The sequence below is a fragment of the Rhizorhabdus dicambivorans genome (assembly GCF_002355275.1).
GTDB classification, from domain to species: domain Bacteria; phylum Pseudomonadota; class Alphaproteobacteria; order Sphingomonadales; family Sphingomonadaceae; genus Rhizorhabdus; species Rhizorhabdus dicambivorans.
In genome coordinates, this window is record NZ_CP023449.1 from 1,080,231 (window position 1) to 1,136,556 (window position 56,326).

At 65.2% G+C, this 56,326-nt stretch carries 53 protein-coding genes and 1 tRNA gene (2 of these 54 only partly in view); 29 read left to right on the forward strand and 25 right to left on the reverse strand.

Annotated features, from left to right (window positions below; genetic code table 11):
- The 4 genes from CMV14_RS05190 to CMV14_RS05205 form a co-directional block, all read left to right on the forward strand.
- A protein-coding gene (locus CMV14_RS05190; RefSeq protein ID WP_176489101.1) for a nuclear transport factor 2 family protein crosses the window boundary here: on the forward strand, positions 1–297 show its 3' end. The gene continues 432 nt to the left of window position 1, outside the view; only the last 297 of its 729 coding nucleotides appear in the window; its start codon lies off the left edge, out of view; it ends in the stop codon at positions 295–297.
- A gap of 45 nt (positions 298–342) precedes the next feature.
- On the forward strand, positions 343–2,004 hold the full coding sequence (locus CMV14_RS05195; protein ID WP_066964061.1) for a GMC family oxidoreductase: 1,662 nt from the start codon (positions 343–345) through the stop codon (positions 2,002–2,004).
- A gap of 118 nt (positions 2,005–2,122) precedes the next feature.
- Positions 2,123–2,737: a VOC family protein gene (locus CMV14_RS05200; protein WP_066964058.1), complete on the forward strand. Its 615-nt coding sequence runs from the start codon at positions 2,123–2,125 to the stop codon at positions 2,735–2,737.
- A 62-nt stretch (positions 2,738–2,799) separates the two neighbouring features.
- Entirely contained in the window at positions 2,800–3,045 is a 246-nt protein-coding gene (locus CMV14_RS05205) for a putative antibiotic biosynthesis monooxygenase (protein ID WP_066964055.1), read from the forward strand.
- 399 nt (positions 3,046–3,444) lie between these two features.
- On the opposite strand, the gene CMV14_RS05210 is transcribed toward CMV14_RS05205, so the two are convergent.
- Complete coding sequence (locus CMV14_RS05210; protein ID WP_238147193.1) at positions 3,445–4,086, reverse strand: OmpW/AlkL family protein; 642 nt, start codon at positions 4,084–4,086, stop codon at positions 3,445–3,447.
- Between the two features lie 144 nt (positions 4,087–4,230).
- Between CMV14_RS05210 and hemN the strand changes: the two genes are divergently transcribed.
- On the forward strand, positions 4,231–5,550 hold the full coding sequence (hemN, locus tag CMV14_RS05215; protein WP_066964049.1) for an oxygen-independent coproporphyrinogen III oxidase: 1,320 nt from the start codon (positions 4,231–4,233) through the stop codon (positions 5,548–5,550).
- Positions 5,551–5,836: 286 nt separating this feature from the next.
- Positions 5,837–6,232 (forward strand): group II truncated hemoglobin, encoded by a 396-nt coding sequence (locus CMV14_RS05220; protein ID WP_066964046.1) that lies wholly within the window; start codon positions 5,837–5,839, stop codon positions 6,230–6,232.
- A 183-nt stretch (positions 6,233–6,415) separates the two neighbouring features.
- Here CMV14_RS05220 and CMV14_RS05225 read toward each other — a convergent pair whose 3' ends face one another.
- The gene (locus CMV14_RS05225) at positions 6,416–6,787 is read right to left on the reverse strand and encodes an ANTAR domain-containing protein (RefSeq protein ID WP_096616591.1); all 372 of its coding nucleotides are present in this window, start codon (positions 6,785–6,787) and stop codon (positions 6,416–6,418) included.
- Between the two features lie 75 nt (positions 6,788–6,862).
- Complete coding sequence (locus tag CMV14_RS05230; protein WP_139114715.1) at positions 6,863–7,423, reverse strand: DUF308 domain-containing protein; 561 nt, start codon at positions 7,421–7,423, stop codon at positions 6,863–6,865.
- A gap of 129 nt (positions 7,424–7,552) precedes the next feature.
- Here CMV14_RS05230 and CMV14_RS05235 point away from each other — a divergent pair, with 129 nt between their 5' ends.
- Positions 7,553–8,356, forward strand: a complete 804-nt coding sequence (locus CMV14_RS05235) for a universal stress protein (protein ID WP_066964196.1) — start codon at positions 7,553–7,555, stop codon at positions 8,354–8,356.
- A gap of 548 nt (positions 8,357–8,904) precedes the next feature.
- Here CMV14_RS05235 and CMV14_RS05240 read toward each other — a convergent pair.
- From CMV14_RS05240 to CMV14_RS05255, 4 genes are all read right to left on the reverse strand, one after another.
- Entirely contained in the window at positions 8,905–9,267 is a 363-nt protein-coding gene (locus CMV14_RS05240; RefSeq protein ID WP_238147194.1) for a response regulator transcription factor, read from the reverse strand.
- Positions 9,268–9,269: 2 nt separating this feature from the next.
- Positions 9,270–9,674 carry a response regulator gene (locus CMV14_RS05245; protein WP_066964035.1) on the reverse strand — a complete coding sequence of 135 codons (405 nt, stop codon included), beginning with the start codon at positions 9,672–9,674 and terminating at the stop codon, positions 9,270–9,272.
- Positions 9,675–9,751: 77 nt separating this feature from the next.
- A complete protein-coding gene (locus tag CMV14_RS05250) occupies positions 9,752–10,366 on the reverse strand; it encodes a response regulator transcription factor (protein WP_066964032.1) in 615 nt (204 codons plus the stop codon).
- On the reverse strand, positions 10,359–12,239 hold the full coding sequence (locus tag CMV14_RS05255; RefSeq protein ID WP_096367677.1) for a PAS domain S-box protein: 1,881 nt from the start codon (positions 12,237–12,239) through the stop codon (positions 10,359–10,361). The genes CMV14_RS05250 and CMV14_RS05255 overlap by 8 nt, the downstream gene beginning before the upstream one ends.
- Before the next feature lie 325 nt (positions 12,240–12,564).
- On the opposite strand from CMV14_RS05255, the gene CMV14_RS05260 reads away from it, so the two are divergent.
- The 4 genes from CMV14_RS05260 to CMV14_RS05275 all read left to right on the forward strand — a co-directional run bounded on the left by CMV14_RS05260 (position 12,565) and on the right by CMV14_RS05275 (position 19,203).
- Positions 12,565–12,948, forward strand: coding sequence for a hypothetical protein (locus CMV14_RS05260; RefSeq protein WP_139114714.1), 384 nt, complete (start codon positions 12,565–12,567; stop codon positions 12,946–12,948).
- A 477-nt stretch (positions 12,949–13,425) separates the two neighbouring features.
- Positions 13,426–15,807, forward strand: a complete 2,382-nt coding sequence (gene ppsA, locus CMV14_RS05265) for a phosphoenolpyruvate synthase (RefSeq protein WP_066964026.1) — start codon at positions 13,426–13,428, stop codon at positions 15,805–15,807.
- 284 nt (positions 15,808–16,091) lie between these two features.
- Positions 16,092–16,682 carry a hypothetical protein gene (locus CMV14_RS05270; RefSeq protein ID WP_066964023.1) on the forward strand — a complete coding sequence of 197 codons (591 nt, stop codon included), beginning with the start codon at positions 16,092–16,094 and terminating at the stop codon, positions 16,680–16,682.
- 1 nt (position 16,683) lies between these two features.
- Positions 16,684–19,203: a cation-translocating P-type ATPase gene (locus tag CMV14_RS05275; RefSeq protein WP_066964020.1), complete on the forward strand. Its 2,520-nt coding sequence runs from the start codon at positions 16,684–16,686 to the stop codon at positions 19,201–19,203.
- Here CMV14_RS05275 and CMV14_RS05280 read toward each other — a convergent pair.
- On the reverse strand, positions 19,133–19,594 hold the full coding sequence (locus CMV14_RS05280) for a potassium channel family protein (protein WP_066964017.1): 462 nt from the start codon (positions 19,592–19,594) through the stop codon (positions 19,133–19,135). The genes CMV14_RS05275 and CMV14_RS05280 overlap by 71 nt on opposite strands.
- Positions 19,595–19,735: 141 nt before the next feature.
- Between CMV14_RS05280 and CMV14_RS05285 the strand changes: the two genes are divergently transcribed.
- Positions 19,736–22,405, forward strand: coding sequence for a bifunctional acetate--CoA ligase family protein/GNAT family N-acetyltransferase (locus CMV14_RS05285; RefSeq protein WP_066964014.1), 2,670 nt, complete (start codon positions 19,736–19,738; stop codon positions 22,403–22,405).
- A gap of 10 nt (positions 22,406–22,415) precedes the next feature.
- Positions 22,416–22,988, forward strand: a complete 573-nt coding sequence (locus CMV14_RS05290; RefSeq protein ID WP_066964190.1) for an NAD(P)H-dependent oxidoreductase — start codon at positions 22,416–22,418, stop codon at positions 22,986–22,988.
- 49 nt (positions 22,989–23,037) lie between these two features.
- Here CMV14_RS05290 and CMV14_RS05295 read toward each other — a convergent pair whose 3' ends face one another.
- Positions 23,038–23,691 carry a BON domain-containing protein gene (locus tag CMV14_RS05295; protein WP_066964012.1) on the reverse strand — a complete coding sequence of 218 codons (654 nt, stop codon included), beginning with the start codon at positions 23,689–23,691 and terminating at the stop codon, positions 23,038–23,040.
- Positions 23,688–24,344, reverse strand: a complete 657-nt coding sequence (locus CMV14_RS05300; protein ID WP_066964009.1) for an ATP-binding protein — start codon at positions 24,342–24,344, stop codon at positions 23,688–23,690. The genes CMV14_RS05295 and CMV14_RS05300 overlap by 4 nt, the downstream gene beginning before the upstream one ends.
- A gap of 330 nt (positions 24,345–24,674) precedes the next feature.
- Here CMV14_RS05300 and CMV14_RS05305 point away from each other — a divergent pair, with 330 nt between their 5' ends.
- The 5 genes from CMV14_RS05305 to CMV14_RS05320 all read left to right on the forward strand — a co-directional run bounded on the left by CMV14_RS05305 (position 24,675) and on the right by CMV14_RS05320 (position 28,508).
- The gene (locus tag CMV14_RS05305) at positions 24,675–25,664 is read left to right on the forward strand and encodes a zinc-dependent alcohol dehydrogenase family protein (RefSeq protein ID WP_066964007.1); all 990 of its coding nucleotides are present in this window, start codon (positions 24,675–24,677) and stop codon (positions 25,662–25,664) included.
- A 137-nt stretch (positions 25,665–25,801) separates the two neighbouring features.
- Entirely contained in the window at positions 25,802–25,954 is a 153-nt protein-coding gene (locus tag CMV14_RS26675; RefSeq protein WP_176489061.1) for a hypothetical protein, read from the forward strand.
- 175 nt (positions 25,955–26,129) lie between these two features.
- Complete coding sequence (locus CMV14_RS05310; RefSeq protein ID WP_066964004.1) at positions 26,130–26,612, forward strand: Hsp20/alpha crystallin family protein; 483 nt, start codon at positions 26,130–26,132, stop codon at positions 26,610–26,612.
- A 490-nt stretch (positions 26,613–27,102) separates the two neighbouring features.
- The gene (locus CMV14_RS05315; protein ID WP_066964000.1) at positions 27,103–27,525 is read left to right on the forward strand and encodes a BLUF domain-containing protein; all 423 of its coding nucleotides are present in this window, start codon (positions 27,103–27,105) and stop codon (positions 27,523–27,525) included.
- Between the two features lie 155 nt (positions 27,526–27,680).
- A complete protein-coding gene (locus CMV14_RS05320) occupies positions 27,681–28,508 on the forward strand; it encodes a universal stress protein (RefSeq protein WP_066963997.1) in 828 nt (275 codons plus the stop codon).
- Positions 28,509–28,561: 53 nt separating this feature from the next.
- Here CMV14_RS05320 and CMV14_RS05325 read toward each other — a convergent pair whose 3' ends face one another.
- Genes CMV14_RS05325 through CMV14_RS05350 form a run of 6 tightly spaced genes read right to left on the reverse strand, consistent with a single transcriptional unit; the run spans position 28,562 to position 34,045 of the window.
- Entirely contained in the window at positions 28,562–29,242 is a 681-nt protein-coding gene (locus CMV14_RS05325) for an ABC transporter ATP-binding protein (RefSeq protein ID WP_066963994.1), read from the reverse strand.
- A complete protein-coding gene (locus CMV14_RS05330; RefSeq protein ID WP_066963992.1) occupies positions 29,239–30,489 on the reverse strand; it encodes an ABC transporter permease in 1,251 nt (416 codons plus the stop codon). Before CMV14_RS05330 ends, CMV14_RS05325 begins: the two co-directional genes overlap by 4 nt.
- Positions 30,486–31,490 (reverse strand): efflux RND transporter periplasmic adaptor subunit, encoded by a 1,005-nt coding sequence (locus CMV14_RS05335; RefSeq protein ID WP_066963989.1) that lies wholly within the window; start codon positions 31,488–31,490, stop codon positions 30,486–30,488. The genes CMV14_RS05330 and CMV14_RS05335 overlap by 4 nt, the downstream gene beginning before the upstream one ends.
- Positions 31,491–31,510: 20 nt before the next feature.
- On the reverse strand, positions 31,511–32,308 hold the full coding sequence (locus tag CMV14_RS05340) for a putative universal stress family protein (RefSeq protein WP_066964187.1): 798 nt from the start codon (positions 32,306–32,308) through the stop codon (positions 31,511–31,513).
- Positions 32,309–32,336: 28 nt separating this feature from the next.
- Positions 32,337–33,011 carry a hypothetical protein gene (locus CMV14_RS05345; RefSeq protein WP_202820882.1) on the reverse strand — a complete coding sequence of 225 codons (675 nt, stop codon included), beginning with the start codon at positions 33,009–33,011 and terminating at the stop codon, positions 32,337–32,339.
- Entirely contained in the window at positions 33,008–34,045 is a 1,038-nt protein-coding gene (locus tag CMV14_RS05350) for a zinc-dependent alcohol dehydrogenase family protein (protein ID WP_066963987.1), read from the reverse strand. Before CMV14_RS05350 ends, CMV14_RS05345 begins: the two co-directional genes overlap by 4 nt.
- Positions 34,046–34,466: 421 nt before the next feature.
- Between CMV14_RS05350 and CMV14_RS05355 the strand changes: the two genes are divergently transcribed.
- Positions 34,467–35,021: an HdeD family acid-resistance protein gene (locus CMV14_RS05355; RefSeq protein WP_066963984.1), complete on the forward strand. Its 555-nt coding sequence runs from the start codon at positions 34,467–34,469 to the stop codon at positions 35,019–35,021.
- Positions 35,022–35,045: 24 nt separating this feature from the next.
- Here CMV14_RS05355 and CMV14_RS27475 read toward each other — a convergent pair whose 3' ends face one another.
- Entirely contained in the window at positions 35,046–35,831 is a 786-nt protein-coding gene (locus CMV14_RS27475; protein WP_139114712.1) for a PEPxxWA-CTERM sorting domain-containing protein, read from the reverse strand.
- A gap of 12 nt (positions 35,832–35,843) precedes the next feature.
- Between CMV14_RS27475 and CMV14_RS05365 the strand changes: the two genes are divergently transcribed.
- On the forward strand, positions 35,844–36,395 hold the full coding sequence (locus CMV14_RS05365) for a GNAT family N-acetyltransferase (protein ID WP_176489062.1): 552 nt from the start codon (positions 35,844–35,846) through the stop codon (positions 36,393–36,395).
- A 508-nt stretch (positions 36,396–36,903) separates the two neighbouring features.
- On the opposite strand, the gene CMV14_RS05370 is transcribed toward CMV14_RS05365, so the two are convergent.
- On the reverse strand, positions 36,904–40,122 hold the full coding sequence (locus CMV14_RS05370; protein ID WP_066963978.1) for an efflux RND transporter permease subunit: 3,219 nt from the start codon (positions 40,120–40,122) through the stop codon (positions 36,904–36,906).
- Positions 40,119–41,141 carry an efflux RND transporter periplasmic adaptor subunit gene (locus CMV14_RS05375; protein WP_066963975.1) on the reverse strand — a complete coding sequence of 341 codons (1,023 nt, stop codon included), beginning with the start codon at positions 41,139–41,141 and terminating at the stop codon, positions 40,119–40,121. Before CMV14_RS05375 ends, CMV14_RS05370 begins: the two co-directional genes overlap by 4 nt.
- 192 nt (positions 41,142–41,333) lie before the next feature.
- Here CMV14_RS05375 and CMV14_RS05380 point away from each other — a divergent pair, with 192 nt between their 5' ends.
- The 5 genes from CMV14_RS05380 (at position 41,334) to CMV14_RS05395 (ending at position 44,868) form a co-directional block, all read left to right on the forward strand.
- On the forward strand, positions 41,334–42,614 hold the full coding sequence (locus CMV14_RS05380) for an NAD(P)/FAD-dependent oxidoreductase (RefSeq protein WP_066963972.1): 1,281 nt from the start codon (positions 41,334–41,336) through the stop codon (positions 42,612–42,614).
- Between the two features lie 28 nt (positions 42,615–42,642).
- Entirely contained in the window at positions 42,643–42,846 is a 204-nt protein-coding gene (locus CMV14_RS05385; protein WP_066963970.1) for a YgaP family membrane protein, read from the forward strand.
- Positions 42,843–44,114: a TolC family protein gene (locus tag CMV14_RS05390; RefSeq protein ID WP_066963968.1), complete on the forward strand. Its 1,272-nt coding sequence runs from the start codon at positions 42,843–42,845 to the stop codon at positions 44,112–44,114. Before CMV14_RS05385 ends, CMV14_RS05390 begins: the two co-directional genes overlap by 4 nt.
- 144 nt (positions 44,115–44,258) lie before the next feature.
- The gene (locus CMV14_RS27480; protein ID WP_331251138.1) at positions 44,259–44,411 is read left to right on the forward strand and encodes a DUF6771 family protein; all 153 of its coding nucleotides are present in this window, start codon (positions 44,259–44,261) and stop codon (positions 44,409–44,411) included.
- A 148-nt stretch (positions 44,412–44,559) separates the two neighbouring features.
- Complete coding sequence (locus tag CMV14_RS05395; protein WP_139114711.1) at positions 44,560–44,868, forward strand: hypothetical protein; 309 nt, start codon at positions 44,560–44,562, stop codon at positions 44,866–44,868.
- Between the two features lie 251 nt (positions 44,869–45,119).
- On the opposite strand, the gene CMV14_RS05400 is transcribed toward CMV14_RS05395, so the two are convergent.
- From CMV14_RS05400 to moaA, 3 genes are all read right to left on the reverse strand, one after another.
- A tRNA-Asn gene (locus CMV14_RS05400) sits at positions 45,120–45,194 on the reverse strand.
- A 77-nt stretch (positions 45,195–45,271) separates the two neighbouring features.
- Positions 45,272–46,045: an NAD kinase gene (locus CMV14_RS05405; RefSeq protein ID WP_066963961.1), complete on the reverse strand. Its 774-nt coding sequence runs from the start codon at positions 46,043–46,045 to the stop codon at positions 45,272–45,274.
- Entirely contained in the window at positions 46,042–47,067 is a 1,026-nt protein-coding gene (gene moaA / locus CMV14_RS05410) for a GTP 3',8-cyclase MoaA (RefSeq protein WP_066963958.1), read from the reverse strand. Before moaA ends, CMV14_RS05405 begins: the two co-directional genes overlap by 4 nt.
- 121 nt (positions 47,068–47,188) lie before the next feature.
- Between moaA and CMV14_RS05415 the strand changes: the two genes are divergently transcribed.
- On the forward strand, positions 47,189–49,276 hold the full coding sequence (locus CMV14_RS05415) for a putative bifunctional diguanylate cyclase/phosphodiesterase (protein ID WP_238147195.1): 2,088 nt from the start codon (positions 47,189–47,191) through the stop codon (positions 49,274–49,276).
- Positions 49,277–49,335: 59 nt separating this feature from the next.
- Here CMV14_RS05415 and mfd read toward each other — a convergent pair whose 3' ends face one another.
- Positions 49,336–52,827: a transcription-repair coupling factor gene (mfd, locus tag CMV14_RS05420; protein WP_066963954.1), complete on the reverse strand. Its 3,492-nt coding sequence runs from the start codon at positions 52,825–52,827 to the stop codon at positions 49,336–49,338.
- Between the two features lie 108 nt (positions 52,828–52,935).
- On the reverse strand, positions 52,936–53,202 hold the full coding sequence (locus CMV14_RS05425; protein ID WP_066963951.1) for an FAD assembly factor SdhE: 267 nt from the start codon (positions 53,200–53,202) through the stop codon (positions 52,936–52,938).
- A gap of 71 nt (positions 53,203–53,273) precedes the next feature.
- On the opposite strand from CMV14_RS05425, the gene recG reads away from it, so the two are divergent.
- The 3 genes from recG to CMV14_RS05440 all read left to right on the forward strand — a co-directional run bounded on the left by recG (position 53,274) and on the right by CMV14_RS05440 (position 56,130).
- The gene (gene recG / locus CMV14_RS05430) at positions 53,274–55,334 is read left to right on the forward strand and encodes an ATP-dependent DNA helicase RecG (protein WP_066963944.1); all 2,061 of its coding nucleotides are present in this window, start codon (positions 53,274–53,276) and stop codon (positions 55,332–55,334) included.
- A gap of 65 nt (positions 55,335–55,399) precedes the next feature.
- A complete protein-coding gene (locus CMV14_RS05435; RefSeq protein WP_066963941.1) occupies positions 55,400–55,918 on the forward strand; it encodes a DUF2975 domain-containing protein in 519 nt (172 codons plus the stop codon).
- Positions 55,918–56,130 carry a helix-turn-helix domain-containing protein gene (locus CMV14_RS05440; RefSeq protein WP_066963938.1) on the forward strand — a complete coding sequence of 71 codons (213 nt, stop codon included), beginning with the start codon at positions 55,918–55,920 and terminating at the stop codon, positions 56,128–56,130. Before CMV14_RS05435 ends, CMV14_RS05440 begins: the two co-directional genes overlap by 1 nt.
- Positions 56,131–56,214: 84 nt before the next feature.
- Here the strand turns inward: CMV14_RS05440 and CMV14_RS05445 are convergent, their stop codons facing one another.
- A protein-coding gene (locus tag CMV14_RS05445) for a PilZ domain-containing protein (RefSeq protein ID WP_066963935.1) crosses the window boundary here: on the reverse strand, positions 56,215–56,326 show its final stretch. 254 nt of this gene lie beyond the right edge of the window; only the last 112 of its 366 coding nucleotides appear in the window; its start codon lies beyond the right edge, outside the window; it ends in the stop codon at positions 56,215–56,217.

Sequence of the window (56,326 nt, forward strand, 5' to 3'; positions counted from 1 at the left end):
ACGATCAATATCAACGCCAATATCCGGATCAATTACCGCCTCGAAAAACGGAGCGGCGAATGGCGCATCCTGTCGATGCAGGCGATCTACGAACATTCCGAACTGACGCCCAACGCTCCGGGCGAGGTTCTGGACATCCCCGCATCTGAACTTGCCAAATATCGCCCCTCTTATGCGGCGCTCAGTTGGGCGCTGACGAAAAAGGGGCTGACCATGTCGCAGACGGAGGTCGGGATCGACCAGCCCGACGGCGTGAAGGCATTTTATGCCAAGATCGAGAAATGGATGAACGAGTAGACGCCCGGGCGCACCAGGCTTCTTACATCCCCGAAAGTTTCCCGGATGCATTTCGATTACATCGTCGCAGGTGCCGGCGCCGCGGGCTGCGTGGTCGCCAACCGGCTCTCCAGCAGGTCGGCCAACAAGGTCCTCCTGCTTGAGGCCGGATCGGATTTCACGCCTGGAAAAGAGCCCGACACGATCCGCGACATCTATCCGCGGTCGGTCGGCGTTTCGGCATTCAAATGGCCGGCGATGCTCGGTCGAGCCCGTCTCGACCGGGACGATATATGGCCACTCGACCAGGCCCGGGTCATGGGCGGCTGCAGCGCGATCATGGGCATGCTCGCGCTGCGCGGACTTCCCGAAGACTATGACGAATGGGCGCGCTTCGGTTTGGACGACTGGTCCTGGAACGACGTGCTTCCCAACTTCCGGCGCATAGAGAACGATCTCGACTTCAACGATGCGATGCACGGACAGAGCGGGGAGATCACCATTCGGCGCCATGCGCCGACGTCGTGGCCGCCCTTGTGCCGCGCGCTGGCGCGTGCCTTGCCCCAATATCCGCAAATAGACGACGTGAACGGAGATTTTCGGGACGGCATCGGCTTGATGCCGATGTCGTCGACGGCAGATGCCCGGGTCTACGCCGCCAGCGCCTTTTTGACTCCCGACGTCCGCGCACGCCCCAATCTGACGATCCGACCGGACAGCGAAGTGACACGGCTGGAGTTCGACGGCCGCAAGACCATCGGGCTGTGGATCCGCACGAATCACGGCGAAACGCTCGTCAGCGGTAACGAGATCATCCTGGCGAGCGGTGCGCTACGGTCGCCCATATTGCTGCAGAAGGCGGGGATCGGGGATGCAGCCGCGCTTGCCGATGTCGGCATCACCGCGATTGCCGACCGGCGCGGGGTGGGCGCCAATCTTCAGAACCATCCAGCCCTGTACATCTCCGCAATGCTCGACGGCGACGCCCGACAGCCGGCCGATCTTCGGCCCTGGAACATGAACGGCCTACGCTACTCCTCGGCGGTCAAGGGCTGCGATCGGGGCGACATGCTGATGCTCTTCATCAACAAGTCGTCCTGGCATGCCGTCGGCCGCCACATCGGAACCATCGGGGTATCGGTCTACAAGGCCTACTCCACCGGCCATGTCGGTCTCATCCGCCGCGATGGCGAGCTTGCCGCCGATTACTCGCTCGGCTTGCTTTCGGACCAGCGCGATCTCGAGCGGCTGACCCTCGGCGTGCGCGAGGCATATCGCCTGTGGAAGCACCCAGAGATCGCGCCATTGCGCCACGAGATCATCGCATCCCCGTCCGGCAAGCTCGTGCGCCACCTTGCTGTCCCAAATCGCCGCAATGCCGCCGTCGCCGCAGCGACCGCCGCGATGATGGACGCCGTGCCGCCGATCCGGACGATCGCCGCCAGGATGGCTGGGAGCGATGTGGGCGACATGCTGCCCGATCCGGACGCCCTGCGCGAGTGGGTCTACCGGAAGGCTATGCCGCTCTGCCATTTCGTCGGCACATGCAGGATGGGTGTGGAATCCGACCCGCTTGCGGTCACCGATGGCGCCGGAAGCGTTATCGGCGTGGGCGGGTTGCGGGTAATCGACGGCGGAACGCTGCCCACTGTCCCGCGCGCGAACACCAATATTCCGATCACAATGGTGGCCGACCGGATCTGCGAGAAGATACTTGCCGGCGGATAGAATCGTGAATGCATAATACATTATTGACTGGCCGATCCCGTTGCTTATGGTGGCGGCAAATGGTGCCCGTCTGAGTCGGCGATGGCACCGGTCAACGGAACTTGATGGGAGAAGGGCTATGGCGGTGGCGGACAGTGCCGGGAAAGTACCCAATCTGAAGTTCAGCCATATGGGTCTGAGCGTCAAAGATGTTGCCCGGATGGAAGAGTTCTACACGGCAGTCCTCGGTTTCACGGTGACCGACCGCGGCGAGGCCGGCGGCATGGCGCTGGTGTTCCTGTCACGCGATCCCGCCGATCATCACCAGATCGTCCTTGCCAGCGGCCGGCCAGACGAGTTGCCCGGCAACACCGCAAACCCCCAATTCGGGCCCAGCATCAACCAGATTTCATTCCAGATGGGTTCCCTGGCGGATCTCCGCGACATGGGCGCAAAACTTCAGGAGTTCGGCACGTCCAACTTCTTCCCTGCCAATCACGGCATCGCCTGGAGCATCTACACGCACGATCCCGAGGGTAACAATCTCGAGTTCTTCGTCGATACCGAATGGTACTTTCCCCAGCCCTTCCTGGTTCCGCTCGATTTCTCACAGAGCGATGACGACATTTATGCGCTGACCGAAGCGCTGTCGAAGTCGCAGGACGGTTATGAACCTTATCCTTCGTGGCGACAGCGGATTGCGGCGCGGATGACGCCTTACAGCCCGCCGGCAGGACAGGTCGCGTCGTGCTGATCCGGTCAGCTTTTTGGGTAGGCGCGCCCCTCCGAGGCAAGGAAGGGGCTTTTCGGGCAGCGATGAACGATATCATCCCGGCGATGCGCCGATTTCCTGGGGTCCAGGCGGTCCATGCACTTTGGCCGCAAAGCCACGAAGACAGCCCCCCGGCCATCCACTGCCAGGTCATCGTCGAGTTCGCCTCACCGGAAGAGCGCGACAGGATGCTTTCGTCGGCGGAGCGCTTGGCGCTTCGGCAGAAGATTATCGCGGCAAAGCAACTCTTTGACGGCACATTGAGTCATATCGAATATGACGTAGCCTAGCCGAATCGGCTGCCAAGGGTGGCCCTCCGAAACGGATTTCGTGGACATTCAAAAGCAACAAGCGGTTACTAAGGTCCGCACAGCAGGGTGACCGCCTTCCGTCCGCACGAGCCGGATTCTCCAGTCAAGAATGTCCCGCAAGTCAGTCGGTCGCGGCTTCGCACCGGCCTAGCTGGATGAATGACCGCTTTCGGGATCGGCTGCCAGCGCACTGAATGACCGAAATGAGGGCACGAAGTTGCCGCGAGCAGGCGCTGCATCAACGGCAGCTCACCGCGGGGGCGGATGACCAATTGTCGACAGTCGGCCCTGTCCCCGGTAGCTGCCTTCAGCAATAATTCTGAGGGAGAAGCGGGGAAGGCAGCGCCTTCCCCACTAGGTGGAGGAGGGGCCGGGTTCTCAGAAACGCATACCAAAGCCCACACCGACCACGAACGGGTCCAGGTGGACTCTCACTCTTTGGGTGCCAATCGCGGTGGTGGCGAGCCGGGTGGTCGTGTCGATGTCGATATATTTGACGTCGAAGTTCATGAACGTGCGCTCGGTCAGCGGCACATCAACGCCGGCCTGCAGGGCGTAGCCGAAACTCGATTTCATGCGGACATTGGTTTTCCCCGCCGCGGTGACCAGATTCCTCGAGGCCTTCTCCGAGTAGAAGATCGTATAGTTGAGACCGGCGCCAACGTAAGGGCGCACCTTCGCGTCGGGTGCGAAATGATATTGCAGTGTCAGGGTCGGCGGCAGGACCCATGTCGAGGCGAGCTTGCCGATCGTGCCGGTCGTCCCGGTACGGCCGCTCGCCTTGTGCTTGGTGGTGGCGAGGATCAGTTCGGTGGCGATGTTGGGGGTCAGCATATAGGTGAAGTCGACCTCGGGCATGATGCTGTTGCTGACCTTGACCTTTTCGCCGGAGAAAGCCGGCGCGATTCCGCTCGAACGCTCATTCGGCGCGACGATGATCCCGCGGACACGCACCAAGACATCACCCTGGGCCGCTGCCGCGGGTGCGGCCACTGTCGCCGTCGCCGTCAAGGCGATCATGATCCTCCGGTACATCGCAACACCCCTTTCTTCGTTTCGAGCCCAGATTCTATTCGGGCCGCGCCGGGGATGATTTGACGAACGCCAAGAATGCGGTTGACCTGAGTCAAGGATCGCGGCCCGGTTCAGCGCCATGAATATGGCATGTGGCCTTATTATCCCGATCTGCTCGAACGGCCGGTGCCGCGCTATACGAGCTACCCTACCGCTGCTGAATTCACCGAAGCGGTCGGCTCATCGGTCCAGTCGGCGGCGCTCGATGCCGTCACATCGCATACGGACATCTCGCTCTACGTCCATATTCCCTATTGCCAGGAGATTTGCTGGTATTGCGGGTGTAACACAGGGGCGGCTAATCGCAGCGGGCGTATCGCCTCTTATCTCGACGCCCTGGAGGACGAAATCCATGTGGTTGCCCGGCATCTGGGCGGGCGCGGGCGGGTAGGGAGGATCGCCTTTGGCGGCGGCAGCCCCAATGCGATCGCTCCGCTGGCCTTCGTCCGCTTGCTCGATCGGATTGTCACCGAGCTTGACGCGGCGGGGGCGGAAATATCGATCGAGCTTGATCCGCGCTCGCTCGATGAGGCCTGGTACGATGTCCTGCGCGACACGCGGGTCACGCGCGCGAGCCTCGGTGTCCAGACGTTCACACCCCATATCCAGCAGGCGATTGGGCGCATCCAGCCGCTGGCGATGATCGAGCAGGCCGTGGGACGGTTGCGGGATGCGGGTGTGGAGTCGCTCAATTTCGATCTGATGTACGGCCTTCCGCATCAACATCTCGCGGACCTCGGCACGACCCTCGCCGAGGCCATCCGGCTCGCGCCCGAACGTATCGCGCTATTCGGCTATGCCCATCTGCCCTCGCTGATCGCCCGGCAGCAGCGTATAGATGGCCAAGCGTTGCCCGACGGGCACAAGCGGTTCGAGCAGGCTGCTCACGGGTTCAAGATACTGACAGCCGCCGGCTATCGGGCGATCGGGTTCGACCATTTCGCCCGGCCGTCGGATCCGCTGGCCATCGCCGGGGCGCAGGGGCGTCTTCACCGCAATTTCCAGGGCTTTACCGATGATCCGGCCGGAGTCCTCATCGGTCTCGGCGCCAGCGCGATCAGCCAGTTTCCCGGTGCGATCATACAGAATGAGAAGATGGCGGGCCGGTATCGGATGCTGGTGGCCGCACATCAACTCGCCGGACGTCGCGGGGTCGAACGCCACGAAGAAGACCACTGGCGCGGCAAGATCATCGAGCAGCTTCTCTGCCAGGGAGAGGCGCGGATGAGCGAGGATCGGCTATCCCGCGTCCGCCATGATCTCGAACCGTTCGTCGAAAAGGGCCTGGTCCGTTGCGGACCCACCTTTGTCCGGCTGCTGCCGGCAGGCCTTCCCTACGCCCGTGCCGTGGCAAGCTGCTTCGATCACTATCGCGCCTTCAGCAAAGGTCATTTCAGCCATGCGGTCTAGGCTGATCCCCATCGGCGCCTTACCAGCGCTCGTCGCATTGGCGCTGTTCGGCCATCCGCCAATGGCGGCTGGGCCGATCATGCTGAAGGGCGCTCTGTGCGGTTCGGCGGGCGTCTTCCCGATCCCGTTGAAGCGCACCCGGCGATCGGAGGACGAGCATGGGCCCTGTCCGGCGGGATGCCACGCGGTCTGCTCAGCTCGCAAGCGCTCGCTTCCGGGGAGCAACGCATGATCGGCGGATCTCGGCGCGATTGTTCATCGCTCGCCCAAGCTTGAGGATACTCTCGTGGCTGACCCTCGCCCCGTTGACATCACCCCCTATGAACTTCTCGGAGGCGCTGAGACGGTCAAACGCATCGTCGATCGCTTCTATGACCTCATGGACGAGGATCCCGCGTTCGTCAGGTTGCGCGCCATGCATGCCGACGATCTGACACCCATGCGCGCATCGCTGACCGGCTTTCTGATCGGCTGGAGCGGCGGTCCGCGGAGCTGGTTCGAGCAGAATCCCGGCAGATGCATGATGTCGGCGCACGCCAAGCTTGCAATTGACGAAGAGACGGCCGCGCAATGGCGTCGGGCGATGGCGCGCGCGATCGCCGAGTGCAGCATCGACGAGACGCTGGCGGAGAGGCTGAACGAGGTCTTCGCCCGCATGGCCGGCGCTATGGTGCGCCATTGACCGAAGCGCCGATCAAGCAGCAAGCGCCCCTGTGACCAGCACCCGGCGAGAGCGGGGTGGTGAAGATGAAGCCTGGGGCGTGGGAGCGACTTACATCGATGACACTTTACCGGACCACCCGGTAAAGTGTCGCGAATGGTAATGGGCAACCGAGTTGGGGAGTGACCAGCCGACCCGCCCGCGTCATGCCGCGTGAGCGAGCGCAGGCGCCGGACGGCGCGCGGCCACCTCGGCTTGCGCGATCTCATCGGTCGCATAAGGGCCCTCGAGTGTCACGGCCGGGCCCAGGCATCGCAAGGCTGCCGCCGGGTCCGCGGTTGCGACGATGATCGGTGCTCCCGCGCGCTCGCTCAGGTCGCGCAGCACGTCGGTCGTCTGGGTGAGGGTGCTGTCGGGGATAAGGACGATGAGGCTTGGGGGGCAGCACGATGCCACCAGAGCGGCTTCGCCCGTGTCGCGCGCCACGATGATCGAACGGTAGCCCGCATTCCAGAGCTTGTCCTGAAGCGTGTCGATCGAAGTCCGGTCACAGCCGATGATCAATGCATGGTCCATCTTACCCTCCTGGTCGCGTCTTCTTATGGGTAGCGTCCCCGTGCGGCTTGCCATTACGTAGATCGCACAGGGTGCTCAGTTCTCCTCCTCGATGACCGCGAAGCGATGGCTCACACCGCTGAGGATGAGCGCCATGCCGAGCGCGGTCAGATCGAGGACGGCGAGGCTTCCCACCATCATCAGCGAATTTCGCGGCCAATCCATGCCGATCGCCGTGCCCGCGATGATCGAGATGCAGCCCGATAGCAGTACCCATTGGACATGTTCGCGCACACCGATCAGGAGGCGTGCGATGCCGGAGAGGCCGAGCAGGACCGCGAGCGCCAATGTCAGGGCCCTTAGGCTGAGAAACGGTTCGAGCAGGATCGCCAGCGCGGCGCCCGCATAGAATAGCCCGCTCAGCGACCAAAGCCCGGCGTCCCCGAGGTGGCGAAGACCCAGACCCAATAGGATCGGCCCGGCACCGGTCAGGATGGTCAAGCCGACCACGGTGACGTCGATCGCCGGGGCCCGGAGGATGTGGAGCGAGAGGAAGGCCGCGAGACCGAGGAAAACAAGACCCACCGCGACGCAGCTGGCCCGTGCGGTGCGGCCCAGTTCCTCATCCTCATCATTGGGCGTCGGCAAAGCAGACACAGGCATCCTTCCTTGTCAGGCAAGATCGTGCTGCGCATGGTGAAACCAGACTATCCGCAACATTACCAATGCCAGCCGACGAGGCCGAAACCTAACCTCGCCTTATTTCGTCGGCTGATGGAGGCGAGGATGAAGAATATATTGGTGCTCGTTCACGATGATCCGGGGCAGGAGGCGCGGCTGCAGGCGGCGCTCGATGTCACGCGCGCGCTCAAGGGTCATCTCAACTGTCTTGACGTCGTCATCATGCCCGTGGTGATCGGTTACGACTGGAGCGGATATGCGGGGGCGATGCTGCTTGAGGAGGAGCGCGCGGCGGAAAAGGTGAACCGGCTGGTGCTGGAAAAGCGGCTCGCGCGCGAGGGCGTGGCCTGGAGCTGGCTCAATGCGACCGGCGATCTGGTCTCCTCCATCGAGCGCGCTGCCGTGCTGAACGAACTGATCGTGGTCAATTGCCGGCTGGACGCGACGACCTATCCCGATATGCGTGCATCCACGTCCAATCTCATCGTCACCAGCGGCAAGCCAATCCTCGCCGTGCCTGAATCCGGCCGCGGTTTCGCCGTATCGGGACGCGCCCTTGTCGCGTGGGACGGCTCGCTCGAGTCCGACGCTGCGCTGCAGGCGGCGATCCCGCTTCTGCGCCAAGCGACGCACGTCACCATCGTCGAGATCGACGATGGCTCGCTCGACATCCCTGCCGAAGATGCCGCCGCGTTCCTTTCGCGGCATGGGGTCCATTCGCTCATCATTCGCGATGAGGCGCCACACGGTCAGACCGGCCGCCGGCTGCTCGCCTTGATCGCGGATCGAAAGGCCGATTATGTGGTCATGGGCGGATTCGGCCATTCGCGGTTGTCCGAGGCGCTGATGGGTGGCGTGACCCGCACGCTCTTGACCCATAGCCCGGTGCCGCTGCTGCTCGTGCATTGAGTGAGATTGACCGGGGAGCTGGCGACAAAAAGGGCGGGGCGATCACGGCCGCCGTTCTTTCGCCAGGCAGTGCGGCTGGGGATCTGCCGGGCGATGCCCTTATATGCCGCGTGCGGTCCCTGGCTCCGGCCGATCGAGGCGGTAAAGTATCACGACCGACAAAATCTCTCGCGGAGCGCGCTTGTCCTGCCGACCACCGCCTCCCAGCGGCCGACAGGTCGACGATCCTCCCATAGGCTCGCCTCGAAAGCCGCCGTGTTGACGAGGAGATAACGGTGCCCGGTTGGCGCGGCATCCAGCGCCGGCGGTCGAGATTGGTGGCGAGGGTGGCGCGGCGCCCCGGGATCGGTGTCGCTCGCATACAGCGCCTGCAGACCCTTGTAGAAGGGATGCGAAGGCCGCGCTGCACTGTGGCGGCGCGGATTGGCCCCCTGCGGTGGTATTGGCGACGGCGGCGACGAGGCAGGCGAGAATGAGGAGATTGCACATGACGCTTGATCGCCAGTCGAGCGGCTTGCCACAAATGGAACATGTACGCAGGATGCCGCTCAGACGCCCTGCCAGGGATCGCGATTGGGCTCGTCCAGTTGTTCTGCACCATCGGCGCGCAGACCGGATCGGCAACAGCCTGCAAGGGCTGGCAATTTTCGGCGTTGCGCGAAGGCGATTTCCAGCAGCGCCGACAGGCTGGACGCGCCGAGTTTGCGCATCAACCGGCCGCGATGGACTTCGACCGTGCGGTGGCTGATGCCAAGCAACGCGCCGATCTGCTTGTTGGTCAAGCCTTCGACCAGGCCCGCCACTACCTCGCGTTCGCGATCGGTCAGACTGTCGAGCGACGGCTGCCGATGGCGAGATCGTGCCGGGCCGTTGCGAAGCGGTCGCTCAGACCTCTCGAGCCGCCGCGCCACGGTCAGCCCTCTGCCGCTGGTCGAGCGAGCCGTTCGACTGCCCGGACGAGGATATGTTGGCGGAGCGGCTTCTCGAACACTGCATCGAATCCGGCCTGCCTGGCCCTTGCGGTCAAGTCCGCCGAAGGAAAAGCAGTGATGAGCAGCGCGTGACCGGACCAGCCCTTTTCGCGCAGCTGGCGGAGTGTCTCGATGCCATCGCAATCACTCATACGATAATCGGCTACGAGGCAGGTCGCATCGAGCGCGCTCTGGTCGGCGAGCAGCGTCGTGCCGGTCGCATAAGCCCGCACGTCGAAACCATTGGCCTGCAGCAGAAGCTGGAGTGAGCGACGGACGCCGGGCTCATCCTCGACCAGTAATATTCTCGTCTTATCGTTCGCCAGCACCCCGAGGGGGATATCCATGATGTTTTCTTCCCTGTGAGTTCATCTGATCTCGCAGACAGGGAGTCGGCGGTCGCTACGCAAATATCCCGATAGGGTCAGGCTCCAAGGCCCGCGGCGAACGCGATGCGCAGCGCATCGGAGAGGCTGCGAACGTCGAGCTTCGACATCAGATTGGCCCGGTGGACCTCGACCGTGCGCGGCGAGATGCCAAGATCATAGGCGATCGTCTTGTTGGGCAGACCTTGCGCCAGGCCTTCGAGCACGTCGCGCTCGCGCGGCGTGAGAACGCCGAGCAGGGTCTGCGCTTCGTTGGCGCGCACCATGATATCGCCTGCTGCTGACAGCCGTTCGAATGCGGTCTCGATCGATGCCAGTAGTACGGCCTTCTGGAACGGCTTTTCAAGAAAATCGACCGCGCCCGCCTTCATCGCCTTCACCGCGATCGTGACGTCACCATGCCCGGTGAGGATGATCACCGGCATGGTGATGCCCTTCTCGATCAGAGCCTGCTGGACCTCAAGGCCGTCCATGTCGGGCATCCGCACGTCCAAGAGGATACAGCCCTCGGCGAGGTGACGGACCTCCTTCATGAAAGCGACACCGCTCGGCCAGGTCTCGACCACGAAACCCGAAGTCTTGAGCATGAAGCTCGCCGCACGGCGGACGGCGTCCTCATCGTCGATGATATGTACCAGTCGCCTGTCACTCATCCCGGTCCTCCGTTGTCGCTCGCACGAGCGTGAAGTGAAATTCGGTACCGCCGCCCGACCGCGGCTCCATCCAGATGCGACCGCCATTGGCTTCGACGATTGTCCGGCAGATCGACAGCCCCAGGCCCATGCCCTCGGCCTTGGTGCTGACGAACGCGGTAAAAAGCTGCTCTGCGACTTCGGACGCCACACCGGGCCCGGTGTCAGCAACGGTCACCCGGGCAAATCCGGGCTGGTCGGGCCGGCTGGTGACGGTCAGTTTACGGGTCGTGCTTTCGGCCATCGCCTCGACGGCGTTGCGAATAAGATTGATCAGCACCTGCTGGATCTGGACCTTGTCGACGAGCACGGGCGATGCATAGGGGTCGAGGTCGAAGGCAGGCTCGACGCCCTTTTCCTTGGCGCCCATCAGCCCGAGAACGGCGGCCTCGTTGATCAGGGGCGGCAAGCGCTCGACGGTCTTCTCGACTTCCCCGCGAGCGACGAAGTCGCGCAATCGGCGGACGATATGGCCCGCGCGCAACGCTTCCTTAGCCGCATCGTCAAGCGCATCGCGCATCATCGCGAAATCGTCAGGGTTGGGGTCGGCCAAAAGGTCGCGCAATGCCTCGGTATAATTGGCGACCGCCGTGATGGGCTGGTTGAGCTCATGGGCAAGCGTCGAGGCCATCGTCCCCATGGCACTGACCCGGGACACATGGATTAGTTCGGCCTGGAGCGATTCGAGCCGCTCCTCGGTACGCTGGCGTTCGGTCAAGTCGCGAACGAAGCCGGTGAAGAGGCGCTGGGCGCCCTCGGTGGTTTCGCCGATCGACAGCTCCATTGGGAACGTCGTCCCGTCCTTGCGCTCGCCGAATACCACCCGGCCGATCCCGATGATCCGCTTCTCCCCAGTCTGGAGATAGCGCGCTAGATAGTTGTCGTGCCGCTCTCGGTCGGGACTGGGCATCAGCCGGCTGACATTGACGCCGAGCAGCTCGCCCTCGTAATAACCAAACAGGCGCTCGGCGGCCGCGCTGAACGATATGATCGACCCCTGGTCGTCGATGACTATCATCGCGTCGGGTACGGTGGAGAGGATCGAGCGCAGATGACTTTCGCGCGACAGGACCGCCTCCTCGGCGGCTCTGCGCTCGGTGATGTCGGATATGACCTTTGCGAAACCCCGAAGCTTGCCATCGGCATCACGCAGTGCCGTCATTGTGACGCTGGCGAGGAATTCGGAGCCGTCCTTGCGAACCCGCCAATCCTCTTCTTCGATCCTGCCCTCGGCCGCCGCCCGCGCCAAATCTCGATCAGGCTTGCCGGCCTCGATCGCATCGGCCGGGTAGAAGAGCGCGCTGCTCTGGCCGATGATCTCGGCTTCGGACCATCCCTTGAGGCGTTCCGCGCCCTTGTTCCAGATCGTCACGCGACCCTCGGGATCGAGCATATAGATCGCATAGGTCTGCGCGCCGTCGATCAGGAGATTGAGTTCCTCGGCAAGCTCGCCTGCCTCTGTTGCACGTTGATCAGCGCGAGCGTCGCTGGCGACAGCGCGAAGGCGCGAGCGGCTGATCGTCTCCGCCAGCAATACGATACCGGCGGCGGTCACGATGAAGGTGGCTATCTCTACAAAGTCGTTCGGTTCAAACTCGTGTATGTTGGCAAAGCGGGCTCCCATGAGCGTGCCGGCCGTAGCGGCGACCGTCCCGGTGAACGGTCCCGCCCAAAGACTGGCTAGGAGAACGGGAAGGGTGAAGGGCAGAAAAGCGGCCCTATCGCCGAGCCAGGGTTGCACGGCGAAGCGGAGCGCCGCCGTAACTCCGACCAACACCAGCGCGATGCCGACGCGACCGACGAGCGAACGAGAAGCGAGAGCCATCATCGGCATGAATTTCACCCGCACACCAGCCTGGGTTGACCCTCGATCGGGGGGGCGCCCGAACCGGGCGTTACGGAAACATCATAACTTATCTTATCACGGCGGCAAATTTCTGAGAATCCTCGTGTAAGTAATGTGCCGTAAGGGGGCGGGCCAGCGCTATCCAGCGGCCAAGGCCGGTAATATGCGGGAATATACGGATAGTGACCGCGGCAATTGGCCCGTTCTAGCGCCGGAACTGTTATCATCATTTCTTTTCCCCTCTCCGTAACCTTACCAATGGGCAGCGATCAGCGCGTGGCGGATGCTCTCCTTCTTTCAGGCGGAGTCGGTCATGACAGCATTGCTGCACCTTGATGCGATCAACCGTTTGGGTAGGCCGTTCCTGCTCGGAAGCCGGCCGGAGGATGCTGCGCTAGGCCATCGGCTTGAAGATGCGGCCGAGGCGTTGCGCCACTTGGGAATCATGCCCGCCGCTTCGCCGCTTTCAATCGAACAACTCCACGAGCGGCTCGCTGCCACTCTCGCGCGCGCCAGCAACCTTCCGCACAGCGCGTGGCGAGGTCGGCTGGCGATCCGGCCCCGTTCGATTGCGGCGGAGGGAAAGATGGCCTGGGACATCGTGACTCCCGAGCCGGCGGCGCTCCCGTTCATCCGGCGCGCGGCCGAGCTCGTGCTGCCGTTCGCACCGTTCATCGACGCGGGCAGCCGCGGCTGACACGCGCCCAAACTGCTGCGGTACGCCCTCTTCCGCGCGCCAACGCGTGGGCACAGGGCCCTCGCGGTTGATGCTTCTGGCCGGCATGGGCGCGTCCGCAGTGCCCCCGATCATGGAAGCCGCACTGGCCGAAGGACGCATCGGAGAGCAATCGGGCGATTATATCGGATTTGTCGTCGCGCCCGGCTCCGGCCTGCGTGCCGCCGTCGACGACATCAATATCCGCCGACGCAAGGCTATACCGAGCATGCGCTCGCGAACAATGTCACGATCGTTCAGTTCGCCTCTGCGACCGTGTGTCAGATGCTGCGACGGCTTCCGGCGGGCCGGACCTATCGCATCGGCGATGGTCCCTGGCAGCGCAAGGGGGATGGCGCCGTCGTTCTGCCCGAGATCCCTCGCTGACCCGTGGGCTAAGGGACAATCCCAATATCGGCCATGATGGCCCCGACTAGGTTCCTCTCCAAGGAGGACGCCATGTCGACAGTCTGGATCGCCCCGTTTGACAGCCTGTGCCTCGATGACGTCGCGCGGGTTGGGGGCAAGACCGCTTCGCTCGGCGAGCTTCGGCGGGCGCTCACCGACAAGGCGATGGTCCCCGACGGCTTCGCCGTCACCGCCGATGCCTGGCGAGCAATTCTGGCAATCGAGGGCCTCGGTGAAAGGCTGGCGGCGATCCTCGCCGCCACGGCTTGGAACGATGTCGCGGCAGCGCGTGAGGCATCGGCAAAGCTACGCGGCCTCGTCGCCGGTGCCCAGTGGCCCGACGGCCTGCTCGCCCAGATTCTGGATGACTACCATCGCTTGGGCAGGGGCAAGGCCGCCAGCGTCGCTGTGCGCAGCAGCGCGACAGCCGAAGACCTGCCCGGTGCTTCCTTTGCCGGGCTGCACGACAGCTTCCTGGCCGTCCGGGGCGACACGGCGCTCGAAGAGGCGATCCGTCACTGCTTCGCGTCGCTGTTTACCGAGCGCGCGATCCACTATCGTAACCTCAAGGGCTTTGCTCACAACGCCGTGGCGTTGACCGTCGCGGTCCAGGCCATGGTCGATGCCAGCCGGGGCGCGTCCGGGGTCATCTTCACGCTCGATACGGAGAGCGGCTGTCGCGATGTCGTTTTGATAACGGGCGTGCTTGGCCTCGGCGAGACGCTCGTCCAGGGCGCAGCGGACCCCGACGAGTTTCTCGTCCACAAGCCCACGCTAGCGGCCGGCCATCGGGCGGTGCTCCGCCACAGGATTGGCGCCAAGCAGGTCAGGCTTATCCGGGATGGCGCGCGGACCCGACTCATCCGGCCCTCCGCCGCCATGCGGACCGCGCCCTGCCTCGACGATGAGGCCATCCTGACGCTCGCGGACCAGGCAGTCGCTATTGAAAGCCATTACAGCCGGCGGCTTGGCCGATCACTGGCGATGGATATCGAATGGGCGCGTGATGGCAGGAGCGGCCGGCTGTACATCGTCCAGGCAAGACCGGAAACCGCACATAGCGAGCGGCGCGGCCAACCTATGCGCTACCGGCTCGAAGGTTCGGGCGGCCATATCCTGCTGGCGGGTCTGGCGGTCGGCGAGGGGATCGCGGCCGGCCCGGTGCGGATTGTCGCCGGTCCGGCCGATCTTGCCAGCGTCAGGCCAGGCGACGTCATCGTCGCCGAAACCACGTCGCCCGATTGGGAGCCGGTGATGCGCAAGGCGGCGGCCATCGTGACCGAGCGGGGTGGGCGCACCTGCCATGCCGCGATCATCGCCCGCGAACTGGGCATCGCAGCCATTGTCGGCGCCCCATCCGCGCGGAAGCTGCTCGTCGACGAGGCGGACGTCACCGTCAGCTGCGCGGAAGGTCGGGTGGGTACGGTCTATCGCGGACGGCGCCCGTTCCGGGCCGAGGCGGTCGCGTGGGCTGCTCGCGCGAAAGACGGTCCCGCCGTGCTGGTCAATATCGCTGATCCTGACAAGGCGTTCCGGATCGCGCAGCTCCCGGTCGATGGTGTCGGCCTGGCAAGAATCGAGTTCATCATCGCGCGCACGATCTCCATCCATCCGATGGCGCTGCTGCATCCCGAGCGCATCCCCGATCGCCGCGTTCGGACGGCGATCGCCAAGAAGGCGGGACCGGCGGGCGCTCGCTATTTCGTCGAGCGGCTCGCCGAGGAGGTCGCGGTCATCGCGGCCGCCTTCTACCCGCGCCCGGTGATCGTCCGGACGTCGGATTTCAAGACCAACGAATATCGGGCGTTGCTGGGCGGCGAGAGTTTCGAGACCGCCGAGGATAATCCGATGATCGGGCTGCGCGGCGCGGCGCGCTATGCGCATCCGGCCTATGCCGAAGCGTTCGCGCTCGAATGCCAGGCGCTTGCCAAGGTACGAGGCGTGATGGGTCTCGACAACGTCATCCCGATGATCCCCTTTTGCCGAACCTTGTCCGAAGCGCGTACGGTTCTTGCGCGGATGGCCAGCGAAGGTCTCGTCCGCGGTGAGGGCGGCTTGAAGATCTACGCGATGGCCGAGATACCGAGCAACGCGGTGTCGATCGATGCTTTCGCGGTCCTGTTCGACGGCTTCTCGATCGGATCTAACGACCTGACCCAGCTCACTTTGGGTATCGACCGCGACTCTGCCTTGCTCGCCGATGCGTTCGATGAGGAAGACCCGGCGGTCCTGTCGCTTATCCAGCAGATCATCGCGGGCGCGCATCGGCATCAACGACCATGTGGGCTGTGCGGACAGGGCCCGTCGGATCGCCCCGGCTTTGCCGACTGGCTGATCGCTCAGGGGATCGACAGCCTCAGCCTCAACCCCGACAGTGTGCCCGGTTTCCTCGAACATCAGGCGGCCAAGCCCCTCCGGCGAACCGCCACATGATTCCACGTCGCACGCTATCCCGGACGGGGTGGGCGGCCATGGGGCTCGGCCTGCTTCTTCTCGCCGTTCTCGGCGCGTGGCTCATAGCCCACGCGGCCGCGCCGTGGGTGATTGGACATGCGTGTATCGAGCTTGGCATCTGAACTTGGCCGAGATCCTCGTCTTGATCGATCGGCCCGACGCCATGGCCACACGCTTGCCGGCAGCCTTGGCGCTTCGCCAGATCTGGGGTGCCGAGCTGATCTGTGCCGATCTTTTGTCGCGGCGCGCGACCGCCCGGGTTGATGGCAGCAGGCGAGGAGAAGGGGGATGGCGCGTGGTGCCTGCTGCGGGCGCTTGAGCTGTCGGCAGACCGCTTCGTCTGGACCTGGCTTCACCGCGAGGATGTCGGTCGGATCATAAGCGCGGCGGCGCGATCGACGTTCGTGCTGTGCGGTCCCGGCGGGTCTGGCAGTCTGGCCGCCGAGCTGGTAGCCGCCCGACTGGAGCCCACCATCATCATGCCTGACGGTCGCCGGTCGACACAGCCGACTGGCAGGATATTGATCGGCTGGGATGATGCCGTCCGCCGGCCAATCGGCGACCTCCTCCCGCTGCTACGCAGAGCAGATCATATCGAGCTGCTGGTTGCCGAGGCGGACAGCCTGGTCTGTGCTCAAGCCCTTCGCCATTTGCGCGATTTTGGCCTGGGAGCTGTTCTGCGGGTTGTTCCGAGCGATATCGAAATATCCGAATTCCTCGCTCGCACCTGGTCGCAGCTCCGCGCGGACTGGCTGATCCTGTCCAGAGCGAGAGATATTCGCCGGGGCCCCTGGTATCGGTCTTTGCCCCGGCTGATCGCCGATCCGATCTGCCCGCTGATCGTCGGGTGCTGACATGGCGATCGACCCTTCCTCCCACGGGCTAAGCTCGGATGAAGCGCGGCGGCGCCTCGCGCAGGACGGCTCGAACAGCCTGCCGGCAACGGGCCGGCGGGGGATTGGCACGATCCTCCTTGAAACCCTGCGTGAGCCCATGCTGTCGCTGCTACTCTTGGGAGGGGGCGCCTATTATCTGCTCGGCGATCGGCTCGAGGCGTCGGTCCTCCTGACCTTTGCGACCTTCTCGGTCGGGGTCACGATCTGGCAAAATTATCGGACCGAGCGCATCCTTAGTGCGCTTCGCGATCTTGCTGCCCCGCGTGCGATGGTGTTGCGGGACGGCGTACCCTGCCGCATTGCCGGTCATGAGGTCGTACGCGGCGACGTTCTCCTGGTCGAGGCCGGCGACCGCGTCGCCGCCGATGCCGATATCCTGACGGCTGATCGGTGCGAAACCGATGAATCGTTGTTGACGGGTGAGGCCCTGGCGATCGCCAAGACGGTCCGACGCGATGGTCAGTCAGTTGAGGATGCCCAGCGGCTGTTCGGCGGCACGCTTGTCACCCGTGGCAGTGCGACGGCCTTGGTGGTGGCGACCGGAATTGCCAGCGCGGTCGGACGGATCGGGGCGGCGGTCGCGGGGATCGAGGCGACTCCCCCGAGGCTGACGGTGGAGACGCGGCGGATCGTCCAAATATGTGGCCTGGGCGCTGGGCTGGTTGCGCTCGCGGTCGTCGTCCTGTTCGGGCTGCTGCGCGGTGGCTGGCTCGAGGCAGCCCTTGCAGGGATCGCGATTGGCATGGCGATGATCCCGGAGGAGTTTCCGGTCGTCCTCACCATCTTCCTGGCGGTGGGTGCGTGGCGCATCGCGCGTGCGGGTGTCCTCGCCCGGCGCGCGGCGGCAATCGAGACGCTGGGTGCGGCCACCATCCTTTGCGTCGACAAGACCGGCACCCTTACCGAAAACCTGATGGCCGTCGCCGGCTATTGGCGGCCGGGGGGCAGGATCAGCGCGAAAGACGATCCCGACCTGCTTCGAGCCGCGATCGGCGCCAGCGCGATTCTCGCCGTCGACCCGATGGAGATTGCGTTCCAGCGGGCGGCCACGGGCCATGATGATCTGACCGACGGGCTCGGCGCCGACCGCCTCGAGCGGACCTTTCCCTTGTCGGAAAGCTGCCTTGCCATGGCAAATCTCTGGCGCGAGCCCGATGGTGGGCACCGCCTCTACGTCAAGGGCGCTCCCGAGACCGTGATGGAGTTGTGCGGTCTCTCCAATGTAGAGCGCGAACTCTGGCGCGGTGCGATCGAGGCGATGGCGGATCAGGGCATGCGCGTGCTCGGCCTGGCGACGGCCCTTCCGGACTCCGTGACCACGGTGGAGCTTCAGCGAGTTCCGCTCAGCCCGCTTGGTCTGATCGGACTCTCGGATCCGCTGCGCGCAGCTGTGCCGGCCGCGATAGCGGCGTGTCGCCAGGCATCGATCCGGGTGATGATGATCACCGGCGACCATGTCGCGACCGCCCGCAGCATCGCCAGGGCCGCAGGCCTCGCCGACGATAGGCTGCTCACTGGTGCCGAGATCGAGGGTCTGAGCGATGAAGGCTTGTCGCAACGCCTGACGACGGTCGATGTCGTTGCCCGTGCCCGGCCCGACCAAAAGCTCCGGATCGTCGAAGCGTTGAAGCGTCAGGGAGAGGTCGTCGCGATGACGGGTGACGGGGTCAACGACGCACCGGCGTTGAAGGCCGCGGATATCGGGATCGCGATGGGAAAGCGCGGTACCGATGTCGCGCGCGAGGCTGCGGCGCTCGTTCTCCTTGACGACGATTTCCGTGCCATTGTCGCAGCGGTGGAGCTGGGCCGTCGCATCTTCGACAATATCCGCAAGGCGATGGGCTTCATATTCGCGGTCCATGTCCCGATTGCCGTGCTGGCCCTGCTGCCGCTCGTAACGGGTCTACCGCTTCTGCTTGCACCGATCCACATCGCGGTGCTGGAGTTGATCATCGATCCGGCGTGCGCCCTGGTGTTCGAGGTCGAGGCGGCCGAGCCCGACGTCATGCGCCGCCCGCCCCGCGACCCGCACGCACACCTCTTTTCGTGGCGCCGGATTCGCGGAAGCGTGAGCCAGGGCGGTTTCGCCGCCGGGCTGCTGGCGCTATTGTGTCTCGGGCTGGCGGAGGCCGGCGTCGAGGAAAGCCGGATGCGCGGCGTCATGTTCCTTTCGCTGATAGCGGCGGTCCTGGCCCTCATCATGGTCAACCGCAGGACGGCCGGCCGTTTCGATATCAGGACGACAAACCGGCCCCTGATCCTCCTGCTGACCGGGGCCGCGACCTTCGCCGGAGCCTGTCTTCTTCTCGCCCCACTCCGTCACCTGCTGCAGATCGATCGACTGGCGCCGCTCGACGGGCTCCTGGCGCTTGCTGTAGGCGGTATGATCGTCGGCGCGGTCGAGCTTGTCAGGCGCGGTACCGTTCGGCTTCATCCTCCAGCTGGCGTTCGAGCAATTTCATCCGATCGACGATATTGAAGAAGAAGGCGGTCGACCAACCGAGAAGGATAATGCCATTGGCCCCCTCGATGGCGCCGAGGATGCGCGTGCCGTGGGGCAGGACGACGTCGCCATAGCCGATCGTGACATAGGTCGTGGTCGAGAAATAAAGGGCTTCCTCCCAGCCAGCGAAGATCGCAAGGCCGCGATAGACGGCGGCCCAACCCCAGATCTCGCACGTGTGCAACGCGAACAGGCCGAACGCGACCGTCATCACCACCAGCACCGACATCGCCATGTCGCGTGCCGGAGACGTTGCGCGACGATGCCGTCGGAGGAGTGCCAGGAGGGCGGCGAGGCCGAGCAGGTGGAACAACACCATCGCGGCCACGATGAGCGATGCGAGAGCAAGCTGGGTGGAAAGGGTCATGTCGAGAGTTTCGGCCGCAGCGCCCGCGCGACCAACTCGGAAGTCTACGTAACGACTCGCCGCGCGCTGTGGACATTACGCATATCCGGGCGATGCGAGGGGCCGCATCACCTGCCTGACCATCCAGCTCGGGAGGATCCGATGTCGATCCGCGATTTGCACTGCCTTCTTCAGCCCCGTTCGATCGCCGTCATCGGCGGATCGTCACGTCCCGGGTCGCTCGGCCGCGACCTTCTTGAGAATATCCGCAGCGGCGGTTTCACGGGCCCGATCATGGCGGTCAACCCAAAGCCGGTCGCGATGCCCGGCGTCAGCTGGGCATCTTCGGTGGACAAGCTGGAAACCGTTCCCGATCTGGTCTTGGTCGTCACACCGGCTGAGACCGTTGCCGCGATCATCGAGGATCTGGGCCGCCTCGGCGCCCGCCTCGCGGTGGTGCTCTCCGCAGGCTTCGAGACCGACGCCGGGCTGGCGAGTGGCGTGCGCGAGACCGCGCGCAGGCACCGCGTCCGGCTTGTTGGTCCCAATACCATCGGGTTGATCGTGCCGGGCGCCGGCCTCAACGCCTCCTTCGCCCCCAAGGCAGCTCAACCCGGCGGTCTGGCGCTGATATCGCAGAGCGGCGCCATCGTCGCGGCCATGATCGACTGGGCGGCGGAACGGCCGATCGGTTTTTCGGGAATCGTCTCGGTCGGCGACATGGTCGACGTCGATCTCGGGGACCTGATCGACCTCTTTGCGGTCGATCCCGCGACCCGGGCGATCCTGCTCTATCTCGAAGCGGTGACTGAGCCCGAGAAGTTCATATCCGCGGCCCGGGCTGCGGCCCGGCTGAAGCCGGTCATTGCGATCAAGGCGGGCCGGAGCGCGGCCGGAGCGGCCGCGGCCCGCTCGCATACCGGCGCGCTGGCCGGTTCGGCAGAGGTCTATCAGACCGTGCTAGAACGTTGTGGTGTGGTGGTCGTCGACAGTCTTACCGGGCTGCTCGATGCCGCCGAGGTCACCGCGCGGCTCAAGCCGCCCGCTGGCGGGCGGGTGACCATTCTCACCAATGGTGGCGGTGCCGGTATCCTCGCGGCGGATGCGCTGGAAGGTGCCGGCGCAAGCCTCGCGCCGCTAGATTCGACTTTGAGGGCGCGGCTCGACGAGCTGCTTCCGCCGGCCTGGTCGCAGGGCAATCCGATCGATCTGCTCGGCGACGCCGATCCGCTCCGCTACCGCCATGCTCTGCGGCATGCCCTCGCGGCACCCGACTCCGACGTCCTGCTGCTGTTCCATTGTCCGACGCGAGGCGTCTCTTCGCTCGCGGTGGCCGAAGCGGTCGTCGCTGAGCTGTCGGCGGCGCGCGCGGCCGGCTGCCGCAAGCCAGTGATCGCCTGCTGGCTAGGGGCACCCGACAGCACGGTGCGCACCACGCTGGCGACCGCCGACATACCGCTTTTCACGACGCCCGACGACGCCGTCCGGGGGCTGGGCTATCTGCTTGCCGCGGGCCGGGCGCAGTCCATCCTGATCGAGAAACGCCCCTTGCATGCCACTCCCCCCAACCGTGCCGCGGCAACCCGCTTGATCGCTGGGGTACGCAAGGCGGGGCGCACCCTGATGAGCGAGATCGAGGCGAAGGACTTGCTCGCCGCCTATGGCGTTCCGGTGATCCCGACCCGCTTCGCGGCCAAGGCCGATGACGTGCTCGACGCCTGCGCGGACCTTGCCCCGCCTTATGTCGTGAAGCTCGTCTCGCCCAACATTACCCATAAGGCGGACGTCGGCGGCGTGGCGCTCGGACTGTCTTCCGACAGCACAGCAGCGACGGCGGCGTTCACGATGGCGGAGCGGGTCGCCCGTTGCCATCCCGAAGCCACGGTGAGCGGCTTTGCGGTCGAGACCATGTCGGTGCGGCCGCATGCGCTGGAGCTCATCGCCGGCATCGCCAACGACCCGACCTTCGGTCCGGTCGTCCTGTTCGGGGCTGGCGGCCACGCCGTGGAGGTCATCGACGACAAGGCCTTGGGGCTTCCGCCGCTCGATCGGGAACAAGCGATGAAGATGATCGACCGGACCCGCATCGGTCGTCAGTTGAAGGGATACCGGACCCGGCTTCCCGCCGATCGCGTCGGAATCGCCGATGTGCTATGTGCGTTGTCGCAGATCGCCATCGATCATCCCGAGGTCGTTGAGCTCGACATCAACCCGCTCGTTGCCGACGCGGATGGGGTCATGGTGCTCGACGCCCGCGCGGTGATCAGCCTTGAGCGTGCGCCAGCGTCGCGGCTCGTTATCCGACCGGTACCGGTCGAATGGGCGGCGGATCTGGTCACGCGCTCGGGCGCACACATCCATGTCCGGCCGGTCGTTCCCGAGGATGAGGCGATGCTCGCGGAAATGTTCCGAAACGTCAGCCCGGACGATCTCCGTTTCCGCTTCTTTTCAAGCTTGCGCCAGGTCGATCATGACCATCTCGCGATGATGACCCAGGTGGATTATCGCCGCACTATCAGCTTTGTGGCCGTGGCACCCGACGGCAAGGCGATCGCCGTCGCCTTGCTTGCGTCCGACGCCGATCGCGTGCGCGCCGAGGTCGCACTATCGACCCGCGCCGACTGGAAGGGCAAGGGGGTCAGCTATAGCTTGCTTGACCATGTCATCCGCTACGCGGCCGCGCAGGGAATCGCGACGATAGAGGCGGTCGAAAGCGCCGATCATGAGGAGGCGATCAGCCTCGAGCGCGATCTTGGCTTCGTGGCGATACGAAGTGCCGATGATCCGGCACTTTGTATCGTTCGTCGCGATCTCAGCCCTTCGGCTGCCTGAGATGCGGCACATGCGCAAGGTCCTCGTTATTGACGGTCATCCCGATCCGACGAAGGAGCGACTGATCCACGCGCTGGCGACGGCCTATAGGACTGCGGCGGAGGAGGCGGGCCATGAGGTGCGGACCGCGACATTGGCCGTGCTGGACCTCGCGCCGCTGCGGAGCCGAGCCGAATGGGAGACGGGCACATTGCCCGAGGGGATAGCGGCGGTTCAGGCCGATCTGCTCTGGGCGGATCATCTCGTATTGCTGTTTCCGCTCTGGCTCGGTGACATGCCGGCGCTGACGAAGGCGTTGCTGGAGCAGATCCTCCGGCCCGGCTTCGCTTTCGGGGAGGATCGCGGGCGGCTGCGACCTCGGCTCGGGGGGCGCTCGGCGCGCCTTATCGTCACAATGGGAATGCCGGCGGCGATCTATCGTCTCTGGTATGCAGGCCATGCGATCAAGGTGCTTCGCCGGTCGATCTGCGGCCTCGTCGGCATTCGCCCGGTCAGGGCGACGGTCATAGGCAGCATCGAACGCACGGGCACGGCCGAGCGCGCGCTGCGCCACATGGCGAGGCTTGGCCGGCGCGCGCGCTGACGAAAAGGGCCGCCGACCTCTCGATCGGCGGCCCTGCTTTGTCGAGTGCTCAGGCGGCAAGGGTGATGTTGTCCTCGACCCGCGTCACGCCTGGCGCCGCCCAGGCGGCTCGTTCGGCGATCTGCCGCTCATGCCAGCCCTTCACCGAACCGGCGAGGATCACCTTGTTGCCATCGGTTTGGACCGTGACCGATGCGGCATCGGCATCGGCCTGGCGCTTGATCGCCGCGACGATGCGATCTTTGACGACGCTGGCATTGGGGCGCTGGCGGACGGTGATCAGATTGCCGACGCCGACCACGCCGTTGATCTTGCCGGCCACCTTGCGAGCCTCGTCCATCTGATAGGCCCAGTCGACGGTGCCTGACAGGGTCACGAAGCCATGCTCCACCTTGACCTGGATCGAGCTGTCCGGGACCAGCACATTCCACTTGAACATGTCGAGGATGCGCTGCGCGATCTCATGATCGGCGGTCTTTGGGTCGGACGCGTAGCGGACCTTGAGTTCCTCGGCGAGCGCGCGGACGCCCGACACCCGCCGGGCCGCTTTCTCGGCCGCCATCTTGCCGGCATAGCTGTTGACATAGCCGGACAGGGTGACGACGCCCTTGTCGACGGCGACACCGATATCGGCACTGTCGACACTGGGCTCCCACTCGAGCTCGGCGATGACGTCGTGCTGCAATTGGCTGTCGGTCTTCATGATGCATGTCCTTTCATACGGGGGGATGTACGTCGTCCGTGCTGGACGGCGGGCTCGTCGAGGGTCAACGCGAGGACCATCGGCAAGATGAGCGCCACGACCGTGCCGCGCCCGGCGCAGCCGGGCAGGCGGACGGTGCCATGGCTCGTTCGGGCAAGGTGGCGGGCGCGGAAGAAACCCGTGCCCTTCTCCGCAATGTGGAGGTCATCGACGAGCGCGCGGCGGGCGAGGAGCTTGTCCATGCCGTTGCCGTCATCGGCGATCGTGATCCGGACGCTCCTGCCCTCGCGGCGTACGCGCACGAAGATGCGCCCGAGCAGACGGAGCGCGGCGCTCGCATGGCTCACCAGTTCGAGAATCGCCGCCTCGAACAGCGCCGGCACCAGCTTCACCGGCGTGCGCACCCTTGCCAGGTCGAAGCGCACCTGCGCGCCAGGGCCGCCAATCGCGCGTATCATCGGCGCCATCATCAACAGCCGGTCGCCGACATAGAATTCGGTCGCGGCAGGCAGCGTGGCGCGCTTGGCGCCGTTCGGCTTGTCCTCGAGCACATGCTTGGCCGAGGTGAACACGCGGAACAGGTCGCGCAGGTCGTAAATGAGGCCGCGCTCGACGGGGGTAGCGTGGGTGCTTGCCAATTCGGATGCGGCCATGGGGTTGCCCTCCCGGTCATGTCGCCGGCGATGATGCTGGCAGACCGCTGGCCGAAGAATCCGTGATGTCCCTAAGGGTTCGCCCCACGGCTCGGAACGGGCGACGGGCGCGACGTCAGTGGACCAGCAAGGTGGCGACGGCCGTACTACTATGATGTCGACTGCGGCACCGGGACTGGGGCATCGGCTTCGACGATGGCGAGCAGAGCCTTGATCATGGCAATCTCCAGAAGCTGACCGATGCGCTTCCAGACCAGGGGCCACATTTGGTAACTGTACGTAGCGACACTGCGTCGAGGATCCGGCAGGTCGAAATCATCGGAGGTCGCTATGCAGCAGCGCCATGTCATCCGCCTTTTCGGACCGGGCGAAGCGCTCGAAGCCCGTGACGAAGCTTTGCCCGATCCCGGACCCCATCAGCTGCTCATCGCCGTCAGCGCCTGCGGCGTCTGCCGCACCGATCTCCATGTCTGCGACGGCGATATCCCGGCACGCTATCCTATCATCCCCGGCCACGAGATCGTCGGCCGGGTCGTGGCGACAGGGGCAGCCGTCACTGAGTTCCGGCCCGGCGACCGGGTGGGCGTGCCATGGCTCGGCGGTACTTGCGGGCACTGCGCCTTCTGCCGCGATGGCCGCGAAAATCTCTGCGATGCGCCGGTCTTCACGGGGTGCACGATCGACGGAGGCTATGCCAGCCACAGTCTGGCGGATGCACGATATTGCCTGGCAATACCCCCCGGCATCGACGACGTCGCTGCGGCACCGCTCCTTTGCGCCGGCCTCATCGGATGGCGTGCGCTACGGCTCGCGGGGGAGGGGCACCGGATCGGCCTTTACGGCTTTGGCGCGGCCGCCCACATCATAGCGCAGGTCGCCATCGCCCAGGGCCGCGAGGTCTATGGCTTCACCCGCCCCGGCGATGGCAGGGGTCAGGAATTCGCGCGCTCGCTTGGCTGCCGCTGGGCCGGAGGCTCGGATGAGGCGCCTCCCGTGCCGCTTGACGCGGCGCTCATCTTCGCGCCCGTCGGTGCGCTGGTACCGCGCGCACTCAAGGCAGTCACAAAAGGCGGACGGGTCGTTTGCGCCGGTATCCACATGACTGATATTCCTGCCTTTCCCTATGCTGATCTCTGGGGTGAGCGATCGATCCTGTCGGTCGCCAATCTGACCCGCGACGATGGTCGGACCTTTTTCACTGCGATCGAGGGGATGCCCGTGAAATCGGTCACGCATGTCTTCCCGCTGGCAGAAGCGGGGATAGCGATGTCGGCCGTCCGCGAAGGCATGGTCGATGGTGCGGTCGTGCTGGTTCCCTAGCACGCACCGCCAGCGGGCGACGCAACCCGATATACGGGAATTCCAACTCACCGGTCCTCCGCGCCGCATAGCCTGCGCCGCTGAGGGGCTTGTTCGTCTGTCCGCTCGCGGCCGGCGGCCAACATGTGAGGGCTGCGGTGGACTATCGCTTCTATGCCAGGGCTGACACGGCGCACCCGCTCGCGCAGGCTGCGTTCGAGGAGGACGGCAAACTGAACTCGCTATCGTTCCGCACCCATGCGGGGCAATGGTTCATCATGCGCCGCAGCAGCGCCCGGTCGTCTTGCTGAGCCCGTCCTGCCATATGCGTATAGTTCCCGATGGCCGGACCCGCACCACGCAACATAGCCTCGGCGTCGCCTGCCGGATGGGACTCAATCCCGTCCCTGCCGTCAGGCCGCTCGCGCTCGGCGGTCGCAGCGCATCGCCGATCCTCATGCGATCGGCCAGATCAGGAGAAGATCGATGAACGATGTGGTTTCGTCTGCTCGCACTGCGCGGGCTTCGGTAGCCGATGGCGGGCCGGTCGGCTGGCTTCGGACGGAGATCGATCGGCTGTTCGACGATTTCGGGCGTCCGGGCCGATCCCTGTTCGACTTCGCGTCGCGCGATCCTATGCCCGTCCCGGCTCTCGAGATGACCGAGACCGACAGCGGGTACAAGGTGACCGCGGAGCTGCCCGGCATGGTGCAGGATGACATCAACCTCGAACTTGCCGACGGGGTGCTCTCGATCAGCGGCGAGAAGAAGGCCGAGAGCGAGAAGAAGGACAATGGCCGGCTGATCAGCGAACGCCGCTATGGTGCCTTCCAGCGTCAGATCGCCGTCCCCAGCGATGTCGATGCGGATGCGGTCACGGCAACCTTCCATGACGGCGTCCTGACAGTCAGCCTCGCCAAGGACAGCAAGGCGACCGCGCGGACGCGCAAGATCAAGGTCGAGGCGTGACGATCGGGCCGGTCTCGCCGTCGGACGGCGGCGGGACCGATCCCGATCTCCTGGTCATTCTCGAGCCCGCCCATGCCTTTGGCGGAGAGCGTCCGTCACGCCGCATCGATACCCACGCGGCAACCATCTTCCTGACGGCATCTGGCTCGATGTGCCCCGTGCGCTACGCGCGCACTGGGCGGCCGCGCGGGAGCCCGGCGCCTTCCGCTCCTCGAGCCAGGGGCGGCTGGTACCGGACGAGGTGAAGCTCAGCAGACGCTTGCCGGTCAGGAAGGGGTGGCGGCTGCGGTTACTGATCGCATGGAATGAGAAACCTGCACCAGGATCGCCCCCATGTCCGTCTCCACCTGCGCGCGGCACAACGAAATTGTCAGGCGGCATCGATGGGAAGCCGCGCGGAGCGGAAGAATCGGGAACTTTACGGTTGGGGCCGATGCTATTGGGACCATTACGGATGGTCCTAATCCGCCACAGTCCCCAAGCTCGCGCGATGGTTATCGGGTCCGCCTGTGCATCACTGCTCTATGTCAGCCACATGCTCTTGTCCCCCGCGGATCGCGATGGTGAAATCGCGCGGATCGTGGCGGTGTCGTGCGACCGTAACGCCGCGCTGGACGTCACGGGGGCGCTCATCGCGACGTTTCGGTTCTTCGCGCAAATCCTTGAAGGTCCGCCCGGATCGATCGAGGCGCTGATGATCAGCATCAGACGGGATCCGCGCCATCGCGATGTCACCGTGGTCCGCGAGGAACTGCTGGCCGGCCGTCGTTTTCCCCGCTGGTCGATGGCTTATTCGGGCGCTGCGGGCTATGTCGACCGGACCATCGCTCCGCTTGTCGGGACGTCGCACGATGCGCGGCCCGCGCCCGATACCGATCTCCTCGTCCGGCTGATCCGAGAGTTCACGCGGTAGAGCGCATGGCTCTCGGGATCATTACGCATATGGCGGACGAGCCCACCTGACTAACCCTCGGCCCACTTGGTCGCGGAGGCGATATATCGTTCGGAGGCGGCAATGACGGGGCTCCTGAACAAGCGAGCGGCCAGCCCGCAAGCGAGGATGATGCGATGATCAAACATGTGCTCCTGACACTTCTTAGTCACCCCGCCCCGACCCCTGGATGGGCGCTGGCCGCCGCGGACGGGCTGGCGGTGCATCTCGACGCGGAGCTCGATGCGGTCGTAGCGACGATCCATATCCCCGATGTTTCGAACGCGCTCGCGCGCCGGCTCGTCGGCGCCGACGCAGCCATCGCCGCGGAGAATCAGGCGATACGAGCCGAGGCCGATGCATTGAGCAGTCGGTTCGCCGCTGTTGTCGGATCAAGTGATCCGCATCGGCAGAAGCAGGTCGAATCCTGCGGCTTCGTTGACCCGAACGCTGTCGCCCTCCACGCGCGGCTGTTCGATCTGACGCTCCTGCCGATCTTCGGTCACCCCGATGAGCGCTGGCTGATCGAGGGGTTGCTGTTTGGATCCGGTCGGCCGCTTCTGCTCCTTCCGAAGCGGACACGTGTCGCCTGGGATCATATCGTGGTGGCGTGGGACGGCTCGCGCGCCGCGGCGAGAGCCTTGGCCGATGCGTTGCCGCTCTGCCGGCGAGCAAAGGCGGTCGAGATCATCACGATTACCGGCGAAAAGCCGCTGCCACCGGAACTTTCGCCCGTAGAAGTGCGGCATCACCTGGCGCGTCATGGCATCATGGCGAACGGCGTCGAGCGACCGGTTGAGGGGGAGGATGTTGGTGCCGACCTGCTTGCTCACGCCGTAAGCCGGTCTGCCGACCTGCTCGTCATGGGCGGATTTGGCCACTCGCGCCTGCGGGAGTTCTTCCTTGGTGGCGCGACCCAGAGCATTATCCAGAAGCCGACGCTCCCTATCCTCATGTCTAACTAGGTGCGGCCAGGGCTCGCTTGCTGCGACCGAACGCGCTCAGATCATCGCCATGCTCAACCCTCGACCGCCGTGATCCGCCCATCGAGCATTGTGATCCGCACATCCGATGCCTCGGCGATCCGCGGGTCATGGGTCACGCAGACGACCGCGCGCTGTTGTTCATGGGCCAGAGTCCTGAACATTTCGACCACCCGCGCTGAGTTTTGACTGTCGAGATTGCCGGTAGGCTCGTCACCGAGAAGGAGCGTTGGATCGTTGGCAAGAGCGCGTGCGATAGCCACGCGTTGCCGTTCGCCTCCCGACAGTCGATCGGGCGTCTTGTCAGCCTTTTCGGCCAGGCCGGTCAGAGCAAGGAGGTCATGGGCGCGTCCCAACGCGCGGGCGGGGTCGAGCCGGTTAAGACGACGGATCGGCAGGAGGACATTCTCCAGCGCCGTGAACTCGGGCAACAGGAAGTGAAACTGGAAGACGAAGCCAAATCGCTCGAGGCGCATCCGGGCGCGGGCATTGCCATCGAGACCGTTGACGTCGGTACCGTCGACCAGCAGCGTCCCGGTGCTAGGGCGGTCGATCAGCCCGAGCAAATAGAGCAGCGAGGACTTGCCGCAGCCTGACGGCCCAACGATAGTTGTGAATTTGCCTCGCTCGATGTTGAGCGATGCATCGGCCACCAAGGTAACCGGTGGAGATCCCGGAAGGCATCGCCCGAGCCCGGTGGCTGCCAGCGCGATCATGCCGCCCCCCGCAGGATATCGACCGGGTCGACTTTCGCGGTCTTGCGGGCGGGAAGCCAGGCTGCCACCATGGCCGCGAGCAGCGATGCACCGGCGGCGATCAAATATTGCCGCATGCCTCGGTCGAGCGGCAGATGCTCGGGATCCCCGGCGATCGGAAAGCGCAGCGAGCCCAACAGGCTCATCAACCCATAGCCGAGCAGCCAGCCGAGCAGGACGCCTGCGGTCGCCAGAAGCAGCCCTTCGATCACGAAGAGGAACTGGAGATCGGCGGTTGAAAAGCCGATCGCACGCAGGATTGCGATGTCGCGACGCTTGTCGATGACGCTGTTCGAGACCGCAGTGTAGATGCCGAAGCTTGCAACCAGGAGAATGGCGCCGACGACACTGTACATGATCACATTGCGGGTCACGAGAAGCGATAGCAGATCGGCCGAGCGCGCTTGCCAGCTCTCGGCCTTGTATCCGAACCGCCTCTCGAGGATGTTGGCGACGTGCTCGGCCTGGTCGGCATCGGCAAGTCGGATTCCGATCCGATTGACGATGAAGGGACGGCCCAGCAGCGACTGGGCTTCGCGCAACAGCATATAGCCTGCCTGGTCGGTCAATCCCGCCTGACCGCGTTTGAAGAGGCCGACGATGCGCAACCGGCGCGTGCTCCCCGTCGAGGCGGTCGCCGCGACGACATCGCCTGGATTCAGGCCAAGGCGGACTGCGAGTTCCTCCCCGATGATCAGCCCGCCCTGCGCCGACTCGAGATCGTTCAGCCGTCCCACGCGCAGCCGTTCGGAAATCGTGCTGATCCGCGCTTCGAGATCGGGTTCGATGCCCACGATCGCAAGCGCTTCCTGGCGCCCGCCCAGCCGCAGAGTCACCCCTCCGGTCAGGCTCGGCGATGCGATGGCGCCGGGCGTCGCGCGGGCGACATCGAGAATGAGCTGCCAGCCACGCAGCCCGCGGGCCTCATTGCGCGTCCTGTAACCGCGCAACCGCACCGCGCCAGCCCGATAGGCGACGAGACCCGGCTGGGGAGGGGCCGATCGAAGTTCGTCGGAGACAATGATGTGAGGCGCGGCGTCGATGAGCCGGTCGATGAAGTCGCGCTGGCTTCCGACCATCATGGCCGAGACGGCGAGGAAAAAGCCGACGCCGACGGCAACACCCAGCACTGCCACGACCGTCTGCCGACGGCGCGCGAGCAGGTGCCGCATCGCCATTTCGAAAATCAGCACGCCCGTCCGGTTCATCTAGCGGCTCGCAGCCGTCGCCCTTCGGTCAATTCGGGCGGCGGCCGGTCGATCACCCGGTCGTCGGCTTCGAGCCCATCGATGATCTCCACTTTGTCCGAGCCGATGATGCCGAGGAGGAGTCGGCGCCGCGTGGCGCGGCCGGCGCGGGAGATCCATGCGAAGGTGCCGGCCACCGCGCTCGTGGGCAGAAGAAGCGCGTGATCGCGCTGGCGGGTCACAATGTTGACCTCGACCGACATGCCGATCGGCAGGAGGCGGCCGCCTGGCGACAACCGCACGCGAAAGGCGCGCTGGTCCGGATCGCCGCTAGGGGTCAGGGCGCTGACCCGCGCTGCTACCCGGTGATCGCCCCAGCTGTCATTGGATATCCACGCCAGCTGGCCTGACGAAATCCGACCGATGTCGCGTTCGTCGACAGTGGCGGTAATCCGGACGCGGGAGGGATCGCCGATGGTCATCAATATCTGTCCGGGCGTCGCCAAATTGCCCGCTTCGACATCGCGCCGGGTCACGATCCCCTCGATCGTCGAGCGGATCACCGCCTGATCGAGGCGAGCCCGGGCGCCCTCGGTCGCGGCGCGCGCGGCGCGGCCATTGGCCGCGGCAAGATCGAAGGCGGCTCGGGTTATCCAGCCTTGCCGATACAGCGTCTGAGCGCGCGCTTCGGCGAGGATCGCCTGGGCGGCGTGCGCCCGGACTTCGTCCAGGGAACCGCGCAGGTCGCGGTCATCGAGAATCAGCAAGGCATCCCCGCGGTGAACGCGGTCGCCCTCATCGACGAGGACCTGCGCGACCGGTGCCGTCATCCGCGATGAGATCACGACCGGTGCCAGTGGTTCGACGAAGCCCGTCGCGTAGACGAGTTCGACCGCCGATCCTCGCTCGGGTGAAATGAGAACGACGTTCAGCGGCCGATCATGCCACCACCACAGGGCGGCCGCTGCGAGCGCGACGGTCAGGCCGATTCCCAGCGCCGCAAGGGCGGACCGTCGCTGCATGAGCCGTCCAATGATGTCGATCAGTGGCCGAGCACCAGCGGAAAGCGGCTCTTCGACAACATGCGCTTCGTGACGCCGCCGAAGCTCTCCATCATCCGGCCGTGGCTGTACGCACCCATGACGATATAGTCGGCCCGCCACCGTTCGGCTTCCTCGGCAATCATGCGATCAGCCGCGTGAAGTCCATCGTCGATGATCCGCACCGCCGCATGGATGCCGTGCCGCGAGAGATATTCGGCTGCTTCGGTCGGCTCGGTGCACTCGCGCCTATCACGTGCCATGAAGATTTCGACCTCTTTGGCGATGGCGAGCAGCGGTACCGCCGCCCGCATTGTCGCGACACAGGACGCCTGCCCGTCCCAGGCGATCAGTGCCCGGTCGAGCGGCAGCCGTTCTAGGGAGTCGGGGACAGCTATAACGGGCTTGCGAGCATGCATCAGGATGCGGCTCGCGATGTCGCGCATGTCCGGATAGGGAAAGGCGTCGAGCTGCCGGTTGAGCACGATGATGTCGGCAAGTGCCGCCGCCGCGACCACGCTTTCGGCGATCGTGCCGGTGACATCCGCCCAGTCCCAGGGCACATCCTCGTGCGCAAGGCGCGCCGTTACTGCTTTCTTGTTGGCGCTTTCGCGATCGCGCTCGTCGGCGAGGAGCATCGCATCGGCTGCACCGCTATAATAGTCTCCGACAATGGCGGGCAGGGCCGCGACATCGATGCAGCTCAGATGGCCGTCGAGTGCGCGGGTGATGTCGAGCGCCGCTTGCAGTCGCGCTTCCTGGCCGGCATCGTCATGGACGAGTAGGAGAATATTTTTCATTGCCACCTCCTTCATATCTGCGAGCAGGCTAGGGAGCAGTTGTTTCCCCCAAAATGCGTGATGATACGGATGACGCAGCCGGTACATCGGTCTCGCTTGCGTCAGTAGATTGAGCTTGGGCTTCATCGCGAAGCGCCGATCGAAAGGACTCGAGACGGTCGCGGTAGCCTTCGGCATCACCATATTCCAGAAAGGCGCGATAGCGCTCATGGGGGGCGCTGATCCGCACGGCATGTTTGATCGGACACCAATATTGCTCGGTGCGGCTCGAGACCTCGCGAACATAGGCGATGACGCCATTTCCATAGCTGCAATAAAGGCAGTTGAGCGCCTCGACACCGTTGAGATAGGCGAGGCGGCCGCGGTCGAGGGCGATAAAGTCGGATCGCCGTACACGCACGATACCGTAAGTGCGGAAGCAGATCGCTTGGTAAAGACTGGTCCACAGGTCGATCAGGACGAGCGGGACGATCATCGAATAGATGATCGGCGCCGTCAGCACCGCCCCGATCGAGGAGCGGCCGAGATAGGAGGCGATCCCGACGCGCAACTTGTGCTGTTCGGCTACGAGGCCCTGCTCGAAAGCGGCGAGGCGCCCCTTGATCGACCAGCCGAGCGACTTGCGGTGTCGTTCGATCTCCCGGTCGAGCTCGCCTTGGAGCCGGACGATTTCCTCGGCAAGCGCCTCCATGCGACCGCTCATGGCGTGACGAGGACCTTGAGCGCGTGGGTTTCTGACGCCCGACCAAAGGTATCATAGGCGTCCGGGATAGCCTCCAGGGTGAAGCGATGAGTGATGAGGCGCTGGGGGGCGACCCGTCCTGCGGTCACCGTCTTCAGCAGCATGGGCGTGGATACGGTATCGACCAGCCGCGTCGTGATCGCGATATTCTGTGACCAGAGCCGCTCGAGGTGGAGGTCGGCCTTGTGTCCGTGCACGCCGATATTGGCGATGATCCCGCCGGCGGCGACCAGCTCCTGACAAAGCTCGAACGTGGCGGGGATGCCGACCGCCTCGATTGCGGTGTCGACGCCGCGGCCGCCGGTAAGGTTGCGAACGGTGGTGATCGCATCGTCCCGCATGGTGTTGACGACATGAGTTGCGCCGAATTGCCTGGCCACCTCTAGGCGATGATCGTCGATGTCGATCATGACGATGTCGGCGGGTGAGTAGAATTGGGCCGTGAGTAGCGTCGCGAGACCGATCGGACCCGAACCTACGATCGCGACGCTGCTGCCGGGCTGGACTTTTCCGTTCAGCACGCCGCATTCGAAACCGGTCGGCAGGATGTCGCTCAGCATGACGAGCGCTTCCTCGTCGGCGCCGGCGGGGATGTGGTAGAGGCTGGTGTCGGCATGCGGGATGCGAACATATTCCGCCTGGGTGCCGTCGATACTATTGCCGAGGATCCAGCCGCCCGCTTCGCAATGGGAGTACATTCCGCGTCGACAGGCTTCGCACCGCCCACAGGATGAAATGCAGGAGATCAGGACATGATCGCCGGGCGCGAACGCGGCGACGGCACCGCCGATCTGCTCGATCACGCCGACCCCTTCATGACCTAGAATACGGCCGGGCGCGCAGGTCGCCACATCGCCCTTCAGGATGTGGAGATCGGTTCCGCAGATCGTGGTGTGCAGGACGCGGACGATGGCGTCGGTCGGCGCTATGATTTTTGGCTTCGGGCGTTCCTCCAGGCTGTTCTGCCCACGGCCATGATAGACAAGTGCTTTCATTGCGTGTCTCCGCTGGGACCACCCCCAGACCGGTCGGTCGGGCGGGTGATGCCGTGGCCGCGACCCGTCGCCCATGCGTAGATTCCCGGACGGCAACACCCCCAGGCTCGATCGCCCGCCTATCGAATTCGAACGGCTGAAGGTTGAGATACTCAAGACTGCGAGGGCCCTGAAGCAGGTCGCAGTCGCCGAGGAGACGAGCGCTGCGGCGATGAGTCTCGGTGCACGAGCCGGTCACCGTCTGGGCTGCACAATGAACCGAATATCGAGCGCCATGAACTTCTACCTCGAACATCGTCCTGTCCGATCAACCAAGCCGCCGAATAGCTGAATGTCCCGAGGGAGGAACATGTCCGTAGATTCACCAATGGCGGTGTTCCGGCGGCGGGGGGAACAGTGACCACGAAATGAGGAGATTCCGATGCTCAAGACCGCAGATGGTGCCGATCACGACCAGGCCACCTTGCGCCAACGCTCGATTTCGATCGGTGGCGCGCTTTGCCTGCTGGGAGTCGCGAGCTGCGTGACGCTATTCGTCATCAATCGTCTCACTACCTTCGAGATCAGCGTGGCGATGCTCACAGCCGGCATCCTCCAGATCAGCCATGGCTTTGCCGCACACCGCCGCGGCTGGCCACCCTTCACCTTGGCCGCCTCGGCCCTCTACGTCGTCGCGGCGCTCGCTGTCCTTTTTGAACCGCTCATCGATATGAGGTGGATCGAGCTGCTGCTCGTGGGGTCACTCGCCATGGCCGGAATCAGCCGCCTCGCCACCGCTGCGCGGCTCGGCGCCAAATTGCGGGGATGGGAAGCCCTCTCCGGGATCACCACGCTCGGTGTCGCTGCGATTCTCGAGGCCGGCCTACCCGAAATGTCGCTCTGGCCGCTGGGCTTTGCTATCGCGCTCGATCTGGTGGTCGAAGGCGCAGCGCTCGCCAATATCGGCTGGGCCATGCGTTCGCAGAGCGGCCGGTAGCCTCGGCGTAACCGCGCCGATCGCTCAACTGGCGGAAGCTGGTCCGACTCCGCGTGCCATCTGGCGTGGACGACGGCGCACCGCCCATCCGATCGCCCCGAAGCCCGCGATCATCATCAGCCAGGAGGCTGGCTCCGGTGCTGCGGAAACCAAGGCGGCGACCGGCGGAGGCGGGCGACGGCGCGGGCGACGCTTCCGCTTCTGGATAAGCTTTTGGATCTGGATCTCGTCGGCAACCGCCGGCTCCATCATTCGCGCCATTGTCTCGGCAAAGGGCTCGATGGTTGCTAGCTGTGGCTCGAAGGGATCGCAGCGGACCAGGGGCAGCGAAACCGCCGGAGCGGCGGGGCGATGTGGCCGCGCCCGAACGCCGGCGCGGCGAACCGACGCGCCATGGCGGGCGTGGGCGCTCTTCGATGTGGCGTGGTGGGCCCGCGCCGCTCTGGTCCTGTGCTTCGGTCTCGCGGTTCTGACCGGCACGAGCACGTCGCTGCCGGGCTCTATCCAGCAGGCCGTTCCTATCAAGATGCGCGAAGGGCTGGCCGATAGAGGTGCGGCCGGCGCACCGATCACAGCGCTGTGCGCACTTGTCGCGATGAGCGAGGCGCTTAAGGCGCAGGCGGCCAGGAAGTGCGTGGGACGGACGGTCAAGGTGAACACAGAGCAATCCAACTTACATGATGATGGACCTGCCTCCCATGCGAGGGGGCGTGCCACTATGCGTAATTGCCCCAATCGCGAGCGCGGATGCGTAGGAATACCAATAGCGGCGTACGGTCGGTGATGACATCGGACCATGATCATCGTCATGGGACCACCAGCATGACCCGGCTCGACCTCGACTGCCCTCGCGAATGCCTTCCTCTTCAGGACTGGAGCGCCAGCCTTGTTACCCACTCGGGCCAATGTCTCCTGGTCCGTCCCGTCCGCGATGACGATCGTGGGCGGCTGGAGCGCTTCCTGAGACATGTGAGCGCCGAGGATCGGCGGTTCCGCTTCTTGGGCGAAACATCGGTCTGCCGGGCCGACCAGCTCGCCGCGATGATCGATGTCGACCATGTGTCGACCGAGCATTTCATAGGTTGCCTGCCCCACTCGGACAGCATCATCGCATCGGCGCTCGTCACTGCCGATCGCGATCATGGCGTGGCCGGCGTGGCGATCCTCATCGACCGCCGCCACAAGAATCGCGGCTTCGGCTTCGCATTGCTCGCCCATGTCGCGCGTTTCGCGCGAGCGCACGGATATAAGCGGCTGATCTCGGTCGAGAGCGCCCACAACAGCGGCGCGCTAGCGGTGGAGCAAGATATGGGATTCGCGGTCACCCCGATGCCGGGGGGCAGGAGCCTCGTCCTCGTCGAAGCCGAACTTTGACGGGAGTTGCCCCGGGTCGATACATTCCCAGTGTCATTAAACTGGCCCCCAGAGACGTGAAGCTATTTTCCGCCATAGCTATTGGCCAGAAGCGTCTTTCGTCCAGCGAGCGGCGGATGAGCAGACCCACAACCACGGGAAGCGGGGTATTTTTCGCCGATATCGGAAGTGTCGCAAGAGCCGCTTTTTGGCGGTGAAAGAAGTGGCTCGCGACGTAGTCAGGAGCGAACCAGTCTGCCCTGTTTTTCCTGTTATTGGCAGATTTTTATGCAAAATAGCGAACTATGGAGGCGGATTTCTGTCTTGTTCCTTTAAATCCGGTGGATTTATAAGACCATGATTAAGAATTACTTCTCCGTATGACAGGAAATTAATAGGCGCTGATCAGGGTTCATACTGATTTATAAATCTCATCCTCTGGTCTTCGACAGCAGATGATCACCAATGTCTTCATCGGCCGCTCCTCGATCTGCAGAAACCGCCTCGCCTGAAAACGGCCCGAGAAGGTTTATACTACCGCGTACCCGTTCTGCGAGGGCAACCCATCGTCCCTGAAGACGACGTAGATCGCCGGGATGACCAGGACAGTCAGTAGGGTGGAGGATGCGAGCCCGAACAAGAGGGACAGCGCGAGCCCCTGGAAGATTGGATCGGTCAGGATCACGGCTGCCCCGATCATGGCAGCCGCCGCCGTGAGCACGATCGGCTTGAACCGGATTGCCCCCGCCTCGATCAGTACGTCGCGCAACGACTTACCAGGTTGTCGGCTGTGGCGAATGAAATCGACGAGCAGTATCGAGTTTCGCACGATGATGCCGGCAAGCGCGATGAAGCCAATCATCGACGTGGCGGTGAAAGGGGCACCGAACAGCATATGCCCGATGACGATGCCCACCAGCGTCAGCGGGATTGGCGTCAGGATCACCAATGGCAGCTTGAAGTTGCGGAACTGGGCGACGACAAGGACGTAAATGCCGAGCAGCGCGACCATGAACGCCGCGCCCATGTCCCGGAAGGTCACCCAGGTGATCTCCCACTCGCCATCCCAGAGCAGCGAGGTGACCGACTCGTCCTCGGGTTGGCCGTTGAGGCGGACTAGCGGTTTGGCGAGACCATGCGCGGCCCAGTCATAGCTGTCGATGGCCCGATCAACCGCCAGCATCCCATAGATCGGAGCCTCATAGTCGCCGGCGAGCTCGGCCGTGACCATCTCCGCGAAGCGCCCATCGCGCCGGAAGATCGCCGGACTCCCCTGTTCGGTCTGGGCATCCACCACCGCCCCAAGCTCGACGAGATGGCCAGTGGCTGTGGCCGCGACCGGCGTGCTGGCCAATGTCCGCGTCCAGCTCCGCGCCGACTGAGGCAGGGCGATCGTGATCGGCAACGGCGTTCGGCCGTCGCCGCGCGGTGCATATCCGATCGTCTGGCTGCCCATCAGAGCGGCAATTGAATCCGAGATCTGATGTTCCGAGAGCCCGTAATAATCGATCCGGTCGCGCTGAGCAGTCAGGCGCAGCTTCGGTCGCGGATTGCCGAAACTGTTGTCGACATCGACGATATAGGGGATGGACTTGAAGATCTTCTCGAGTTCGATCGCGGTGCGCTGACGCGTGGCCGCGTCGGGACCATAGATCTCGGCCAGCAGCGTCGCGAGCACCGGCGGCCCCGGGGGCGTTTCCACCACCTTGATCGAGCTTCCCTCCAGCAGCTTCAGGACTTTCAGCTTGTCCCGAAGGGCGAGCGCGATCTGATGGCTCGAACGATCGCGCTCGCCCTTGGGCAGCAGCGTCACCATGATGTCGCCCATTTCGGGACGGCTGCGAAGGAAATAGTGGCGAACGAGGCCATTGAAATTGAATGGCGCCGATGTCCCGGCATAAGCCTCCATCGCCGTCGCCTCGGGCAGGGTGCGCGCGATCGCGGATGCTTCGTCGAGGACCCGGCCCGTCGCTTCAAGACTGGTGCCTTCCGGCATATCGACGACGATCTGAACCTCCGACTTGTTGTCGAAGGGCAACAGCTTCACCGTGACCGCCTTAAAGTAGAACATCGAGCAGGCGAGAAAGGTGGCGATGGTAACGGCGACAAGAAAATTGCGGGCTGAAGCGCGGCTGTCAATCACACGGTGCGCGACGCGGGCATAGAGCCTGCCCAGCTTGCCACCGCTATGGTCATGAGCATGCCCAGCCGCGAGCGCCGCGCGCGCGAAACGGATCATCAGCCAGGGCGCGATGACCACCGCGACGAAGAAGGAGAAGATCATCGCCGCCGAGGCATTGACCGGGATCGGCGCCATATAGGGCCCCATCAGCCCCGACACGAAGAGCATCGGGAGCAGGGCCGCCACGACCGTGAGCGTCGCCACCACGGTGGGATTGCCGACTTCGGCGACGGCCTCGATCGCCGCCTGCGCGCGGCTGCGCTCGTCGGGCATCGCCCAGTGACGCGCGATATTCTCGATCATGACGATGGCATCGTCGACGAGGATGCCGATCGAGAAGATCAGCGCGAACAGGCTGACCCGGTTGATCGTATAACCCATGGCGTAAGAGGCGAACATCGTCAGCAGGATCGTCGTGGGGATGACGATCGCGGTGACCGCCGCCTCGCGCCAGCCGATCGCGAAGCCGATCAGCATGACGATCGAGATCGTCGCGAGCGCGAGGTGGAAGAGCAGTTCGTTCGCCTTTTCGTTCGCGGTCTCGCCATAGTTGCGGGTGACGGCGACATCGACGCCATCGGGGACCAGCTTGCCCTTGAGACCTTCGACACGTTTCAGGATGCTGTCGGACACGACCACCGCGTTGGCGCCTGACCGTTTGGCGATCGCGATGCTGACGGCCGGAGCGCTATCCCATCGGTCGCCCGTTCTGGTCCAGCGCCAGGCACGCGACTGGTTCTCGCGTGGTCCCTGGTCGACCTGGGCCACGTCGCGCAGATATATGGGCACGCCGCTGGCGGACCGAACCGTGAGCAGGCCGACCTCGCGCGCGGACGACAAGGTGCGGCCGGCCGTCACCGACACCGCTTTGCCGCCTTCGCGGATCGTGCCGGCGGGAAAGCTGCGATTGGCCTGGCTGGCCGCCTCGATTACGCTGCCCAGCGGGACCCCATATTGGCTGAGTTTGGCCGGATCGGGAGCGATCCTAATCTCGTTGGGCCGGCCGCCTGCGATAAAGGTGAGGCCGACATCGTCGACCTTGGCGATCTCTGTGCGCAACTTTGTCGCGAGGTCATACAGCGCCTGATCGTTCCACTGGCCGGGCGCGCCGGGCTTTGGCGAGAGCGTGAGCACCACCATCGGGACGTCGTTGATCCCGCGCACGGTGACCTTGGGATCGGGAATGCCGACCGGAATCCGGCCCCAATTGGCGCGCAGCTTCTCTTCGATCCGCGTCGCCGCATCCTCCGGGTCGGAGCCGACGAGGAAGCGCGCCGTGACCATCACGCCATCGTCCTCGGCTTGCGTATAGACATGCTCGACGCCATCGACGCTCTTCACGATCGTCTCGAGCGGAATGCCGACAAGCTCGACCGCGTCGGGCGCGGTCAGGCCGGGCGCCATCACCTGGATGTCCACCATCGGTACGCTGATCTGCGGCTCCTCCTCGCGTGGAATCGAGAAGATAGCGAGCATGCCGACGGCTATCGCCGCCATGAGGAACAATGGCGTCAGCGGCGAGCTGATCGAGGCGCGCGTCAGCCATCCGGATAGGCCAAGGTTCATTTGCCCTTGCCCGCCAGGAACAGGACATCCCCCGCCACGGCGCCGCTCATTATCTCGACTTTTGCCGGATCAGCGGTAGGCGCAATCTGGACGGGCACGGCGCTGACGCGCCCATCGGCGGTCACAACATCGACCTGATCCATGCCATAGCGCGTCACGACGAAGCGGCGCGGCACCATCAGCGCGTTGCGCCGCCCCACCGCGATCGACACGCCGATCCGCCGGCCCACCAGATCGGCGGACAAGCCCGGCACGGTCGCGTCGACGCGAAGTCGACCGCCGACGACGGCGGGATAGACTTGGCTGACACGCCCCCGCAGCGACCCACCGGGTAGGTCTCCCGGAGCGATCGCGACCTCGGCGCCGCTCTGCAGCTGTCCGGCGAGCGACTCGGGAACCTCGATACGGACGACCGGCGGACCCGCCGTGATCGTCGCAATCGACATGCCGGGCGCGACGACCGATCCTTCAGGGATATCCGCGCGCAGCACGCGGCCGGCGGACGGAGAGAGGATAGCGCCCTGTCCAGCGACGCTCGCGCTCGCGCCCCGCTGCGCTCGTGCGGCGGCCAACTGGGCGTCGGCGGCCCGCGCCATGGCGAGGGATTGATCGAGCCGCGCCCTGGCATAGACCTTGTGATCGAACAAATCCTGGACACGGCCAAGGTCGGCCCGTGCCCGCACGGCCTCCGCCTGCGCGGCGGCGATCTGCGCGTCATAGGCGCTGGTCTCATAGCCCAGGCGGTTATCGACGATCATGCCGATGCGCTGGCCCTTGCGGACCATAACGCCTTCGCGGACGGACAGGCTGGTCAGGATGCCGGCAATGCGAGCGCGCGCCTCGGCGGTGTCGCGTGTGGTGATCTCGGCGCCGAGGTCCTTCATATCGGTTATCTCGGAGGGTGCCAGCACCATTCGCTCGCCTGCCGGCTGTGAGGCGTGCTGTTTCGGTGATCCGCCGTCGCTGCAGCCGACCAGCAGCAATGCGATCATACCGATTAGCGATATACGTCTCGGCATTTGAGGCCCCTGTTGCCGTGCATCAGCCGCACCCAGCTTGATCTCATCTCGCGCCATTGGAGCACGGCCGGCGTCATCGCTGCATTGGGAACATTACGCACTGCGGTCACCATTCAGAGCCGCTCTATTGTGCGGGCAAAGGCACCTCCCATCAGGTCGTGCCGGCGCGCCAATGAGCGAAGGTGCGGGATTATGAGCAAACCGAAAATCGTCGTGCTGGGCGCCGGGCTGGGTGGGACCATCGCCGCCTACGAGATCAAAGCCGCGGTCGGCGAGCGCGCCGATGTGATGATGGTGTCCGCGTCGGATACCTACTCCTTCATCCCCTCCAATCCGTGGGTCGCGGTGCGCTGGCGCGCACCGGAGGCAATCCAGGTCTTTCTGCCGCCCATATTCGCGAAGAAGCAGATCGGCTTCACCGCTGCCGGCGCGAAACGCCTGCATGCCGCCGAGAAGCGGCTGGAGCTCAACGACGGCATCAGCGTCGACTATGATTATCTGGTTATCGCGACAGGCCCCGATCTGGCCTTCGACGAGATCGAGGGGCTGGGCCCGCATGCCGGCCACACCGTTTCGATCTGCCAGACCGCGCATGCTTCGGCCGCCGCCGACGCCTTCGACCGTTTCGTCGAGAATCCCGGGCCGATCGTCGTCGGCGCTGTCCAGGGGGCTTCCTGTTACGGTCCAGCTTATGAGTTCGCGATGATCCTCGATACCGAGCTGCGGCGCCGTAAAATCCGCGACAAGGTGCCGATGACCTTCGTCACCGCCGAGCCCTATATCGGCCATCTCGGCCTCGACGGGGTTGGCGACACCAAATCGTTGCTCGAAAGCGAGCTGAGGAACCGCCACATCAAATGGATCACCAACGCCCGCGTCACCAAGGTTGAGCAGGGTATGATGCATGTCGAGGAAATCGCCGAGGGCGGGGCCGTGGCGAGGACGCATGACCTGCCATTCGGTTATTCCATGATGCTGCCGGCCTTCCGTGGCGTGCCGGCGGTCAACAATATCGAAGGGCTGACCAACCCGCGCGGCTTCATCCTGGTCGACAAGCACCAACGTAACCCTGCCTTTCCCGAGATTTTCGGGCTCGGGGTCTGCATCGCGATCCCGCCGACCGGCCCAACCCCGGTCCCCGTTGGCGTGCCCAAGACCGGTTTCATGATCGAGAGCATGGTGACCGCGATCGCGGCCAATCTCGACGCGATTCTGGATGGCAAAGCGCCGACTGCCGAGGCCACCTGGAATGCCGTGTGCCTCGCCGACTTTGGCGATGGTGGCGTCGCCTTCGTCGCGCAGCCACAGATTCCGCCACGCAACGTCAACTGGTCGGCGCGCGGCAAATGGGTGCATCTCGCCAAGATCGCGTTCGAAAAATATTTCCTGCGGAAGGTCCGCAAAGGCGGGGGCGAGCCCCTCTACGAGCGATTTGCCCTCCACATCATGGGCATTCGCAAGCTGCGGACCTGACCCATTCAATAGTCGAAAGGAAATCGAAATGACCCTCGATCGTGCCGTCATGGCTTTCGCAGGATGTGTCGTACTGCTGGGACTTCTCCTGGCCGTGACGGTTCACCCGTGGTGGCTCGCGCTCTCGGCCTTTGCCGGCTTCAACCTGATACAGGCGAGCTTCACCGGCTTCTGTCCCGCAGCGATCGTCTTCAAGAAGCTGGGCGTGCGGCCGGGGACTGCTTTCAAGTGAGACGCCCCCGCCGCCTTGCCCGGCTCGCGCTATGGCTGGCGGCACCCTTAGCCTTGCACACGGTGGCACGGGCCACCACGCTCGACCAGGCGATCGCGGCGGCAATCGGCCATGCGCCCGAGATCGTTATCGCAGACGCCGAAGCCGATGCCGCCGGGGCGCGGCTCGATCAGGCGCGTTCGGGCCGCCTGCCGACCGCGACGCTCACCGGAACGATCGGTTATGGCCGCCTCAACCCGCAGAATTTCTTTGGGCTAGGCGCCGCGAACGTCACGCCCCGGGCCGCGCAGGCGACCATCGAACAGCCGTTGTTCAGCGGCGGGAGTGTCAGCGCCGGGATCGACCAGGCGCGAGCCGGCGTCGTCAGCGCCGCGGCGCAGAAAGTCGCATCGCGGAACCAGCTCATCACGGCCGCCGTCGAGGGATATGGCAATGTCCTGGCTGCCGCCGATATGGTCGATCTCTACAGCCGCCTCGTCTCGGAAACGGCCGAGATCGAACGCCAGGCCCGGCTTCGCTTTCGCGCCGGAGAGAGCCCGAGCACCGATGTCGCCCAAGCAGCCGCCCGCCTGGCCGAAGCGCGCGCAGGACTGTCCCGAGCACAAGGTGCACAGGTCTCAGCGCAAGCCCATTTCAACAATCTGACCGGGCTTGCCCCGACGGACCTCGAACCGCTGCCGGCGAATCCCGAACTCCCCGCGACGCTTGAAGAGGCGATGGATGTTGCCTCGCACAGCAACCCCCTCCTGGTGCAGGCCGAGGCCGGCCTGCGCGCCGCCCAAGCGGTAAAGCGGGGCGCACGGGCGGAAGGCCTGCCCACGATCGGCGCCTTTGCCGAAGCGTCCACGGTCCGCGATCAATTTTTTCCGGATTATCGTGCCGATAGCGCGACGGTCGGCATCCGCGCCCGTTGGCAGCTGTTCAGCGGCGGGCGCATCTCGGGCAAGATTGCCGAGGCCGGAAGCGAGGAGCGCGCCGCAGAGGCCCGTCTGCGCGCCGCACGGATGCAAATTGGGGAGCAAATCGTCTCCACCTTTCAGGAAGTCCGCACCATGCTGCTCGTCGAGCAGGCGGCGTCGGACCAGGCCAGGGCGGCCGGGGAAGCCCTTGAAAGCATCCGTCACGAAGTACGAGTCGGCCTTAAGCCGCAACTCGACCTGCTCGACGCCGAACGCGAAGCAATCGCTACGCAAGCCAACCGCGCGCGCGCGCGGACCGACCGCGCCGTCGCAGCTTATCGGCTGTTGAGTCTTCTCGGACGGCATTGAACTGGGGATTACGACATGCACAAGGAGGGGCCAGCTATCGCTGAGCAGCTATCCCAGGCTTCTCCCCGGAACCCGCCAGTCCGCAAGCGGCCCAAGCCGGGCCGTTCGGCTTGCGTGATCCTCATCATCGAATAATGCGGCGCAATGACCGATTTCGAGACATCGCAGAAGATCGCCAAAGCGGTTGGGCATGCCCCAGATTGGCTACGTCAGGACCTTTCGTCGAAAGATCCAGCCGTCCGTACGCGAGCCGAGGAGACGCTGGTGGCCATGATAGCCGCGGCTCTCAAGAAATAGTCCTTAGCCTGCACTATCCGCTCGACTTCGGTGCGGGGTCGAGCATTGGTGTCGGCGTGAATCGTACCGGCTGAACCAAGCCGGCGCACGCTCCGACCAGGCGCCGCTCCGCCGCTTCCTGACCCTCATGGTTCGCCGCGGCGCCGACGTGAAGCTGACGATCCAGTTCGATGCAGAGGCGTCATCCTTGCGTCGCGACCCAAAGCTGGTCGAGCTGATCGTCAAGGCACATCAAGCAAAGCGGATGGTGGGGCCGCCTGCCCTGCCCGATAGCCTTGGATATAGGGAACGCAACCATCTGGCCCGACTGGCTCGAATGAGTTTTCTGGCACCCGACATCATCAGGTCGATCATGGAAGGAGCCGAGCTCTCATCGCTTCAATCGAAGCGGTTGTACCGCATGTCGGAACTGCCGATGGACTGGAGCATTCAGAGAGGGGTGTTGGGCTTTTCGTAGCCCCATCGCCATCAAGAAGCGGACTGGCGGCGCTCTGCGTCGCCTTTCCTTTTCACTAGTCATGCTCCGAAGTATCTAACGGCCCCAAAATAGGCGCTCAGAGACGCCGGTCTGATTTCAGAGGTATCGGTCGGCCAAAGCGGTCTCTGGGCAGATGCGGCAGGCACGGCCACATGCAAACCCACGGAAAATGGGGCGTTTTTCGACGATATCGGAAGTGTCTCGGAAACCGCCGTTGGCGATAAAAGAAGTGGCTCCCCGGGCCTGATTCGAACAGGCGGCCGTCCGATTAACAGTCGGATGCTCTACCGCTGAGCTACCGGGGAACACTGCTTCGCTCTAGGCGAGGCGCGCCTATAGCAGCGGCCTCTCTAGCAACGCAACCCTCTAGATGCGGTTAATTTCAGACCGCGAACTGCTCCATGGTGATGCGGTCGTCCAGCGCGTGTTCGGGGTCGAACAGCAGGGTCAGCGGGCTGGTCCGATCGATCGCGATCCGGATCGAGGCGACGTCGCGGACCTCGCGCTGGTCGGCCACCGCCGAAACCGGCCGCTTGACCGCGTCGAGCACGCGGAACGAAATTGCGTTCTTGTTGGGCAGGATGGCACCACGCCAGCGCCGAGGCCGGAACGGGCTGATCGGGGTCAGCGCCAGCAGCGAGGATTCAAGCGGAAGGATCGGCCCCTGGGCCGACAGATTATAGGCGGTCGATCCCGCCGGCGTTGACACCAGCACCCCGTCGCACACGAGCTCGGGAAGCACGACGCGCCCTTCGACGGAGACTTCGACCTTGGCGGTCTCGCGCGTTTCGCGGAGCAGCGAGACCTCGTTGATCGCCGGAATGGTGAAGCGCTGCCCCTCGACGGTTTCGGCGTCCATCCGCAGCGGCAGCACGGTGATCGCCTTGGCATGCTGGAGGCGCAGTTCCAGCAGGTCGGGCTGCCAGTTGTTCATCAGGAAGCCGACCGTGCCCAGGTTCATCCCGAACACCGGCAGGATGCGGTGCCGGTCGAGCATCGCGTGGAGGGTACGCAACATGAAGCCGTCGCCGCCCAGCGCCACCACCAGGTCGGCCTTCTCCAGCGGATGCCACTCATAGATATGGCGCAACTCGCCCGCCGCTTCCTGTGCGGCCGCGGTGGGGGAGGCGACAAGCGCCATCTTCTTTTCGGTCATCCGCCGGTGACGCTCATATGTCGCGAAACCGCCGGGGCCGCGCCGGCGCGGTCGATCTTGAAAGCGTGGCGCTCGGGCTTGAGCCGCATCGCGCGGTCGAGCAGCCGGTCGAGTTCGCCCGCATCGCCTTCGCGCAGGGCCTTGCGCAGGTCGAGCCGGTCGTCGAAGCCCAGGCACATGTAGATCTGCCCGGTCGCAGTCACCCGGACCCGGTTGCAGCCATCGCAGAAATTATTGGTGAGGGGGGTAATGAAGCCGATCCGCGCGTCCAGCTCCTCGACCCGCGCATAGCGCGCCGGGCCGCCGGTGCGATAATCGAGCGGGGTGAGGGTGAAACGGCTCTCCAGCCCGCGACGTACCCCGTCGAGCGGCAGATAGCGGTCGGTGCGGTCGTCCTCCACCTCGCCCAGCGGCATCGTCTCGATCAGGGTCAGGTCATGGCCCTCGGCCGCGCACCAGCGCAGCATCGGCTCGATCTCGGTTTCGTTGAGGTCCTTGAGCGCGACCATGTTGATCTTGACCGCTAGGCCCGCCTCTCGCGCCGCCGCGATGCCGTCGAGCACCACGGCCAGGTCGCCGCCCCGGGTGATGAAGCCGAAGCGCTCGGGGTCCAGGCTGTCGACGCTGACGTTGATCCGCCGCACCCCGGCCTCCGCCAGCCCGGCGGCATGGCGGCGCAGCTGGCTGGCGTTGGTGGTAAGGGTCAGTTCGTCGAGCCCGTCTCCGATGCGGCCGCCCAGGATGCGGACCAGCTCTTCGATCCCGCGCCGCACCAGCGGCTCGCCGCCGGTCAGCCGGATCTTGCGGATGCCGCGCGCGATGAAGGTGTCGGCCAGCGCGGCCAGTTCCTCGATCGTCAATATCTCGCGCTTCGGCAGGAACTGCATCTTTTCCGCCATGCAGTAGCGGCAGCGGAAATCGCAGCGGTCGGTCACCGACAGCCGCAAATAGCTGATCCGCCTGCCGAACGCGTCGGCGAGCGGTTTGCCCTCGCCCCCAAATGGCTTGCCCGTCAGTGCCATGTACCCATCCTAGCAGCGCTTCCGGGGCAAAGATAGGAAGCTGTGGATCATTCGCCTATAGCCGGGCTTCGATGAAGCTTTGCGATTGGCCTGCGCAGGTCGATACGGTAACAGTCGGGAAATGAACAGGCATGTAGGTGTAAGCGAAGCAGCTGCCGACACCGGCGCCGCCGGGGTGAAGTTGCCGCTTTTCCTGTTATCATTCCATAGCCGTAATGAGCTCGGCGCGTTGATCGAGCGCACCGGCCGGCAGGTGATTGCGGGCCGTCGCGCCGAGGGTGCCGAGCGCCGCTTCATCTCCTCGGGCGCCACGGTCGCGGTGATCGACGCGCGCGGCGCGACCGCCGAGGCCGAGGGCGCCTGTGCCGCGCTCGCGGCGGCGGCACAATCGGCGGGATCGGCACTGCTGGTGATCGCCGAGGATATCGCGGGGCTCGACCGGTGGTACGATCTCGGTGCCACCCATTATGTCGTGCCGCCTTTCGGCGAGGCCGAGCTGCGCACCGCCCTCGCCTTCGCCGAACGCCATGTCGAGCGGGTGGTCGGCGGCGGCCGGGCCGCTTCGCAGCGCGCCGCTCTCCGGCTCGCGGAGTCGGAGGCGTGGATATGGAAGCCCGGGGAGCGCCTCGTCTCGCTCAGCCCTGCCTTCGCCGAGCGGATCGGCGCTGTGCGCGAGATCGTGCCGATGTCGATGCTGTTCCGGCTGATGGACCGGCCCAGCCGCCGCCTCGCCCGCGAAGCGATCGATCGGCTACTCGTCACCGGCCGCTCGACCGCCTTTGCCCATGGCAGCCGGGCGCAGGGTGACCGGCTTGCCCACCATATATCCTTTGACCGTGAACGCGGCGCCGTGGTCGCCTGGATCGAGGTCAGTCGCGGCGAGGCGGAACCCGAGCGCGAGGATATCGACGCGCTGACCGGCTTGCCGACCGCGGATCGCATCCGTGGCTGGGTCGAAGCGCGGCTTGCCGACGAAGATGCGCCCGATCCTCGCTGCGCGTTGCTGATGCTGGGCGTGATGCGCTTCGGCCTTGTCAATGCCGCCTTCGGCCGGCCGACGGGCGATGCCGTGCTGCAGGGCGTCGCACGCCGTATAGAGCGGGTGATCGACCGGATCGGCCTCGGCAATGCGATGATCGCCCGCACCGCCGGTTCGGAGTTCACCATCGCCCTGGGCCCGCCGGTCAGCGCCGACAGCGCCGAACTGATCGCCAACCGGTTGGTGGAAAGCGTCGCCTGGCCATTCGTCTCGGGGGATTCGCTGATCCCGCTGTCCTGTCGGGTCGGCATCACCGCGCTCGGTGGGGAGGGGCGGCGGGACGTCGGCACGCTGTTCCAGCGCGCCTCGGCCGCGCTCGCCGCCGCCAAGCACGGCGATTCCGGCCTGGTGCGCGCGCTCGATGCGGATAGCGAGGCAGAGGCGCACCGCCGCAACCAGCTCGAAATCGATCTTCGCCGCGCGCTCGATCATGACCAGATCGACATATTGTTCCAGCCGCAGGTCGATATCGGCACCGGCCGGATCATGGGGGTGGAGGCCCTGGCGCGCTGGAAGCATCCCCAGCTCGGTGAGCTTGGCGCCGTGCCGCTGTTCGCCACCGCGGCGCGCTCCGACTTCGTCGTCCAGCTCTCGACCTATGTCCAGCAGCGGGCGCTCGCCATCGCTTCCGCCTGGCCCGCGCATATGCAGGATATCCGCCTTGCGATGAATGTTACCGCGTCGGATATCGCCCAGCCCAATTTCGTCGACGATTTCCTCGACCGGGTCGATGCGGCCGGCTTTCCCCGCACCCGGCTGACCGTCGAGGTCACCGAAAGCGGGCTGATCTCGGATCTGGCGGGAGCCGCGGACCTGTTGGCACAGTTGCGGCGCGCAGGCCTGCGGATCGCGATCGACGATTTCGGCACCGGCTATTCGAGCCTCGCCTATCTCAAGGCGCTGCCGCTCGACTATCTCAAGATCGACAAGACCCTGGCCGAGGATATCACCGGTTCGACCCGCGACCGCATCGTCGTGCGCGGGGTGATCGACATGGCCCGCTCGCTCGGCCTCGCGGTGATTACCGAGGGCGTCGAGACCAAGGCCCAGCTCGCGCTGCTGGCCCGCGAAGGCTGCAACTATTATCAGGGCTTCCTCTGCTCCCCCCCGATCGACAGCCAGCGCCTCCAGGCCCTGGTCGCGGAGCAGGAGGTGGAGGCGGCCGGCTGATATTTCTCCCCTTCCTGAAAGGGAGGAGTGGGGGGTAGGCGCACGCGGTGCGCCTCTGGTCACCCGATGATCTTCGCCAGTCCCCGCGACAATTGCAGTGCGCCGTTCAGCCGGTTCTCCGGGTCGGGCCAGTTGCGGGTGATCACCAGCCGGCTGTCGGGGCGCAGCCTGGCGCTGTCCTTCAGCCGGTCGACATAGGCGAGCAGCCCCGGCAGGTCGGGAAACTGATCGTTGTGGAAGCTCACCAGCGCGCCGCGCGGGCCGGTGTCGATCTTGGCGACGCAGGCCTTGCGGCAGTTGAGCTTGATCTCGATCACGGTCAGCAGGTTCTGGGTCGCCTGCGGCAGCTTGCCGAAGCGGTCGATCAGCTCGGCGGCGAAGCTTTCGATCTCGGCGCGGGTCTCGATCTCGTTCATGCGGCGATAGAGGCCCATGCGCAGGTCGAGGTCGGGGACATAGTCCTCGGGGATCAGGATCGGCGTGTCGACATTGATCTGCGGCGAGAAATTCTCGCGCTTCAGCTCGGACGCCAACCCGCCGGCCTTGGCCTCGAGGATCGCCTCCTCCAGCATCGATTGGTACAGCTCGAAGCCGACCTCCTTGATATGGCCCGATTGCTCGTCGCCCAGCAGATTGCCCGCGCCGCGTATGTCGAGGTCGTGGCTCGCGATCTGGAATCCCGCGCCCAGCGTGTCGATGTTCTGCAGGATGTGGAGCCGCTTCTCGGCGGTTTCGGTCATCCCCTTGTCGCCGGTCGTCAGATAGGCGTAGGCGCGCGTCTTCGACCGGCCGACCCGCCCGCGCAACTGATAGAGCTGGGCGAGGCCGAAGCGATCGGCGCGGTTGACGATCAGCGTGTTGGCCGACGGGATGTCCAGCCCGCTCTCGATGATCGTGGTCGAGACGAGGATGTCGAACTTCTTGTCGTAGAAGGCCGACATCCGCTCCTCGACCTCGCTCGGCGCCATCTGGCCGTGCGCGACGACATAGGAGACCTCGGGCACCTCCTTGCGCAGATAGTCCTCGATGTCGGGCAGGTCCTTGATCCTGGGCGTGACGAGGAAGCTCTGTCCGCCGCGATAATGTTCGCGCAGCAGCGCCTCGCGGATCACCACCCCGTCCCAGGGCGCGACATAGGTGCGCACCGCGAGGCGGTCGACCGGCGGGGTCTGGATCACGCTCAGCTCGCGCAGGCCCGACATCGCCATCTGCAAGGTGCGCGGGATCGGCGTCGCGGTCAGCGTCAGCATATGGACGTCGGTCTTGAGCGCCTTCAGCCGCTCCTTGTGGGTGACGCCGAAGCGCTGCTCCTCGTCGACGATGACGAGGCCGAGCCGCTTGAACTCGATCCCCTTGGCCAGCAGCGCATGGGTGCCGATGACGATGTCGATGGACCCGTCGGCGAGCCCGTCCTTGGTCTTCTTTGCCTCGCCCGCCGTCACGAGGCGGGAGAGATGGCCGATATTCACCGGCATGTTGTGGAAGCGCTCGACGAAATTGCGGTAATGCTGCCGGGCGAGCAGGGTGGTCGGGCAGATCAGCGCCACCTGCATTCCGCCCAGTGCCGCGACGAAGGCGGCACGCAGCGCCACCTCGGTCTTGCCGAAGCCGACGTCGCCGCAGACCAGCCGGTCCATCGGTTTGCCCGCCGCCAGATCCTCGATCACGTCGGCGATCGCACGGTCCTGGTCCTCGGTCTCCTGATAGGGGAAGCGGTCGACGAACTCGTTATACCCGCTCTCGGGTTCCACCGCTTCGGCGGGGCGCAGCGCGCGTTCGGCGGCGGTCTTGATCAACTCGCCTGCGATCTCGCGGATCCGCTCCTTCATCCGCGCCTTGCGGGTCTGCCAGCCGACCCCGCCCAGCTTGTCGAGCTGCACGCCCTCATTCTCTGCGCCGTAACGGCTCAGCACGTCGATATTCTCGACGGGGACGTAAAGCTTATCGCCGCCATGATAGCTCAGCGCCACGCAGTCGTGCGGCGCTTTGGCGACGGGGATCGAGGTTAGCCCCTCATAGCGGCCGATGCCGTGATCCATATGGACGACAAGATCGCCGGGGCTGAGCGTCGCCAGTTCCTGCAGGAAGGCGTCTGCCGATTTCTTGCGCTTCTGCCGCCGGACCAGCCGGTCGCCGAGCATGTCCTGTTCGGTGAGCAGCGCGATATCGCCGCTGGTGAAGCCATGGTCGAGCGGCAGGACCGCGAGCGCGACCCGGGCGAGCCCGCTGCCCAGCGACTTGCCCGGCGCGGGCTGGGATATCGCCCCCTGCCAGTCGTCGGCCAGATCGATCCGCTCCAGCCCATGCTCGGCCAGCAGCCCGGCGAAGCGCTCGCGCGATCCGGTCGAATAGCTGGCGAGCACCACCGTCTTGCCCGCCTTGCCCAGCGCTTCGACATGCTCGACGACGGCGTCGTAGATGTTGACGCCCTGGGTCCGCTCGGGCGCGAAGTCGCGGGCGCCCTCGACGCCGAGGTCGATCACCCGCTTGCTCTCGGGCTCGGCGAACGGGGTGACGAGGTGGATCGGCCGGTCGGCGATCGTATCGCGCCATTGCTCGGCCGACAGATAGAGTTCGCCCGGTTCCAGCGGGCGATAGCTGCCCGGATCGGCGGTCCGCGCGCGCACGCGGTTGGCGTGATAGTCGGCGATCGCCTCGAACCGCGCCTCGGCCGCCTTCACCGTGCCCGCCTCGCGCAGGATCAGGTCGTCGGGCGAGAGATGGTCGAACAATGTCTCCAGCCGCTCCTCGAACAGCGGCAGCCAATGGTCCATGCCGGCCAGGCGGCGCCCATCGGACACGGCCTGGTAGATCGGGTCTCCGGTCGCGGTCGCGCCGAAACGCTCGCGATAGCGGCCCCGGAAACGCTTGATCGTCTCCTCATCGAGCAGCGCCTCGGCCGCCGGCAGCAGGGTGAAGCCGTCAATCGGGCCGATCGTCCGCTGGTCGGTGGCGTCGAACTGGCGGACGCTCTCGATCTCGTCGCCGAAGAAGTCGAGCCGCAGCGCATGGGGCTCGCCCGCCGGGAACAGGTCGACGAGGCTGCCGCGCACCGCATATTCGCCATGCTCGGTGACGGTGTCGGTGCGGACATAGCCGTTCGCCTGGAGCAGGGCCGCGAGCCGATCCCGGTCGATCCGCTCGCCCGGTGCCAGCCGCGCGACCAGCTGGCGGATGCGGAAGGGGGTGAGCACCCGCTGGCTGACCGCGTTGATGGTGGTCGCGACCAGCGTCGGGCCCTTGGGGCTGGACTGCAAGGCATGCAGCGCCGCCAGCCGCTCGCTGGTCGCGCGCAGCGCCGGGCTGGCGCGGTCATAGGGCAGGCAGTCCCAGGCGGGAAACATCACCACGTCCAGTTCGGGCGCGAAATAGCGGGCGGCTTCGGCCAGCGCGTGCATCGCCTGGTCGTCGGACGCGACGAAGACGAGCCGCCCGCCCCTGGCAACGGCGGCCCGCGCAAGATCGGCCACCAGCCATGGCTGGAAGCCGGCCGGCGCGCGCGACAGGGTCAACGCTTCGGAGGACTGGAGGATGCGGGTAAGGTCGGTCATGGGCAGTTCAGTGAAAAACTTCCGTTCGTCCCGAGCGAAGTCGAGGGACGCTGGCTCCCGGAACGTGTCTCGACTTCGCTCGACACGAACGGAAAGGGGATCAGGGCCTCACTGCGGAATCTCGACATAGTCGATGCGCTGCATCCGCTCCATCAGCGGGTTCTGCCATTCGGGCGGCACGGGGATGCTCCCCATCACCCAGCCCAGTATATCGGCATCCTCCTGGCCGAGCAGTGCTTCGTACCAGTCGAGCGCGGTCTCGTCCCACCCGGCGTGGAAGCGGTCGAAGAAGCAGCCCATCGTATAGTCGGCTTCTCGGGTTCCCCGGTGCCAGGCGCGGAAGCGCAGGCGTTTCAGGCGGTCTTCGCGGTTCATATTCTTCCAATGGCGATAGGCCGGCAGGCTGTTGGCAAGCCTGTCGGGGACACATAGAAGGCCAGATAATCATGCGGCCCGACATTCTCAATCCATTGTTCGCCGAGGTGGAGGCGCTGAAGGGCGTCGGCCCCGCCATCGCCAAGCCGCTGCGCAAGCTGGAGCTGGAGCGGGTGGTCGACCTGCTCTTCCACCTCCCCACCGGATCGATCGAGCGCAAGCCCGTGGAGACCGTCGAGGCGGAGGATGCCGGGCGGATCGTCACCGTGCGGCTGGTGCCGGTCAGCTATCGTGCCTCGGGCGGGCGCGGGCCGTTCCGGGTCGGCGCGACCGATCAGGCCGGCAATGTCGTCCAGCTCGTCTATTTCGGCGGCAATCCCGGCTGGGCGAAGAAGCTGCTGCCGATCGGTGAGCCGCGCATCGTCTCGGGCAGGCTCGATCTCTATGGGCAGGAATTGCAGATCGTCCATCCCGATCATGTCCTGCCGCCCGCCGAAGCGGCCGACCTGCCGACCCGCGAGAGCGTCTATCCACAGTCGGAGGGGCTCACCTCCCGCCGCATCTGTCAGCTGGTCGAACAGGCCATGCTGCGCGCGCCCGAGCTTCCCGAGTGGATCGAGCCCAGCCTGCTCCAGACGCGCGGCTGGCCCGGCTGGCGGGAGGCGCTGGTCCGCCTCCACGCCGATCCGCAGGACGAGGCCGCGCGCGCGCGCCTCGCCTATGACGAACTGTTCGCGAACCAGCTGGCGCTGATGCTGGTCCGCGCCTCCTCGCGCCGCCGCAAGGGGCTGCCGTTGAAGGGTGACGGCCGGCTGCGCGATCAGCTGAAGCTCCCCTATACTCCCACTGGCGCACAGAGCCGGACGATAGCCGAGATCGAGGGCGATCTGGTCCAGTCCGCGCCAATGACCCGGCTGCTCCAGGGCGATGTCGGCGCGGGCAAGACGCTGGTGGCGACGATGGCGCTGCTGGTAGCGGTGGAGGCGGGGGCGCAGGGTGCGTTGCTCGCGCCGACCGAGATTCTCGCCCGCCAGCATTATGACACGCTCGGCCGCACGCTTGCCGGCCTGCCGGTCAACATCGCTATCCTCACAGGGCGGGAGAAGGGCAAGGCGCGCGAGGCGACCTTGATGGGCCTGGCTGACGGATCGATCGACATCCTCGTCGGCACCCATGCGATCTTCCAGGAGAAGGTCGGCTACCGGAAGCTCGGCCTCGCCGTGGTCGACGAGCAGCACCGCTTCGGCGTCGCCCAGCGGATGATGCTCCAGGCCAAGGCCGATCGCCCACCGCACCTCCTCGTCATGACCGCGACGCCGATCCCGCGCACCCTGACCCTCAGCCATTATGGCGAGATGGACGTCAGCCGCTTGGACGAGATGCCGCCCGGCCGCCAGCCGATCGAGACCCGCGTGATCGCGGGTGAGCGGCTTGATGAGATCGCCGGCGCGCTCGGCCGCCATCTCGCCGCCGGTCGCCAGGCTTACTGGGTCTGCCCGCTGGTCGAGGAGAGCGAGCAGTCAGACCTGGCGGCGGCCGAAAGTCGCGCCGAAAGCCTGCGGCAATTGTTCGGCGACAAGGTCGGCGTCGTCCATGGCCGGATGAAGGGCCCGGAGAAGGACGCGGTGATGGCCGATTTCTCGGCGGGCAGGCTCGGCGTGCTCGTCGCCACCACGGTGATCGAGGTCGGCGTTGATGTCCCCAACGCTACCCTGATGATCATCGAGGGCGCGGATCGCTTCGGTCTTGCCCAGCTCCACCAGCTGCGCGGGCGGGTTGGGCGCGGCGACCAGCGCTCGGTCTGCCTGCTGCTGCGCGGCAACGCCCTATCCGAAACCTCGCGCGCGCGGCTTGCGCTGATGCGCGAGACCAATGACGGCTTCCGCATCGCCGAGGAGGACCTGCGCCTGCGCGGTGCGGGTGATATCCTCGGCACCAAGCAGTCCGGCGAGGCCGCCTTCCGCCTCGCCACGCCCGAGCGTACCGCCCTGCTGATCGACACTGCCACCCAGGACGCCCGCCTGCTGGTCGATCGCGACGGCGGCCTCGACAGCGAACGCGGTCAGGCGGCGCGGACCGCGCTCTACCTGTTCGAACGCGACGCGGCGGTGGGGCTGCTGCGGGCGGGGTGACGAATAATTTGCCGATAATCGATATATAATTTATTGTTTTTCGATAAATGATTCGGAGGCGTGCCATGAGCCGTTCGTCGATCCTGCCGTTCACATGGGTATTCCTGCGTCTGGTGATCCTGCTCAACTGGCTGGGCGGGGCGGCGATCCTCGCTCTGCTGATCGCGACTGTCGTCTTCCAGCAATGGAGCATGAAGGCGCTCGGTATCACCCAGGCGTCCGGCATCCCCGCGATGCTGCCCGGCCTGCAGGCGATCGCGGTGCTGGGCCTGGTTGCGATTCCGCTCAACCATGCCGTGCTCAGCCGGCTGCTGCCGATGATCGAGACCGTCCGGCGCGGCGATCCTTTCGTCGGGGCCAATGCCCTGCGGCTCCGCACGATCGCCTGGGTGCTGCTGGCGCTCCAATTGCTCAGCATCGCCATCGGTGCGATTGGCCGGGCGCTGTCGACACCCGGCCATCCGCTTCATCTCGATGCCGGCTTTTCGATTAGCGGCTGGCTGGCGGTGTTGCTCACCTTCATCCTCGCCCGCGTGTTCGCCGCGGGCACCTTGATGCGTGAGGACCTGGAAGGGATGATCTGATGGCGGTCGTCATCCGGCTCGATGATCTGCTGCACGAACGGCGCATGACCTTGACCGAGTTGGCTGAGCGGGTCGACATCACCCTCGCCAATCTATCGATCCTCAAGACCGGCAAGGCGCGGGCGATCCGCTTTTCCACCCTGGAGGCGATCTGCGCCGCTTTGGACTGTCAGCCCGGCGACCTGATGGCCTTCGAACCCGACGGAGACTGATGGGGGATGGCGGCGCGGCCGGGGGGACGCCGCGCCGCCTCGCAACCCGACCTCAAGGGAGGGATCGGGCTCGCGAAACGGATGTCAGCCCATCGGCCAGCGCTGGCGCTTCTGCTTGGCGGCGTTGAGCATCGCCGTATAGGCATAATGGTCGATCGGTTTGATGAACTCGGCACCCACCCGGCCGCCCAGCGAC

Coding starts and splice junctions, on each gene's coding strand:
- CMV14_RS05195 (WP_066964061.1), top strand. CDS start 343: ATGCATTTCGATTACATCGTCGCAGGTGCCGGCGCCGCGGGCTGCGTG.
- CMV14_RS05200 (WP_066964058.1), top strand. CDS start 2,123: ATGGCGGTGGCGGACAGTGCCGGGAAAGTACCCAATCTGAAGTTCAGC.
- CMV14_RS05205 (WP_066964055.1), top strand. CDS start 2,800: ATGAACGATATCATCCCGGCGATGCGCCGATTTCCTGGGGTCCAGGCG.
- CMV14_RS05210 (WP_238147193.1), bottom strand. CDS start 4,086: ATGATCGCCTTGACGGCGACGGCGACAGTGGCCGCACCCGCGGCAGCG.
- hemN (WP_066964049.1), top strand. CDS start 4,231: ATGTGGCCTTATTATCCCGATCTGCTCGAACGGCCGGTGCCGCGCTAT.
- CMV14_RS05225 (WP_096616591.1), bottom strand. CDS start 6,787: ATGGACCATGCATTGATCATCGGCTGTGACCGGACTTCGATCGACACG.
- CMV14_RS05235 (WP_066964196.1), top strand. CDS start 7,553: ATGAAGAATATATTGGTGCTCGTTCACGATGATCCGGGGCAGGAGGCG.
- CMV14_RS05245 (WP_066964035.1), bottom strand. CDS start 9,674: ATGGATATCCCCCTCGGGGTGCTGGCGAACGATAAGACGAGAATATTA.
- CMV14_RS05250 (WP_066964032.1), bottom strand. CDS start 10,366: ATGAGTGACAGGCGACTGGTACATATCATCGACGATGAGGACGCCGTC.
- CMV14_RS05255 (WP_096367677.1), bottom strand. CDS start 12,239: ATGCCGATGATGGCTCTCGCTTCTCGTTCGCTCGTCGGTCGCGTCGGC.
- CMV14_RS05260 (WP_139114714.1), top strand. CDS start 12,565: ATGACAGCATTGCTGCACCTTGATGCGATCAACCGTTTGGGTAGGCCG.
- ppsA (WP_066964026.1), top strand. CDS start 13,426: ATGTCGACAGTCTGGATCGCCCCGTTTGACAGCCTGTGCCTCGATGAC.
- CMV14_RS05270 (WP_066964023.1), top strand. CDS start 16,092: ATGGCAGCAGGCGAGGAGAAGGGGGATGGCGCGTGGTGCCTGCTGCGG.
- CMV14_RS05275 (WP_066964020.1), top strand. CDS start 16,684: ATGGCGATCGACCCTTCCTCCCACGGGCTAAGCTCGGATGAAGCGCGG.
- CMV14_RS05280 (WP_066964017.1), bottom strand. CDS start 19,594: ATGACCCTTTCCACCCAGCTTGCTCTCGCATCGCTCATCGTGGCCGCG.
- CMV14_RS05285 (WP_066964014.1), top strand. CDS start 19,736: ATGTCGATCCGCGATTTGCACTGCCTTCTTCAGCCCCGTTCGATCGCC.
- CMV14_RS05290 (WP_066964190.1), top strand. CDS start 22,416: ATGCGCAAGGTCCTCGTTATTGACGGTCATCCCGATCCGACGAAGGAG.
- CMV14_RS05295 (WP_066964012.1), bottom strand. CDS start 23,691: ATGAAGACCGACAGCCAATTGCAGCACGACGTCATCGCCGAGCTCGAG.
- CMV14_RS05300 (WP_066964009.1), bottom strand. CDS start 24,344: ATGGCCGCATCCGAATTGGCAAGCACCCACGCTACCCCCGTCGAGCGC.
- CMV14_RS05305 (WP_066964007.1), top strand. CDS start 24,675: ATGCAGCAGCGCCATGTCATCCGCCTTTTCGGACCGGGCGAAGCGCTC.
- CMV14_RS05310 (WP_066964004.1), top strand. CDS start 26,130: ATGAACGATGTGGTTTCGTCTGCTCGCACTGCGCGGGCTTCGGTAGCC.
- CMV14_RS05315 (WP_066964000.1), top strand. CDS start 27,103: ATGGTTATCGGGTCCGCCTGTGCATCACTGCTCTATGTCAGCCACATG.
- CMV14_RS05320 (WP_066963997.1), top strand. CDS start 27,681: ATGATCAAACATGTGCTCCTGACACTTCTTAGTCACCCCGCCCCGACC.
- CMV14_RS05325 (WP_066963994.1), bottom strand. CDS start 29,242: ATGATCGCGCTGGCAGCCACCGGGCTCGGGCGATGCCTTCCGGGATCT.
- CMV14_RS05330 (WP_066963992.1), bottom strand. CDS start 30,489: ATGAACCGGACGGGCGTGCTGATTTTCGAAATGGCGATGCGGCACCTG.
- CMV14_RS05335 (WP_066963989.1), bottom strand. CDS start 31,490: ATGCAGCGACGGTCCGCCCTTGCGGCGCTGGGAATCGGCCTGACCGTC.
- CMV14_RS05340 (WP_066964187.1), bottom strand. CDS start 32,308: ATGAAAAATATTCTCCTACTCGTCCATGACGATGCCGGCCAGGAAGCG.
- CMV14_RS05345 (WP_202820882.1), bottom strand. CDS start 33,011: ATGAGCGGTCGCATGGAGGCGCTTGCCGAGGAAATCGTCCGGCTCCAA.
- CMV14_RS05350 (WP_066963987.1), bottom strand. CDS start 34,045: ATGAAAGCACTTGTCTATCATGGCCGTGGGCAGAACAGCCTGGAGGAA.
- CMV14_RS05355 (WP_066963984.1), top strand. CDS start 34,467: ATGCTCAAGACCGCAGATGGTGCCGATCACGACCAGGCCACCTTGCGC.
- CMV14_RS27475 (WP_139114712.1), bottom strand. CDS start 35,831: ATGACGATGATCATGGTCCGATGTCATCACCGACCGTACGCCGCTATT.
- CMV14_RS05365 (WP_176489062.1), top strand. CDS start 35,844: ATGACCCGGCTCGACCTCGACTGCCCTCGCGAATGCCTTCCTCTTCAG.
- CMV14_RS05370 (WP_066963978.1), bottom strand. CDS start 40,122: ATGAACCTTGGCCTATCCGGATGGCTGACGCGCGCCTCGATCAGCTCG.
- CMV14_RS05375 (WP_066963975.1), bottom strand. CDS start 41,141: ATGCCGAGACGTATATCGCTAATCGGTATGATCGCATTGCTGCTGGTC.
- CMV14_RS05380 (WP_066963972.1), top strand. CDS start 41,334: ATGAGCAAACCGAAAATCGTCGTGCTGGGCGCCGGGCTGGGTGGGACC.
- CMV14_RS05385 (WP_066963970.1), top strand. CDS start 42,643: ATGACCCTCGATCGTGCCGTCATGGCTTTCGCAGGATGTGTCGTACTG.
- CMV14_RS27480 (WP_331251138.1), top strand. CDS start 44,259: ATGACCGATTTCGAGACATCGCAGAAGATCGCCAAAGCGGTTGGGCAT.
- CMV14_RS05405 (WP_066963961.1), bottom strand. CDS start 46,045: ATGACCGAAAAGAAGATGGCGCTTGTCGCCTCCCCCACCGCGGCCGCA.
- moaA (WP_066963958.1), bottom strand. CDS start 47,067: ATGGCACTGACGGGCAAGCCATTTGGGGGCGAGGGCAAACCGCTCGCC.
- CMV14_RS05415 (WP_238147195.1), top strand. CDS start 47,189: ATGAACAGGCATGTAGGTGTAAGCGAAGCAGCTGCCGACACCGGCGCC.
- mfd (WP_066963954.1), bottom strand. CDS start 52,827: ATGACCGACCTTACCCGCATCCTCCAGTCCTCCGAAGCGTTGACCCTG.
- CMV14_RS05425 (WP_066963951.1), bottom strand. CDS start 53,202: ATGAACCGCGAAGACCGCCTGAAACGCCTGCGCTTCCGCGCCTGGCAC.
- recG (WP_066963944.1), top strand. CDS start 53,274: ATGCGGCCCGACATTCTCAATCCATTGTTCGCCGAGGTGGAGGCGCTG.
- CMV14_RS05435 (WP_066963941.1), top strand. CDS start 55,400: ATGAGCCGTTCGTCGATCCTGCCGTTCACATGGGTATTCCTGCGTCTG.
- CMV14_RS05440 (WP_066963938.1), top strand. CDS start 55,918: ATGGCGGTCGTCATCCGGCTCGATGATCTGCTGCACGAACGGCGCATG.